Below are 57,671 nucleotides of genomic sequence, written 5' to 3'. Positions count from 1 at the left end.
GGATTCGTATAGAGAACCACATATCCAGCAGCTGCATATTGCTGGATTTCATAAGAAAAAGTAGTGCCATACATAGCAAATGGGCCTCCATGGATTTCCAGAATCATCGGATACTTTTTGCTTGGGTCAAAATTGGGTGGAGTTACAATCCAACCTTGGATATCCCATTGATCGAAGGAGGATTTCCACCACATCTCTTCTACCTTTCCCAGATTTCGGTAAGAAAACACATCATCATTCACCGCTGTGATTCTCTTGACCTCACCATCTGTCCAAACTGCGAGATCCGAAGGATGATCCGTTCCACCGAGCGTAAATGCAAATCGAGTATTATCAGAAACAGTGTAATCGCCAGAGTTATAAGGTCTACCCAAATCTAACCCACCTAAGCCTTCTACCAACGTCCGGATTTTTCCAGTAAGAGCTACATGACCGATTTTGGTGTCTCCTTTTTCATCATATTGAAAATAGATTCCCTTGCCATTCGCTTCCCATTGTGGATTGGAAGCGTCTCGATCCAGATCTGCAGTCAGGTTCTTGACCTCAGTGCCATCAAGGTTCATCAGGTATAAGTTATTTACTTGGTAACCTTGGTAGGTGTCATCATTACCTGTAAAGGCTATCTGTGAACCATCAGGAGAAAGTACAGGATTTGAGTCTGGCCCAAAACGGGACGTCAAAGCTTTTACTTTTCCATCAGAAAGGCTGAGCTGATAAACTTCAGAATTACCAGGTTCCAATTCATTGTTTTCATGAAGATTAGCAGAGAAAATCAGCTCTTTACCATCTTTTGTCCAGTTTGGATTCCCATAGTTATTATCGCCAAAGGTTCGTTGACGCGCAGTACCACCATTTAGTCCGAGTGTAAAGATCTGACGGTTTCCGGGTTTGGTGTATCCACTTCCATCACTTCTATAATTCATTTCATCAATGAAAATAGGTGCATCATTCCAAGTAGCTCCAGCTGGCTTGGCTGGGATAGTCAACAATGATTTTGGTGTACTTGGCACAAACTGAGTAAATGCCAGTTGCTTGTCATCCGCAGACCAAGAAACTGAACCTGGAGGAGTAGAAGAATTAGTCAACGCCACCGATTCACGTGTATCCAAGAAAAGGACAAAAAGCTTCGTTTTATCATCCTGTTGGTTAGAATGGTAGGCTATTTTAGTGCCGTCATTTGACCAAGTAGGATTTGAATCTCGCTGATTTCCTTGGGTTAGAGGTCGATTTTGGGTACCGTCTATATTTGTCATCCAAATGTTCGAATAATCACGATCAGTCATTACATCTTTGAAATTCCGCACATAGATCACCTTACTGCCATCTGGGGAAATCTCAGGATTGGAGATGTACTCCATATCAAAAAGATCCATCAATTCCATGTTGGTTTTTTGCTGGGAAAATGTACTTCCGCTCATTAGAAAGGAAATAACAACTAGGAGTAAAAGTTTAGTCTTCATAGGATATAAAATAATAGTCATGAATATTATGTAAGCATCTCGACCTTTATCAGGAAAAGCACTTTTTATTGCTGAATTTGAAATACTTAAGAATTTAATAAATCAACACGATTATCCGCTATCATGCCAGTAAAAGACAAAAGCAATATAGGAATTGATAGACTTTAGTAAGAAGGCTACATCGGTCTATGGTCACCCGTCTTCCTGACAGTTTGTTCGGAGAAATCATGCTACTGGGTATCATTGCGAATACTTATATAAATTTATCTTTTGCTTTTTGGAAGTAGATTCACCAGAAAGTAAATCAAGGTAAGCGCCAAGATAAAAATTAGAATTCCCGTCTTTTCATAACCTGTTAAATTGGACAGGAAGAAAAGAATAATTCCTGCAGATAAAATAGGCACTGTATAACCAAATGGGATCTTGAAACTTCCAGAATCAGTTTTTTCCATCTTTCTGAGCTTGATTACCGATAGGGATACTCCAAAATATACCAGAAGCATACTTGCTGAAGCTATGACTGCGAGCTGACGAAATCCGCCCACCGAAGCTAATGTAAATCCAATTCCTGCATAGAGTAGAATCGATAAATAAGGAGTTTTAAACTTAGGATGGATAGCAGCCAATTTATCCAAAGGAATAACGCGGTCGCTCGCCAAACCGAAGATCACGCGCGGCAAATTCAAAATCTCTCCGCTCAACATGCCGAACATAGAGACGCCTGCTGTGATCAGTAAGAGTGTGTATCCTGTCGGGCCAAAAACAACGTTGGCAACAGACGCCAGGGGAGCTTCCTTAAATTCTGGCAATTGATCTCCCAATACTCCTTGGGAAACAGTCTGAATAAGTATGTAAAGGATGAGTACGAATGAGATACCTATGAAAATGGCTTTTGGAACAGTCTTCTGAGGGTTTTTGATTTCACCACCAACTGTTAATCCAGCATCACCACCTTGAAATGCAAAGAATAAAATCAGAGAAGCCGCACCAAAATTCTTGAAAAAAGGAGCATTTTCTATCATCAAATTAGAAAGCGACACATCCTTCCAACTGAAGAATATCAGTAAAATCAGTGGAGTCAATTTAGCAACGGTATTGATCTTAACCAGCCCAATACCTTGCTTGACACCTATTACATTTAGAAAACACAAGCCTCCAAAAATCAGAAACAATAGTAAAATACGGATGTATTGATTAGTGAAAACCGGAAAGGCCAGCCCAATTAATTCTATCAATGCATTGGCAACGGCTGCATCTGAAAAAGCACTTCCCATCACCATGAATACAGCTGCCAAAAAGCCAGTGTATGGTCCGAAGGCAGTTTCCACATAGGCATAAGCTCCTCCTGATCGGGTCACTTTGCTTCCGGCTTCTGCAAAACATAACATCACTAACGCAATCAGAAACCCACAGAATAGGTAAACAAAGATTCCCGACGACCCCATGATTTCGGCAACTATGGCAGGCAAAACAAAGATTCCTGCTCCGACGATGATATTTACAATATTAGCAGAGAGACCCCATACTCCGATCTCCCTCTTTAACCCTGTCTCTTTTTCCATGAAGTTATTTATCAGCTTTAATAGGCTCTAACTCCGCCATCTTCGCTGGAAGAATCTGAAGCACCGGTATAAAGTTTCTTAGAAGCGTCGTAGGTGATGCCCATTAGCACACCGATATTTGTGGTTGGGATGAGCGTATGTCCCATTTTTTCCAACGTATCTCTAGTATCCGGGGAAAGCAAGTTTTGCTCGTACAATAGTCGGTCTGGCAACCATTGATGATGGATTTTCATTGCTTCTATGGCTCTGTCAATACGCATATCATAAGCCAAGACATTCAAAACAGTCTGAAAAACAGTGTTGATAATCGTCCTTCCTCCTGGGCTACCAATTACCAAATAAGGCTTGCCATCTTTAGTAACAATAGTCGGTGTCATACTTGACAGCATTCTTTTTTCTGGAGCAACTAGATTGGGATTTGAGCCGATTTGTCCAGTCGTTGTGGTTTCGCCAGGAACAGGATTAAAATCTCCCATTTCATTGTTGAAAATAAAGCCAAGTTTTGAAGATCCCATTTTCACTCCATAAGAGTTTTCCAAGGTATAGGTCATTGAAATGGCATTTCCATCTTTGTCCACCACTGAGAAATGCGTGGTATTAGTTCCGTCATAAGGATGTCCGTATTGAGCAGGATCAGAGATGGAAGCTTTTTTCATATTTATGTTTTCAAATCGCTTTTTGGCAAAATCCTTTGAAAGCAGCTTATCCAAAGGCATATCTAAATTGAAATCAGGATCTCCCAAGAATTCTGCCCTGTCTGCAAATCCTCTTCTCATCGCTTCAGCGACCAGGTGAACATAGGCGGTAGAATTGAATTCTATCTCTGAGATATTCGCTTCTTCCATCAGATTCATCATCTCGATCAGTGCCACACCGCCTGAACTTGGTGGAGGCATGGAATAAATATCATAGCCATTGAACGAACCTTTTAAAGGTTCGCGCTCGACAGCTTCATATTTCTCCAAATCTTCTTTAGTGATAATCCCGCCGTTGGCTTTCATGTAATCTTCTATTTCCTGCGCCACTTCACCTTTGTAAAAACCATCACGACCATGCTTCTGAATCAATTTCAGTGTTTTGGCAAGTGCTGGCTGCTTCCAAGTCTCCCCAGGCTTCACGATCTCGCCATTTTCTCCATGGAAATAATCCTTCATAATATCCTCCGAAGGATCTCTATCACTCACACTTACAGCCGCATTGTATAATCCCCAAGACATGGTAAATCCTTTTTTGGCTAATTCTACTGACGGTTTCACCAAATCTGCCCAAGGTAACTTACCATACTTTTGGTGTGCTAGATAAAGACCGGCTACTGTGCCAGGAACTCCTACAGCCAACAAGCCCTTATGGTTGGAATTGTCTTTGATCTTACCATTTTCATCCAAAAACATGGTTGGACTAGCGGCTAGGGGAGCTTTCTCACGAAAATCAAACGTGGTAACGTCACCTGCAGAATTCAGGAAAACCATAAAACCACCCCCTCCGATATTCCCAGCTTCTGGATGAGTGACTTCCAAAGCGAAGGCCGTCGCAATGGCAGCATCGACTGCATTACCTCCCTTTTTCAAAATATCAACTCCTACTTGCGAGGCAATCACGTTGTCGGAGACTACCATCCCATTTTCCGCATAGGTCTGGGCCTTTGCTGAATTGAAAAAAATGAGAAAGACCAGAGAAATGCCCAGGGCTCTATTAAAGGAATAAAATTTTTTCATGTGGTTTTAAGCTTAAAGGTTGTGGAGTGGTTTGAGTAAAAATAAGAGAAAATGTCAGATCATTTCTAAATGTTCTGATAAGCGGAGCCTTGTGCTTATAATCTAAATAACTTTTCATCTAAAAAAATCATCAATCATTATTTCGAACTACCTGAATTCAATCGGTGATTTAGAGTTAATCTCAAAATATCACGATTGTAGTAGCCACCTGTTTCACGTTGATTTATCCATTTTTGGTAAGTAGCTTCCACATTCAAACCTGGCGAAACCACTAATCCTAATCCGAGAATTATTCGATTTTGGTCGAAGGTGTACCTCACTTTTTTGCCAGCCTGAACCATCAATTCGTCTCCTGCGATTACTTTCACCACTAGTTTTTCATTGATTTTCCAAATCGGGTAGGACGCCAAGATTCGATAACGAAATCTAAAGCTCCCGAAAAAGTACCCATCCTCCAACTTCGTCTCTTCGACATTCAGCTGATGAAAATAACGTGCCTCCGCTCGAAAGCGATGATCAAGGGTTAACTTCTGAAGGGTATGCTTATTGGCAAACTCTACATGCGGCCTAAGCTCCGGTACCACCAGATTCAAATCAGAGGTGGGGTAGTTTGGGCTTTGAAAAAAAGTCGCAAATCCTGCTGATGCTTCCCACCCACGTGCACCTAACTTACGGTGGAGGTGGGTTCTCAACGATAATTGGTGCTGCGCAAAAGGGTGAACAAAATGCCTCTCCTGAATTTCTGCTACTACTGACCAATTCTTGTCTATGGGAACAGTTAGAAAATAGGCGTACCAAATCAATTGTTGATGAGTGACATCCTTTTGAGCCATTGACAATTTTGGCATAAAGCTCAAAAAGAGAAAAATAAACGTGGATAGTATTGCTTTCAAGCCCAGGAATTAAGCTGCAATTTTACGGGAATTACCAGTGAGTAAATAGGGGGATAACAAATATATACCGCAATGAGGCCACTAGCCTTATTTTCTTCACTTATCGGCCTGGTAGACCGATGACGGAAGACCGAAGTTGCGCTGACAATGCCTGATTTTGTCTTTTACTGGCAGATAAGCGGATTTACATAATACATCTGTATTTACGCTTTTCTGCCAGTAATCGAATTCTCTTTGGTCAACGGGTTGGAAGACCGATGACCAAAGACCGAAGTAAACCAGAATTCAATGTGTCTTCGGACTTTCGATCCTATAAATTTTCTACTGGCAAGATTCCGAATAATCACAATACATAAAGTGTTCCTGTGTGAGGAAATGTGGATTCGAACTTACGTCCAAATTAAGACCTACCAGACTTCATATTGTTAATGATTTATTCACCTCTCCCGAAAGCTGATAGATTTTTCATGATAAATCGGAATTATCCCGATTTTATCAAGTCGTATTCTACATTTCTATTTGTCAAACATCCTAGGTTTAATCGGTTTTTTTCCGATTTTTATATAAAAATTTGGCAATATGGAGTTTCATAATCTTTTTCAAGAATACCAAGAGGAACCGCTTAACAGGCAGGTGATGCTTTCTCTTTTGAAAAAATACAAGAGGCCCAACGACAAGATATCGGAATTGGTGAAAGCAGGATGGCTGACCATATTAAAAAATGGACTCTACATCGCGGGGCCGGAGAGTAAATTGCTTCGACCAGAATCATTTCTTATCGCAAATCATTTGTTGGGACCAAGTTACGTTTCGATGGAGGCATCACTTTCCTATTGGGGTTTTATACCTGAACGAGTTTTTGAAACTATCTCTGTGACAGTCAAAGCTGCTAAGACTTACAAGACAGCCGTAGGACGGTTCAGTTACAGACAGGCTTCGTTGCCCTACTATTCCTATGGCATCCGCAGTGTAGCACTTACTCCAAGGCAGACTGCTATGATAGCCTCTCCGGAAAAGGCTATTTGTGACAAAATTGTAATGACATATGGAATAAATTTGCGAAGCAGCAAACAGGTTATGGATTTCTTAACTGGGGATATGAGAATGAGTGAAGAATTATTTCGAGGGTTTAATCTGGACGTAATGGATACTTGGATTCCTGAAGCACCAAAAAAAAGCAGTTTACAGGTGCTTGTTAAAACAATTCGAAGCTTATGATTCAGGAATGGATTGAGGAATATAAGCCTAAAACTCAAGAAGAAGCATTTGCAGCTTTGCGCGAAATTATGCAGGAAGTGGCATTGGCAGGTTTGCAGCGTGCGGGATTTTTTGAAAAGGCTGCCTTCTACGGTGGAACTGCGCTTCGAATATTCTATGGGTTGGATAGATATTCAGAGGACCTTGATTTTTCATTATTGAACGTTAATCCGGATTTTTCTCTGGAAGTTTATTTTGAAGCCATTATTACTGAATTTGAGGCTATTGGAATGAAAGTGAGTATTGTAGAAAAGAAAAAGCAAGTGGAATCAAGCATAGAATCCGCTTTTCTGAAATCTGCGACCGTATGGAAAGAGCTCGAGTTACGTGGTATCATACCACAAGCGGGGGTTAAACTTATGCCAAGTATTAAGATTAAAATAGAGGTGGATCGATTACCTCCATTGGGCTTTGAAACTGAAGAAAAGTTACTACTTCGCCCATTTTCTTTCTATGTCAAGTGTTTTACGGTTCATAGTCTTTTTGCAGGGAAAATCCACGCGTTGCTTTTTCGGAAGTGGCAAAAAAGGGTAAAGGGACGGGATTGGTATGATATGGAATGGTACATCAAAAAAGGAATTCCATTGGATCTTCACCATTTTCTTCTCAGAGCTAAGGATACTGGTGATTGGAGTAAAGAAACTATAACCAATGCAGAGGTCATGAAACTTTTAGAAGCTAAAATAGAAAACGTAGATTTTAAAAGTATAAAGGAAGATGTTGTGCGCTTCATTCCAAATGATGCTGTAATTGCTATATGGAGCCAGCAATACTTTATGGATTTGATACAGAAATTGAAATTTGATTAACACCAGCAATCAGATTTCATCGGTCACCTGTCACCCGACATCCCTGCCTATTCAATCAAAACTTCATCTTCTGAATTCGTATTGCATTCAAAATAGCCAACAACGCCACCCCAACATCTGCGAAAACAGCTGCCCACATCGTTGCCATTCCCACGGCTCCAAGAACCAAAACAATCACTTTTACCCCAAAAGCAAAACCTATATTCTGCCACACGATTTGTTTGGTCTTTTTCCCGATAGAAATTGCCATTGGGATCTTGCTTGGTCTATCGTCTTGGATCACCACATCGGCAGTCTCGATAGTAGCATCGCTTCCCAGTCCACCCATAGCGATTCCTACGTCAGATATCGCCACTACAGGCGCATCATTTACCCCATCGCCCACAAAGGCAACCGTTCCTTTTTGAGCTTTGATCTCCTTGACCTTTTCTACTTTATCTTCCGGAAGCAGACCACCAAATGAATTAGGAATTCCCAACTTGTCTGCGACAAACTTGACGACATTACTTTTATCCCCGCTGAGCATAGTGATCCCAACTCCCATTGCTTTTAGCTGATCAATGGTATGCTGAGCATCAGCTTTAATACTGTCCGCGATGGTCAAGTAGCCAGCAAATTTCCCATCGTATCCTATCGCAACCAAGGTGTAAACTATGCTGCTAGGATCGATAGAATAAGGAATCGAAAACTTATCCATCAGCTTGAAATTCCCAACGAGCAATTGCTTGCCCTCAACTTGGGCTTTCAGACCATGTCCAGCTATTTCTTCCACATTTTCCAAAACAACACTGGGATCAACTTCGCCCACGTGATCCTTGATGGCGGTGGAAATTGGGTGAGTACTTTTGCTTTCCAGCGCATTTATAAAATCCAGAATTTTAGAATTCTCAAAGTCTGGCTGAAGATGCACTTCCTGCACATTAAAAACTCCCTCAGTCATTGTCCCCGTTTTGTCCATCACGACTTGACTGATTTGAGCAATGCTGTCCAAGAAATTACTTCCTTTAAACAAAATCCCGTTTTTACTCGCGGCTCCTATTCCCCCAAAATATCCCAAAGGAATACTGATCACCAGCCCGCAGGGACAGGAAATCACCAAGAAGATCAGTGCACGATAAAGCCAGTCGCTGAATACGTAATCTTCTACAAAAAGGAAGGGAAGAAAGCAGATTCCTGTTGCCAAAAAGACTACGATGGGTGTATAAATCTTGGCAAATTTCCTGATGAACAATTCCGTCGGAGCTTTTTGCGCAGTCGCATTTTGTACCAATTCCAAGATCCTGGAAAGTTTACTATCTGTATAAGCAGCAGTCACTTTTACCAGAGAAACAGTATTCAGATTGACCATTCCTGCTAAGACCTCAGCTCCTTTTTCTTTGGAATCCGGCTTGCTTTCTCCTGTCAAAGCGGAGGTATTAAACGACGCTTTCTCAGAAAGTAACTCTCCATCAAGACCAAGTTTTTCTCCAGCTTTCAATTGAATAATGTCTCCGATTTTTGCGCTAGCTGCTTTAATCGTCTTGGTAGTATTTCCTTCCAAAATCGTCACCTCATCAGGTCGCTGATCGAGCAAGGTTTTGATATTGGTTTTTGCCCGTGTCACGGCCATTGCCTGAAAAACTTCCCCTACGGAATAAAAAAGCATTACAGCCACACCTTCGGGATATTCTCCGATAGCAAATGCGCCAACTGTAGCAATTCCCATCAGCAGGAATTCTGAGAAAATATCCCCCTTCAAAATACTACCCCAAGCCTCTTTCAAAACAGGAAGTCCAACAGGTAAATAGGCTACCAAATACCAACCGAGCCTCACCCAGCCTTGGAACCAATCCTGCGGAAAAATATAGTCGAAGCCAAGCCCAAAAATCATCACCACAAAGGAAAAAATAGCTGGAGCAAAAAATCTCAACATGCTCTCATCTTTGGCGATGGAGTGATCGTGCCCATCGTCGGTCGAATGACCTTCATGATTGACCTGCTCATCTACAGCACAACAGTCTCTATCTTCTATTTCCAAATGGCTTTTCTGATTCTTACTCCCCATAATTCCGGTTTATTTTTTTGTTTGTATGCCATTGGCTAACAAAGAGGCCAAAGCATCCTAGTGTCTGGTAAGCTCAAGCATTTAGGCCACTTCAGCCTGCCTCGCCCGTGGAGGGTCTTCAAGCCAGTAAATCAAAGAGACCATGGCTAATGGCATAAGTGCGGATAATCATATTTATTTTTGCTTCATCAAGTTCATTACCTGATCTATAGGCAATTTCTCGACGCGATGTCCATCTTTTCCCTCCATAGATTCGGCAGCAAACAAGGAATTGATAATAGCTTCTTCGGTCGCTTCAATAACGGCCATAAAGAGCGAAGACATGTCATCATTCCTTATGAATTCAGCGGTTACCAAAATTCCATCTTCAGCAGAGTAGGGAATTCGAAGTGCTTCTGCCGTACTGAAAGCAATCACGTAATCACCAGAACCATTAGAAGCGATCCCGCCGGTTTTTGCTAGACCCATCATCCCTCGCTTAGCCATTCTTTCTAGGTTTCGCTCCAGCACTGGAGCATCAGTTGCCACAATTATCATGCAGCTACCGTCAGACTTTTCCATGGCATCGCGAAATGGATATCTACCCATTTTTTCTCCCACAGCCAATCCATCGATTTGTAGATTTCCTCCGAAATTTGTCTGAACCAGCACTCCGACCGTATATCCTCCCAAGCTTTCGGGAAGCTTGCGGGATGCAGTTCCGATTCCACCTTTCCACCCAAAGCAAACCGTGCCAGTGCCGGCTCCTACATTTCCTTCGGCCACTATTCCAGACTCGGCCGAATTTATCGCCTGGATTACCTCTTCCGGAGAAATATGCATTCCGCGGATATTATTGAGAAAGCCATCATTCGTTTCACCGACTACAGCATTCACAGATTGGGCATTTTCATTTTCTTTTTGCTCCAAAGAATACCGAACTACTCCTTCGATTCCAGCAGCCACACTCAGTGTGTTGGTGAGAATAATCGGGGCCTCGATATTACCAAGCTCTTGCACTTGAGTTGTCCCAGCCAACTTGCCAAAACCATTCCCCACATAAATCGCCGCAGGGACTTTTTGCTGAAAAAGATTTCCTCCATGTGGCAAAATAGCTGTCACTCCGGTGCGGATATCGTTGCCTTCTATTTTGGTGAAATGCCCCACTTTCACACCAGGTACATCAGTGATCGCATTCAGCGAACCTGGCGGAAGTACGCCAAAGATGATCTCTTTATCTCGTGGTCTTTCTTGCGAAAATGAGTTGGAGACAAATAAAATAAAGAGTACAAATAGAAGGTCGAGGTTTTTCATAGCAGGTGGTTTTCCGAATTTAAACTTTATGTCCTCACCAAAAAACCACTGAGCCGAGCATTCCACTTAATTGTCATTATTTCACCTTCTTTCTATGCAAGTTTTGAATTTCAACTAGATTTGAGGTTAATTTCTAGGTGGAAAGCCAATCAGATACGATTATTTTCTAACCTATTTCTTTTCAAAAATGGGATTGATGTGAGCATCTTTTAAATTAGCATTTCGCTCAGAGATCATTTATAATTTAGAATTTCGCAATAGTGGGATGCAAATAGTATTTTACTCCTTCAGAGCTTTTATCGATTGACATGTTCTGTACCCAGTCCTTTAGTCTTTTCTATAGTAACATGGGCTTTCAACCCTTTGATTCTTATGAGACTTAAAAAACGATTAGTATTCTCCACGTTGACCTCCATGTTTCCCGTGGTAAAATAAACCTTTTATAAATGCTGAAAAAAGAAAGATACGAAGCCATCATCGATCACTTTCGTGAGAACATGCCCATTGCCGAGACGGAACTTCAGTACGAGAATTCATTCCAGCTTTTGATGGCAGTTGTACTTTCAGCGCAGTGCACAGACAAGCGAATTAATATAGTCACTCCCGCTTTATTTGAGAAATTCCCTGAGCCTGCGTTTTTGGCCGCTTCAAATTTTGACGAGCTTTTTCCCTACATCAAGACCGTTTCTTACCCGAATAATAAAACCAAACATCTTTTAGGATTAGGAAAAATGCTTGTGGCAGACTTTGGCGGTGAGGTTCCTTCTTCTGTCGCTGAATTGATCAAACTCCCTGGCGTGGGGCGAAAAACCGCAAATGTGATCACATCGGTCGTTTGGAATCAGCCTAATATGGCCGTGGATACACATGTTTTTCGGGTTTCGAAACGACTCGGTCTTGTTTCTCAAACTGCCAAAACTCCTTTGGAAGTCGAAAAGCAGCTCATCCGACACATTCCAAAAGAATATGTACACATCGCGCATCACTGGCTGATTTTACATGGAAGATATGTATGTCTCGCTCGAAGACCGAAATGTGAAGAGTGCACCCTAACTCATTTATGCAAGTATTTTGAGAGAAACCAGGGCAAAATCATCAAAGTAAAAAAGCAGGAATAATGTGCGGAATCCATCTGATATGGGGCAAGGGAGCGAATGAAGAGGCTATTAACAGCATGCTTCAGCTGAGTCAGAATCGTGGTCCCGATCAGCAAGCGGGCTATAGTCCATGGCCCGGATTGTGGATTGGGGTAAATCGGCTGAAAATCATGCATACCGGTTTTGAAGCAGATCAACCATTTTGGGCGCCTGATGGCAGGTCTTTACTTATTTGGAATGGAGAGATTTATAACTTTCAGGAAATCAGAAATCTCTTGATAAAGATGGGCATTTGCTTTATCACACAGTCAGACACTGAGGTAGTTTTACATGTTCTTCGTGTTTTTGGTGTAAAAGGTTTGGAGAAACTCCATGGTATGTTTGCCTTGATTTTTGTGGATTTAACCGAGAGATCTGTTCTTGTAGCTCGTGATAGAAATGGAGAAAAACCACTCTATTATTCTCAAAATCCTGATTCCCTAATCATTTCCTCAGCATGTAACAGCATCCAAAGTCTAAGAAACTCAGAAATAGATGTTCGGCAATTTGAGCCGTATTTCTATCTCAGAGCGCCACTCTTGGGTAATACGTTCTTTAAAGGAATTCATGAATGGAAGCCTGAGCGATATAGTAAGATCTTGAATCATTCGGCTTTTCGATGGGATCATATTCCGAGTCAAACCAAGCTGAGTTCTGAACCGACTTTAGTTTCCTTCAAAGAGGTGCTTAATGAAGCTGTTTTAAAGCAATTTCATGCAGATGTCCCTGTGGGAATTCAGCTCAGTGGAGGAGCTGATAGTTCATTGCTTTATGCGCTTTGGTATAAGAAGACTGGTATTCCAATGAGCTCTTTTACCATCCAAGTTGAGCAGAAATATAAAAAGAAATATGCCGACGGAGATGCTGCAAGTCGCTTCGCAAAGCACTTTCCTTCACGTCATCATCTAGTAGAAATCACTCAGAATACTTTCTGGGAAAACTGGGATGGCTATGTGAAAAGCTTGGATCAGCCTATAGGAGATTCTGCCGGATTCTTGTATTGGATGATAGGAAAGGAAGCTAAAAAGTCTGTAAAGGTTTTGATTTCGGGAGCTGGCGCGGATGAACTTTGGGGAGGATATCAGCGACATAAAGCTTTTGAAGCATATCAAAAGCGAAAACAGCTCCTGCTAAAATTTCAGCCTATTTTGGAGAAATTACCACTTGGAAGGAGTTATCAGAAATTCATTTCTGCCATTGATCCAGATCCCCGGAGGACTTTTCTCAATTTTTCTGGATTGGATAATGTCCCAGATGATTTGGCAGAGGATTACGATAGAATTTTCAACAGAAATTTGGCCGACTACTCACAAATGCTGGATTTTGATCGGCAAGTTTATCTGGTGCAGGATGTGCTAAAGATTCAAGACAATGCCCTGATGGCGCATAGCATAGAGGGGCGATCGCCGTATTTGGATGCAGCTATGCTGGAATTGTGGAGAAATGTGAAAGACGAGGGATTACTTAAAGGTAAACCTTGGATCAAGCGATGCCTTAATGAGCTGGATTTGCACTGGATATCTGAGCGCAACAAAATGGGTTTTGGGCTTCCGCTAATGGAATGGTTTGCTGAAAATGGAGAATTTGCCAAGCGTGTTTTCGATTCTATCAAAGTCTTCGAGAAGACTCATGGCGAGCATTTCCCTGAAAAGATGAGATTACTCGCCGCCAAACCAGAACTTGGGACAAAACATCATTTTTTAACACTATACAATCTGTTTCTTCTGGCAGAATGGGTGAAATTGCACAAGCTATGAGGATTATTTACATCCATCAGTATTTCAAAACTCCAGCCGAAGGTGGTGCCGTGCGCTCCTATTACCTAGCAAAAGGGTTGGTGGATGCTGGTCATGAAGTGGAGATGATCACTGGCGGAGCGCAAACTGACTACGACCAACGATGGATTGACGGAATCAAGGTTCATTATTTGCCTGTTATTTATGATCAGAACTATGGGTTTTTCAAGCGTGTTTTATCGTTTCTGAGCTACGTTCGCCAAGCGAAGAAATTGATCAAAAAACTTCGAAGGCCAGATTTATTGTATGTCACTTCCACTCCGTTGACTACAGGATTGCTTGGGATTTGGGCAAAAAAGAGGTTAGCTATTCCTTATATTTTTGAAGTAAGGGATCTCTGGCCTCAGGCGCCGATTGAAGTGGGCGCAATCAAGAATCCATTGCTGAAAAGAAGTTTAATTTCACTGGAGAAAAAGATCTACCAGCAAGCATTGAGCCTTGTTGCGTTGTCTCCGGGCATAGCGGATCATTTACGTAAAGTCACTCCGCAACAACAAATTTATCTGATTCCAAATTTCTCAGATTTGGACAGTTTTTTTCCAATGGAGAAAAGTGAGAATCTTCTTCGCAAATATGCTTTGGACCATACATTGACCATTGCATACACGGGAGCTTTGGGTCAGGTGAATGCTGTAAATGAGCTACTGAATCTTGCTGAACTAGCAAAAGCGAGAGGTAAAAACTGGCAGTTTCTGATTATGGGAGAGGGAAGTCATGAGGCTGAACTCCGGCGAGTTGTTTCGGGTAAATCACTTTCTCAGGTTCATTTCATTCCTTTTGGGTCTAAAGGAAAAGTCAATGAAATACTCAGTCTGGCCGACTTTGCATGGATATCTTTTGCGCATTTACCGGTGTTAAAAACTAACAGTCCAAATAAGTTTTTTGATGCCTTGGCTGCTGGCAAAGCCATTTTGGTTAATCACAAAGGATGGGTTTATGATTTGGTGAAGACACATCAACTTGGAATTTCTTGTTTTCCTTCGAAAATCGAATTTACTTTTGAGAGGCTGGAAAAGCTAGAACAAAACACGAGAGAACTGGCAAAAATGGGTGCGAACTCGCGGAAATTAGCTGAGCAACATTTCACCAAAGAGCAGGCGGTTTCTCGCTTAAAGAAAGTAATTGATCATGGTAAGAATCCGCTTAGTATGCAAGATCAATTCATCATTTTGACAGGTTGAGAACGATTTTTCTGTCAACTATTTTTAGATGATCCCTCATTTTTTTTAGCGCAATTTGAATCTTGATCTCTGTGTATTTCAAAAGAGTTTTATTCATTTTACCCATAAAATCAGTCTATTAACATCAAGGTTTATTTGTTAATTAGTTGACTATTAAGTTTATCTGTTTCTTTAAAATATAAAAAAGTTGGTGTTTTCAAAAACCATATGGCCTTGAGTTAGTTTACCATTCTCAACCAAATAACCAACTATATGAAAAAATTAAATTTTAACACCAGACGGCTACTTGCGCTAGCCTTTCCTATTGCCATGTTTGTAGGATTTTCATCCTGTAAAGACGTTGTCGACGAAAGGATGCCAGAACCAGATGTTGTAGACGTATTAGTGGGCGACCCTAATTTCTCTACTCTTACTGCAGCAGTCACAACGGCAGGGTTAGCTGACGACCTGAGTGGTGCTGGGCCATTTACCATTTTTGCACCAACAAATGCTGCGTTTGGGGATTTCTTGACGGACAACAGCCTTACTGCCGCTGCATTACTTAGTAGTCCTGATTTGGCAAATATATTGACGTATCATGTGGTCCCTGCAAACGTTGCTTCTGGAGACGTGGTAGCAGGACCGGTTACTTCCCTAGGAGGCAGCAAATTTTATGTGAGTTTTGATCCTACCGGCGGAATATGGATCAATGGTAATTCTAAGATTACTGCGGTAGATAAAATGGCCAGCAACGGAGTTATTCATACACTTGATTATGTAATTACTGCTCCAACGAAAAACATTGCTGAAATAGCAATTGAAAATACAACAGCCGCTACTCCTGAATTCACACAATTGGTAGCTGCACTTTCGAGAGCTGGTTTGGTAGATGCAGTTAGTGGTGGTACAGGTGATAATTTAACTGTTTTTGCACCGACCGATGCTGCTTTTGAAAATTTGTATACTGCTCTTGAAGTAAGTGGAGTAGATGAAATCGATTTGAATTTATTGACAGACGTCCTTTTATACCATGTAGTGCCAGCAAGAGCATTCTCTCAAGACTTACGTAATGGAGCTAGCCTTCCTACATTATTGGAGGGAAGGAATTTAACTGTAGATCTTCCTGGATTGATGATTAATGAAAGTGGTTTAGTGCCATCCATGCTGAATATCCATGCAACGAATGGAGTCATCCATGTGATTGATCAAGTAATAGTACCTGAGTAATTTTTGGTGGGTTTAGTGTTAAAGCGGGCTTCTATGGAAGTCCGTTTTTTTTATGTTTCATCTACTCCACAGTGATAGTAGAGTTTATCACAAAGAGCCCGACTAGTAATTTTTTATTGTTTTTAATAACAGAAAATGATCAGAACAAAAGTTGTTTCTTTTTCATCAAAACTTATGGTCCTGTCCTCGGTCTGTAGCCAGATTCTCTGAATATCTTCTCAGCATCAGGCTCCGCCATTAGCAAATCCAATGGGACATCTTGGTTGAACTGATAATCATCCACAATATTCCAGCCGAGCCATCTTCCTAATCGACCTGGAGCTTTGGTGCTTATAGCATCTGTAAACGGTGCTTCACCGATGTATTTCCTGATTTCAAAAGGGTTAGTCTCATACAGCAATTCATTTTCCACAAAATGTGACCAAATCAATTCTTCATTTTCAAAGCTCTCAGTGATGGCCTCAGGTGTATAACCAATAATATATTGATCAGAAGTGCAAGGCAAAATGGCCTTGGTGAAATGGTATGTTTTACCGTAATAAACCATCTCTGCCAGCAGTGTATTATCTGATGGATTGGTCTGATTAAATCTGGCAGAAATAGCCATAACAATCATGGGCACGATGTATGGCTTATCATATCGCTCGGCCATATACCGCGGAAGTTCCGGCTGAAAAGTATGTGCTGGCGGCAGAAAATAATCCAGTCCGATAACGATTAAATCATCAGTGACGATCAAATCAGAATTAAAGCCTGATACGAAGGTATAAACTTTGGGCACTTGGAATTCGGGAAAGTAATACTTAATAGCTTTGAAGGCGGTTTCCAGTTCTTTTTCTACCTGTGAAAAGTCACTGAATGCTACTTCTACCGAATCAAAAAGCACTCGCATGGATGAGTCTTGGTGAATAGCCAAAAGCTCTGCGGCCAAGCTATCAAGACTTGGATAAAGATCCATTTGTAAGTATTCCTTTGCAAACTCAGGATTTTCCTCCAGCAAATAACTGAAATCACTCACACTTTTAGCTGCGAAAAAATCCTTTTCCAATCGATTGACTTTCAAGGTCACATCCTGATTTAGAATCTCTGAGGAAATCTCACATTTCTCATCTTTTTTGCCGCAGGCGAAGCCTAAAATCAGAATAAGTAAGAAGTAGAAATATTGGTTTGATGACTTGCTCATGAATCATTTTTTTTTAAAAGTACGGAATTGAAGGATAATGAGCGTAGAACGAATCCAATAATGAATTTATGATTGATCGATTTGAAAAATGATATTGTTGCATTAGATTTAGTTAGTTAATGCATCTTGAATTTGAATACGATCTTCTTTATATAATAAACATTGTTGGATACTTTTTGCAAAGAATCAGCTATTGAAACTCATTTTTAACCAAGAAAGAACATGAAATCAGAAGAAATTAAAGCTCTCTTTGCACGATTTGAAGCTGCTGCTTCCGTACTAGAAGGTGTGGAATGCTGGAGCGCTAGAGAATAGCAAGACTTACTAGGCTACAGCAAGTGGGAGAATTTTGAGAAGGTGATCCAAAAAGCCAAAGATGCCTGCAAAAATGCAGGAGAAGATGTGGCTTATCATTTTCCTGACGTTAGGAAAACGATCCCTATGCCAAAAGGTGCAGAAAAAGAGATCGATGAGATCTTACTTACGCGTTATGCATGCTACTTAATAGCTCAAAATGGAGATAGCCGGAAAGAAGAGATTTCATTTGCACAAAATTACTTTGCTGTACAAACCCGCCGTGCTGAGTTAGTGGAGCAACGACTTCTGGATTACGAACGTGTAAAAGTTAGAAAAAACCTGAGTCAAACTGAAAAAATGCTATCGGGTATTTTGTACGAAAGAGGAGTGGACACCAAGGGTTTTGCAATTATCAGAAGCAAAGGTGATCAAGCCTTATTTCGATTAAATACGCAGACTCTCAAGAGAAAAATGGGAGTCCCCGAGACCAGACCAGTGGCTGACTTTTTACCTACCATAAGTATAAAAGCCAAAGATTTAGCAGCAGAAATGACAGGCTTGAATGTTCAGAGTAAAGACTTGAAAGGGCAATCAAAAATTGAAAGAGAACACGTTGACAATAACACTGCGGTAAGGGATATGCTCACCCAAAGAGGTATTATTCCTGAAAACCTGCCTCCTGGTGAGGATGTGAAAAAACTACAGCGAAAACTGGATGGAGATGAAAAGAAAGTATTAAAGGGTACTAGGAAGAAAAAGTAGCCTAATAGTCATAAACTCACTGAAAACCAGTCCCTTTGAAACATCAAATTAAAACTAAAGCACTTCATTCATATTTAACGCAATATCAAATTACAGATCAAAAATCTCAAATCCCTTCACCCCTCACAGCATTCAAAATCACTTCAAAAACATCTGTAGGTTTTAAAGACTTTTGGTTCACTAATTTTTCGTCAGCTACTAGTAAAGGCTTATCCAAATCGTCTTCACTCAATCTCCCGTGCGCCCCTTTCACCAATGTGGCGTCCAAAGGTATCACATCCATTAAGTATCGGAAACCTAGTTTTTTCTTAAGTACTTTTGACCCAACGGTCAACATTGGGATTTTGATTTCTGGGTTCAAGACCAACTCTACAGGATCGTAACCTGGTTTTTTGTGGATATCCACACAGCGAGCATAGTCAGGTGCTTTGGCATCGTCCATCCAGAAATAGTAGGTGAACCAAGAATCCTTATCAGCCATCACGACCAAATCACCTGCGCGTTCATGGTCTATGTGATGCTGCTTTTTTCCTTCTGAGTCTAGAACCAATTCCACCCCAGGGGTCTCTTTAAGAAGCTTTTTGACCTGAGGCAAAATACTCAAATCATTAACATGCACATGGGCAACCTGATGATCCGCAATCGCAAAAGCTTTGGAAGTTCCTGGGTCCAAAGTCTCCAATCCTTGCTCATCTTTTACCTGAATCCAGCCTTGCTCTCTAAAAAGTCGATTCAAGTGCACGGGCTTACTCACAGAAGTGATCCCATATTCTGAAAGCAAAATCACCTGAGTGCCCTGATTTTCGAAGTAAGTAATAAGATCCTTTGCCAGATCATCAACTTCTTTCAGATACTTACCGATCTCCTTGAAATCAATCCCATACTTCTGAAGGGAATAATCCAAATGAGGAATGTAAATCAGATTGAGCGTAGGATTGTGCCATTCATCGACTTTCTTCGAAGCCTCAGCGATCCACTTGCTTGATGCAATATTTGCATTTGGACCCCAAAAGGAAAATAAAGGAAACTGTCCCAGTTCTTTTTGCAGTCGATCTCGCAAATCCATAGGCTGGCTGTGACAATCGGGTTCTTTTCTTCCATCTGCTAGATAAAGTGGGCGAGGAGTAACTGCATAGTCCACGCTCGAATACATATTATACCACCAAAACATATTCGCAACGGTGAAGCTGGGGTTCTCTTTTTTCAGTATTTCCCAGATCTTCGGCGACTGGACAAGCTTATTGGACTGTCTCCAAAATTTGATTTCGCATTCATCCTGAAAATACCAGCCGTTACCGACGATACCATTTTCGTTAGGCATCTTTCCTGTCAAATAAACAGACTGTGCAGCGCACGTCACTGCTGGCAAAACTGGTTCCACTACAGCCTGCTTATGCTTTTCAATCCACTTTTTTAAAAAAGGAGTATGCTCTCCTATTACTCTTGGCGAAAGTGCTACTATATCTAAAACGACTGTTTTTTTCATTCTAATTCATTTTTCCGATTACCCAAGCCAATTCTCTGGAGATAGATTCTCCTAAGCTTAATCGTGTGTTTTCTGGTAAAACCTCCCAAGTATAAGTCTCCACTTCCAGGTGATTTGTCAAAGATGGATTTTTTAAAACCTCATTAAGTACAATTGAAATTTGATCTTGGGTGGATGCTAAAGTACCATAATTTTCTAAAAAGACGGGGACGTGGAAATGGATTCTCCATTCCTCTTCATCTGTGGTATCCAAAATTTTAAGTGCATCTGGCAAATCAGGATAGGATTGCAAACTTCCATCTTTCTTCTTGGCAACTACCTGATGTAAATAAGTAGATTCTTCGAAAGGCAACAAGTTAACCTTAAGGAGATTGCGGGCTTCTAACTGTTGGGGGATCATCATCTTCAGAGCGGCTGAAATCTGAATTTTTCCGATTTTTAAACCAGCTTCATCAAATTTCAAAAATGTATCTTCTGGCTTTTCATAGACGATTGCAAAATGACAGACATCGTAACAGACCTGAATGTGTTCTTTCAGATACTCTTCTGCCAGTTCTTCAGAAACATTCAGCTTTTCCGCCAGCCAGGGTTTTCCTTTTGGAAGCAGCCAATCTGAAAATAGCCAGATCATCTCATCTGAATTTTCGAGAATCCCATCAGGCTCTGGTTCTATATCGAGATGCAGCGATTTTCCAGTTTGCTTTTTGATCTCTGCCAATTCAGCTACGACTTCCAGCAAATGCTTTGTGGCAATCTCCATTCCTGCATTCAATTCGGACTCAGATTTAAACCAAGGTCTGTATGAAATCGGAGATGTGGAAATACCACCACCCATTCCTTCAGGAAGAAGGTGTGCTAAAAGGCGAAATGATCTAATGGTATAATCCCGACGCTCAGTAGTTGTCCAGTCGGGGAAATGAACCTGGTCTTTGACAACCGTGCGATGAAAATCTCCATACGGAAAGCAATTCATTGTAAACACGTAGGCATTTTCAGAATCTAGCCAAGACTTGAATTGAGCCAATTGATCAGGCTTTTCAAGTACTAAGCTTGCGTCATGAGAAAGCCGCAAGCCAATTCCGAATGGTTTATCTGCATTCAAACGCTTTTTAACTTCAGGAATGTAAATTTTTAGATTTTTGAAGGTTGCCTCCCAGCTTTCTCCGGGGTGAATATTGCTGCAATAACTGAGGTGAAAACCCTTGATTTCCATGAGTAAAGATGATGTTTTACTGAATTAACTATTAACTAAATTTTCCTTTTGGTTGAAACTTTTGAGCAAATCAACCGATTGATGGATTAATTCATGATCCATTTCGTGAACTTCCTCACCTTTGCCTAAGGCCGTCAAAAGCATAATAGTAAGTTGGCCGCCTAAGTGCTCTTGGAATTCCTGCAAGCCTTTGATTAGATTCTCACCACCTAATTCTGGGACGAAAAGCTCAAAGCCTAAGGTCTTGAAGACAGCTATAATTCTGGTAAGATCAGCTTCTGATATCCATCCTTTCAGATACGAATAGGTAGAGTCCAATGCAATTCCAATTGCAACAGCTTCGCCATGACGAATTCTAAAGTCACTCAAATGCTCTAATTTGTGAGCAGCCCAATGCCCAAAATCCAATGGACGGGAAGAGCCAAATTCGAAGGGATCTTTTCCAGAGATATGATCCAAGTGCATCTGGGCACATCTAATGATCAACTCTTGCATTGGGTTCATATCTCGTGTTGCGAGAGCTGAAGAATGATCTTCTATCCAGGTAAAAAAGCTTAAATCCTTGATTAAAGCCACTTTGATCGCTTCAGATATTCCAGATCTCCAATCTCGATCATCCAGAGTTTTTAGGAACTTAAAATCATTTAAAACTGCATAAGGTGGAGTAAATGTGCCTAAGTAATTCTTTTTTCCGAAAAGATTTACAGAGTTTTTTACACCAACTGCAGAGTCATTTTGTGATAAAACTGTGGTAGGAATACGGATCAAGCGAATTCCACGATGGGATATTGCTGCAGCAAAACCAACCATATCAATCACAGCACCACCGCCAATCACTGCAATATAAGAATGCCTGTCAATACCATATAAATGGGTCGCTTCTACAATCTTTTTGTAAACTGCCTCGTCATTTTTGCAAGCTTCTCCACCCACAACGATTATCGGATCACAGGCTGTGGAAAAGAATTTAGAATGGGCATTTCCATAGGATTTCAGTTGGGCAACTAAATTAGGATGAGCTTCCGTGACCCCATCATCTATCACAAAAAGAACCTTAGGGCGCCTCTCTTTCTCCAGAAGATCTACAAATACTGTATTCTTCAATGAGAAAATATCCTCAGAGAAGCAGACAGAATATTTAAAGGGTACTGAAAATGATTGTTCAATAATCGTATTCATAATCAACAGGGTAATAGCTTAGGCTGATTGCTGGAATAAATACAATTCCGAGCGACTTTTAGTTCTTGGTCTTAGGTGACAGCAAATTTCTTGGCTAGCCAAAGGGATATTGGAAGTAACAATAACACAATTATTCCAATCTTCCATCCTGCGAAAGCTGCGGCTATGGAAGCATTGACAATAATGAGGGAAATAACGGCAGCTTTGACGGATTTGCCTATTAGTTTTGGGTCTTGGCTGCGAATAGCCTTGATCAATGGCGGAAAAATCATGTAGCTGAGTAAGGCTAAAAATGGAAGTACTTCCCAAAATGGAGTGCTATGCATAATTGGTATCGCGCCGATCATGAAGATCACTATCAAGTACATAGTCAAACCGCCATAAAGCGCATTTCTGTTTTTTCCATGCACTTCGCCACGACTGATCATCGTGATAGCCGCTACGAAAATGAGTGGGATCAGACCGAGTGGCCAAAATGTGGACAACAGTTCAGGTATTACACTGATTCCGAGAAGTAAGTTGCCGGAGCGGCAAAGTCCCATATTGATAGGACCTAAGTAGTTTTGATGCTTTCCCCAGTAATCATATGCAACAGCCAAGATTGCCACCCCTAAAGCTATTCCCGCAGAAATCAAATTCACTTGAGCCGCCGCTACGACTCCTACTATAAGTAATATAAAAGACATCCATGCAGCACCAGCTTTGGAAGCTCTACCACTTGGAATCGGTCTTTCTGGTCTTTCAACTGCATCTAGGTCTGCATCGAAGACATCATTGAACGCCACTCCACCAGCATATAATCCAATTGTGCCCAGTGAAAGCCATCCCAGGTTTAGAAAGAGCTCATTGCTACCAGAACCCCAGGTAATGATATAAGTCCAAGCACCGGCAACAGCAAGCCCAGCCCAAATGTCAGCTATAGCTGTGACTACATTGGCTGGTCGTGTCAGCTGTAAATAGGCAAAAAGCCGGGAAGTACTCATCAATTAATTCTCTACAATATCTGTTTTGCCTTCTACACGTGGTGTTTGGCCACCACGAAGCACAGAGTTTCCGCTCATCTTTTTGGTTTGATCCAATGGTGCAGCATCCAGCCAATCCCGTTCGTCCATTTGTCCACTTTGACCAAAGGCAGTCAAAGCATTTTGGTAGGTAACCAGTTTGATATGCTCTTCGGGAATTCCGGATTTACGCATGAGGTCAGCTGTTTTTGGCACAGCCAGAGGATCAGATATCCCCCAATCAGCAGCAGAATTGACGATTATTCGCTCTGGGCCATAGTGTCTCACGATTTCCACCATGCGCTCAGACCCCATTTTTGTATGTGGATAAATAGTAAATCCAGCATAATATCCACGATCCAAGACCTCCTTTACCGTCTCCTCATTGTTATGATCTACGATCACCATTTTCGGATCCAAGCCGTGCTCTTCGGATACATTCATACTACGAATAGTGCCTTTTCGCTTGTCACGGTGTGGAGTGTGGATAAGTACAGGTAGATCCACTTCTTTTGCCAATTCTAGCTGTAGTCTATAAAATTTATCCTCAGCCTCAGTCTGATCATCATAGCCGATTTCACCGATAGCGACCACACCTTCTTTGCCTACATAAAGAGGCAACAACTCCATCACTTGCTCCGCCAAGGCTTCGTTATTTGCTTCTTTGGAATTCAAACCCATCGTGCAATAATGCACAATACCAAACTGGCTGGCTCGAAAACGCTCCCAACCAACTAGTGTGCTAAAGTAATCTTTGAAACTACCAACTTCGGTCCTTGGCTGTCCTAGCCAAAAAGCGGGTTCTATGACAGCTACAATGCCTGCTTTTTGCATAGCTTCATAGTCATCTGTGGTTCGGGATACTACGTGGATATGTGGATCTATATACATGGTATTTGAATTTAAAATAAGGGAATGTAAAATTAGAGGATTAAACGCGAGTTCGCTGGAATTCCAAACCAATGCTTTCCCAGGCTATTGCGTCCATATCGAGGGTGGCGACTTGATCAGGGTAAGCTTTCAAGAGTTCTTTTGCCGGTAAATAGGCAGATTCTCTCAGTGTTAAAAGTGCAGCTTTTATCTGAAGTTCATCTTTTGTAGCCAATGTCTTCTTCAGGTCTTCAAAGAATTGTTCATTCACAAAAGGTGATACCAAGCGCCAAATCTCTGGCATAACAGCTCTGCCTGCAGCCCATCGCTCATGTGCGAAATCGCGAGCAATTGCTGCCAAAGTTGGATTTCGTCTTTCCTCCAATCCCTGAATTCTATACAAAGGTCTTTGCATAAAGATGGCTTTAAGCACCATCTGGTTCCAGTTAGCTTCTGGGAAATACTTCTCGGGAAATGGATTGTTTAAAGCAATCGCATCAAAAACCAGAGAAATATTCGTTCGCAAGCCATCTATCGCTCTTGGAATTAATTCTTCCTGAAAAGGCATCAGCGGCAAGGCGGCAAAAAGCGCTTGATGCTCCTTCATATCCGCTGTTTCAAAGAGCTGGTTCATCGCGGTGAACCAAGGTTTTTTCTCCTGTGGATAACTCAGCATCAATACCGTACGCGCTGTCTGCAATTGATCCCAAAACTCAGGCTGAAAGCCAGAAACTAGCTGATCAGCTTGAATGATAAGATCATTGGAAACCTCAAGTTTCTCCTTTTTGAAATAGCGTGAAGCCTGGCTGAAAGCCAGAAAAAACTTTGAAGGAATGGCTTCAGTCCTAATCTTTTCGATTTGGGTACTGAGCCAATCAAGTCCTTTCTGATTAGCTGATCTTTCAAGCAATTGGGTGAGATAGCTTGTTAATTGATTTTCCATGATCTGAGTTGCCGTTTAGGGCTTGGCGTCAACTTTAATGTAATTTTATAAAATACGCTGAAATCTAACAGAATATCCACTGAGATAGTGCTCAGCGGTAGGAAAAAGTGCCATACCTGACAAAAATCATTTTCTTACAAAATCAAAGGACAGTTATTCTGTTTTTCCTTATCTTTTTAGGACTTTTGAAAAGAGACTTACCTGGTTAAAAACATAGCATGAAGAATAATTTCGGGATCTCATGAGCTCAATTTAATTCTGGTGGGGATCTCATTTTCTTGATAATAAATCCATTATGACTGTTAGTTCACTCTTCATTGCCATCTGTGGAATAGGTTGGATCATAGCATATGTTGAAGCATTACGGATAGGATTTAAAGACAAGTCCTATGGAATCCCTTTTTTGACGCTTGCTTTAAATTTTTCTTGGGAAGTCTATTATACTTTCCAAGGCTATTTAGTGTTTGGCTCTCATGTGTCTACCTATGTCAACTGCATTTGGGTGCTTATTGATATCGGGATATTATATACCTACTTCAAATACGGTCATCGGGAGGTGAAAGCCAGTAGGTCCACATTTTACGTCCAAGCTAGCGTATTTCTATTAGCGTGCTTTATCATACAGCATCTAGCTTTCGAGCAGCTAGGAATAATTATTGGAGCGCTTTATGTCGGGTACTTAATTAACTTTTTGATGTCATTCCTATTTGTTCGAATGTACTTTCGCAGACCTGATCTCAAAGGACAATCCTTGCTCATTGCGATTCCAAAGTGCATCGGTACGTTTTCAACCACCATATTATTTGGATTAATAGGCTCCAAAACCGCAGGAGGAGTACACGAGCCAATTCTCTACATTGGGCTTATAATTTTCGTGACAGATTTGATTTATATTTATCTGGTGGCGAGGGAAAGCATAGCGCTAAGAACGGTGAGGTGAATGCATTTAGTTTAGCGTAAAACATTTTTGCTTCAGGTTTTGGTGTAGGCGAGATTCAATTTTTATGTGAGTATTGTGGAATATCAAAAGGGAAATTCGGCAAACCAATCTTGAGATTTATCGGAATTTATATTGTATTTTTTATTGGCAATCTCAAATTTTAGGGATGTCGAACAGTAGTTAAAACCACTCATATGAAAGGCTTAAGTTATCTTTTTGCAGTCGTTGTTGGATTGACTCCATTATTTGCATTGGGTCAAATTAGTACAAAAATTGGATCATGTGTACCATGCGAGCAACTGAAGGATCTTCAACTTCCTGATGTGACTATTATGGAAATCGAAACCATGTCAAATGAAGCTATTGAAGCCGATGATTATTGGGCTGCAATTGCTGATCGTAAAACGTCATTTTGTCTTGTTCGAGGGAAAATAAGCAAGGAAATAAAGTTTGAATTGCTTTTACCCGCTCAGTGGAATGGACGATTTCTAATGTCTGGAAATGGAGGTTTCGCAGGAAGTATTCAAAATGAGCTAATCCCCTATATAAATGTTGGATATGCAATTGTGGGTACTGATACCGGGCATGACGAAAATCTTGACGGGGCATCATGGGCACTGGATAATATGGAGAGACAACTAAACTTTGGAAGTTTGGCAGTCCACAGAACAGCCGTAGTATCCAAGTCAATTATCAACTCCTATTACGGTGACTATCCTTCATTTTCCTATTTCATTGGCTGCTCCAGAGGTGGAGGGCAAGCGATGATGGAGGCTCAAGTTTATCCAGATGATTTTGATGGTTATGTAGCTGGCGCACCAGCTTTCCGTTGGCCTGCCTTGGGGGCCAAATTTGTCCAAATCAGTCAGAACAATTATCCAAACCCAAATGAATTAAGCAAAACCGTCATCACCAATGATAATCTGAGGCTATTGCAAGAACATATCTTCAAGCAATGTGATGCTTTAGATGGGTTGAGTGACTCTATTTTAAATGATCCAAGAGACTGTCACATTGATTTTGATATGCTTCCGCTGTGTCCTAATGATACAGCAGGTGCTGAATGTCTTACCAAAGAGCAACTAGCCGCAATCAAATCTGTTTATAGTCCACTAATCGTCGAAAATCAGCAAGTATATCCAGCTTTTCCTTTTGGCTTGGAAAGCGGAGACGCCGGTTGGGATCTCTGGATCAGTGGAACCAGCCAGTACCTCGAAGGTTATCCTAGTTTGCATTATATGTTTGGCACTAACTTGTTCAAGTATTTGGTCTATAACGACTCTTCTTGGGACTATAGTCAATATGATTTTAAGAATTTCTTTGAAGAGACTAAGTATGCATCCGCTTATCTCGATGCCACTCAGACTGATTATAGCGAGTTGAAAAAGCAAAACGGGAAAATGATTATGTATCACGGATGGAACGATCCTGCAATTTCTGCCTACTCTACGATTGAGCATTATGAGGAAGCTTTGAAGGTGGATCAAGATTTACACTCCTACATCCGCCTATTTTTATTGCCTGGAGTGCTACATTGCGGAGGAGGAACTGGTCCTGATCAAGTTGATTGGGTGACATTGATACAGGACTGGGTGGAAAATGATCATGCACCGGAGCGAGTAATCCTATCAAAAGTAGAGGAAGGAAATACTATGATGACACGCCCAGTATATCCATATCCTAAAGTGACTATTTACGATGGGGCAGGTAAATCAAATGATGAGAAAAGTTTCGGGGTGAAAGGGAAATGAAAGAGAAATGCAGACACAATTTAACCAATCATGGATTTAAAACGCATAAAATCTGAACAGGATTATCAATCCGCACTAAAAAAACTTGATCAACTATTTGAAGCTAAAATCGGTACTCAAGAAAGTGATGAGGCAGAAGTGTTGGCCTTGCTTGTCGATGAATACGGGAAAAAAGAATTTTCCAATAGGAGAGAAAAAGAACTGAGTAATGAGAGACGATTAAATCAATTTTAGTCAAATTCTATAAATGAAAATATCAGAAAAAGACATAGAAGAAATCGCCGATTGGCTTGACTGTGGAATGCTCTGCTTTATCACAAACCAACGGGAGTAATAGAATCTCATCCTGACCCAGAGGATCCATTTTTCGAAGAAGAAGAATGGGAAGAGCTTATCGAGAAAATTGAATCTGACGAGCACAACTACATACCCTTTGAAAAAATGGATTCGGGAGAGAGTTTTCAGTTGATGGAGGATTTCACCAATTCGCTGACCGATACTCATTTTAAAGACAAGCTTTTACATCAACTGTCAAATCGAAAACCCTTTCAGAACTTCATGCACACGGTTGACGAATCTGAGTATAGACAAGACTGGTTTGACTTGGTCAATGTTTTAACGACGCATGATCATACTCTAAAATGGATTAATAATAAGTAAGCTGTAAAAAAATGTCTCGCAGAATAAAGGATTTTTGTAGAATTTGTGGAAAATATAGTGAAATGACATTTGAACATGTCCCTCCTAAAGTCACGTTTAATAAGAACACTAAATATAAGGAAGTTGCTTTTTTGACTTTTTTTGAAAGTAAGAACCCATTTGAGCATAATCAAAAGGGTAAAGTTGAGCAAGGAGGAGTTGGATATTATTCATTATGCAGTCCTTGCAACAGTAATTTAGGTTCGAAGTATGTTTCATCTTTTAATAGATATAGCAACAGCTTTATCAATTCTGCTGAAAAAAAAGACCTTAACTATTTTGAAATTGAAATGCATGATTTTGAAGTGCTAAAAGTTTTAAAGCAAACAATTTCTATGTTTTTAGCCATGAATTCTGTTCTATTTTCGAAGAGAAATAAGGAATTGGCTGATTTCGTTTCCAATTTATATAGTCAAAATCTTCCAGAAAAATATAGAATTTTCATATACTTAAATTCAGAGGGTCAACTAAGAAATCTCCCTTTAATGACTTCAGTAAATTTTAGCTTCGGACTCTCTGTATATGCATCTGAACTATCATTCCCCCCTCTAGGACATGTTTTAACAATTGGCTTTGACGGTGATTTACCCTATCATCACGAGATAACACATTTTAAGAATTATAGTATAGATGAGAAGACATCCGTAGTTTTTAAAATGTTTAGACTACCTACGCATTTACCGATCTTATTAGATTATCGTGAAAAATCCACAATACAAAATAGAATAAATAACTCAGGACATTAAAAATCAACATATGAATCGATTAAAGAATTAATCCTTAGGTCATTTAGAAACCACAGCCCTCACCCCCCAATCGCAATCATGCTTCGATTATCTGAATGAAGTGCAGGATCGGATAATTTTTCTAAGCTGTCCATGCCGGCACGAACGGCTTTTTTCTTGAGGATGGATTCCAAAATCAGTGTTTCCACATCTTCGCCCGCCCGCATAGCCGATAGCAAATCAGTTTCCTGATTGGAAAAAAGACAATTCTTAATGCGTCCGTTTGCTGTAAGACGAATGCGGTTGCAAGTGCCACAGAAGGGATTGGTCACCGAACTGATGATTCCAAAGTCACCTTGGTAGCCTTCTATTTTGAATTTACGGGCAGTGAAATTATTCTCATTTGGGAGAGATGAAATCCGTTCCGTTCCGAAGTGAGATCCCAATTGTCCCAGTACTTCCTTCTCAGAAACCATCTTGGATCTGTCCCAGCGATTTCCGTCGAATGGCATAAATTCTATAAACCGCACAGATACGTTAAAGTCTTTAGTCAGATTTACCAGATCAACCAACTCATCCTCATTGCTTCCTTTTACCAAAACAGTGTTGATCTTGAGATTGAATCCCTGATCATGTAGCAGGCGGAAATTATCCAAGGTTTTCTGGAAACCCGTTCTTCGTGTAATCTCAAAAAATCGATCTTCTCTCAGTGTGTCCAAACTGAAGTTGATGTTTTTGACACCCAATTTCTTAAAGTTATCCACATGCCTGTCAATCAGCAACCCATTAGTAGTCAGTGAAAGATCCACAGGAAGCTCAGAAAGGCCTTCGAGAATTTCATAAATATCCTTACGAAGTAAAGGTTCGCCACCAGTGAGTCGAATCTTATCCACACCTAATCTTACAAATATTCTGGCAAACTCAAGTATTTCCTCCGCACTCATCAGGGAAGCTTTTGGGCTTAGTGGAATTCCATCAGCAGGCATGCAATATTTGCAGCGCAAATTGCACTTCTCTATCAGGGAGATTCGCAGGTAATTGTGAGTCCTCCCAAATGTATCTTTTAGCTCATGAATATTACTCGCTTGGCTCATGATTGGCTCCTTTCAATATTTTAAATACATGCAATAAATGCGGGAAAATCGCATCCATTGATTCCTTTGCTCCATTTGTTGATCCTGGCAAAGCCAAGATTATGCTGTCACCTATTGTCCCGGCTACAGACCTAGACAGCATTGCGAAAGGCATAATTCTTTGTCCATAGCTTCGGATAGCTTCCTCGACACCTGGGATTCTTCGCTCAAGTATTGGCTCCAACGCTTCCGGAGTAACGTCTCGCTGAGATAGTCCAGTTCCTCCAGTAAAAATCACCAATTGATTCTTGTCCGCCAGTTCAAAAGTCCTAGCTCTGATCAATTCTAGCTCATCAGGAATCACCTCATAGGAGTTTACTTTCACTCCATATGATTTCAACTTATCCACAATCACTTTTCCTGAGCGATCTTCTTTGATTCCTTTGGAAATGGAGTCAGAGCAAACCACCACCGCGGCTTGAATTTCTTTTGGATTATTCTCTTTGAAACTGGATTTTCCTCCAGTTTTCTGCACCAAACCAATTTCTCGAATGGTAATTCCCTTGTCGATGGGCTTCAGCATATCATACATAGTCAAGGCAATGACCGAGGCGCCGTGCATCGCTTCCACTTCCACTCCAGTTTTATACACCGTCTTGACCGTGATAAATATTCGGATTTCCAGATCATCTATCTCATACTCCACTGCGGTATATTCTACTGGAAGTGGGTGACAGTCAGGAATGGCGATATGCGTGTTTTTCACTGCGAAAAGTCCTGCGACTTTCGCCATTTCAAAGACATTTCCTTTAGGCACACGATTTTCCACCACAGCCGCAATGGTCTCAGCCGAGCTGACATGGACAATCGCTTGGGCTTTTGCCGTACGAAGTGTGGTGACTTTATGTGTGATATCTACCATTAATTTCTATACTTTTCAGCTATTTACTTTCCACTGATGATCGGCATTGTCAAAGATTTCCTTGCCAAAAATCGGCACTTCCTCCTTCACTCTATTCACCAAATACTCCGTAGCCTCATAGACTTGCTTCCTTCGTTTTGAAGAGACAAAGACGAAAATGCAGATCTCCCCAACCTCCACTTTCCCCAAGCTATGATAAATATGCAGGCAAGTCAAATCGAACTTCTCAAAAGCTGATTCCCGGATTTCATGTAATTTTTCATTCGCCATTTCCTCATAGGCAGTGTATTCTATCGCCACCACTTTTTGATCACCAACTTCATCCGCCCGTACTTGGCCTAAGAAAATATTATGAGCGCCGATACTATGCTTGCTTTGATGCTTCGCAATAGATTCAGCTATAAATTCGGAAGAAATCGCTCCTTCAAGAAATACTTTTTTCATTTCAAGTGTATTTGTATTTAAAAGACAATGTGGATAACAGCATGTTTTAATTCTAGAATAATTGATGGATGTTTAAATATGCCAATTCCCCCTTTCTGAAAGAGCGCAAGGGGGATTTATTCAAACTGACTCCAATTTCCTAATCTTGCTTTTCAATGCTGTTAACTTCAATCTGAATCAATTTCAAAATATCTGAAGCTCCACCACGAACGGCTTTCACTTGCAGAAAATCGGCTTCTTTTAGGATTTTAGCTGCCGACATCGCACGAGTTCCTGCTTGGCAGAAAACGTAGATTTTTACTTTTTTCGAGAGTTCATCCAATCGATGTTCCAAAACTGAAAGAGGAATCTGAATGCTATTCTCCCATGCAATGACTGGTTTTTCTCCCAATTCACGAACATCTAGCAAAAGACCCCCTGCTTCAAAAGCTACTTCCGGTGAGATCAAATCTATCGTTGGAGAAGTAGCTTTTTTTGAAGTTTGCTCTTCTTGAATTGCCAATTCAAAGATCTGCTGATCATTTTTCAGCATGTTGTAAATCAGAATTTTTCCTGATAGCACCTCACCGATTCCAAGTATTATTTTCAGTGCTTCATTAGCCTGTAGCATTCCTGTGATTCCCACTGTTGTTCCTAACACACCAGCTTCTTCACAATTCAAAACTGCCTTATCTTCCTTTGGAAATAGACTGCTGTAAGAAGGTCCTCCCTTGTAATTGAAAACCGAAACCTGTCCTTGAAACCTGAAGATTGAGCCATAGATCATTGGCTTTTTCCAGCTACAACAGGCTTCATCTAAGGTATAACGAACTTCTAGATTATCAGTAGCATCGATGATCAAATCATAGTGTTCAATCAAGTTATCCACATTTTCTGCTGACAAATACTCAGGAACTATCTCAAGCTGAGTAGTCGAATTCATTCGCTGAAGTACTTGCTGAGCAGAATCTACTTTTAGAGATCCAATGGAATTTTCATTATATAAAACTTGCCTATGTAGGTTGCTTTCTTCCACGCGATCTCCATCCACAAGTCCAATTCTACCCACTCCAGCTGCCACCAAATAAGGTAAAACTGCGCAGCCCAAACCACCTGCACCTACCACCAGCACACTACTCGATTTTAGCTTTTGCTGTCCCGAAGTTCCGATTCCCGGAAGGATGATTTGTCGCTGGAATCTTTCCATATCAACCTCCTGCAAATGGTGGAAGCAGGGCTACTTCATCAGAATCCGAAATATTCAAAGCCTGTTGTTTGGAGACTATTTTTCTATTAACTGCAACTTGGAAAGGGAATTTCCCAATGGCATATTTAGAATCAAGCAAGTCGAGCAACTCCGCCAAACTCATAGAGGTTTGCTCCAGGGTTTCAGAGTCACTTTGTGCTGCTTCTGCAATATTTCCAAAATAGTTTATCGTAATCATAGCTTCAATTTAATACAGATCAGTCGGATTAATTACTAAACGGCAAGGTATTCAGGTTTTGAAAAATAAACTCATCCTCCAAAACCCAGTCTTCTTTGAGTTGCTTTTTCACTCTTGCCAGATGTACCACCTCACCGATCACAATCACGGCAGGTGCTCCGATTCCTTGACTTTTGCTTATTTCTACTATATTTTGAATAGTTCCCACTACCTCTTTTTGCTCCGTTTTGGTGCCATTCTGAATAATCGCAATCGGCAAATCCTGCTTCCCAAAGGAAGTATAAATTTCAGCGATTTCCTTCAACTTACTCATTCCCATCAATACCACCACTGTTGCCGATGATTGGGCAGCTAAAGTCAGATCCTTAGAAAGTTCTCTTTTGCTGGTCGTCCCAGTAATCACCCAAAAGCTGTCTGCCACTCCTCGTGCTGTCACAGGAATGCCAACTGAAGCAGGAACAGCCACGCTGGAAGAAATCCCTGGAATCACTTCTACTTCTATTCCTTGCTCCAAAGCGTATAGTTCTTCTTCTTTTCCTCTGCCGAAAACAAAAGGATCTCCGCCTTTCACCCGTACCACCTGCCCAAATTCAAAAGCATTCTCCACGATCAGCTCATTGATTTCATCCTGCGTGTGACTGTGATTTCCCTTTCTTTTCCCTACAAAAACCAACAGCGCGCGATTGGCATGCTTTAATATTTCCTCATTGACCAGAGAATCATAAAGTACCACATCTGCATTATTCAACGCTTTCACAGCTTTGAGGGTAAGCAGCTCCGGATCGCCAGGCCCGGCACCAAGTAGAGTCACTTTCGGGCATTTACCTGTGATAGTTTTCATCTGTTTATAATTGATTTTTTATGGTCAGATGGAATCTCGCATGGTTGTCCCGATAGCCATTGGGTCATCCCAGTGTGTGAACGTTTCGTCATGTTCGATTTCATTGGTCGATTAGGTTGAGTGCAAGTAATTCCGCTTTACTATTGATGTTCTGAACAAGTGATTTCTGGGCAGAATTGATGATGATTTTTTGATGTGAGATCATATTCACCAGAGAGCATAGCTTTAATTTATCCGCTGATATTGCTTCAGCGAAGATTTCTAAGGCTTCTTTATTATAAACTCCGATAAGTGGATAATCATTTTTTCCATCACTGAGAAAAGTAACAGGAGCATCCTTATTCTCCGATTCATCTGTCAGATCGCGCAACAATTTGGTTGTAATTTTTGGCACATCGCAGCTAAGGATCAGATTTTGCGCGGACATGCTATGCTTCAGTGCTGTATAAATTCCGCCAACAGGTCCTTTGTCGGCAAAAGTATCTTCTATCATCGGCACACCTACCATGGTATAATCTCCGTTGCTAGTCACCAAGATGATATTAGAAGTGATCGGCATAATGGCCTCAATAATCCAGCGGATAAAGGGTTTTCCTTTGTAAAGAACCAAACCTTTTTCAGACTGCATGCGCACACTTTTCCCTCCGCAGAGAATGTAGGCCGATATATTTATATGATTTTCCATAGTCTAAACAGTCATTAATTTTATAAAAGCGATAAAAAGCACGATGGAAAGAATGTATTTTAACGTCACATTTGAGAACCTTTTACTTCCGTAAATCGCGCCAAAAGTGCCTCCAATCACCGCTGCAGGAATTAGAAAACTGGCTTCCATGGGAATCTCCCCCCCACCGAGAACGAAGCCCAATGCTCCGGAAACAGAATTGACCCAAATGAACAATGCCGAAACTGCCGCTGCTTCTTTCATATTTCCCCAGCGTAGCAATAAAATCACCGGGCTGAGTATAATACCGCCACCTATGCCGATCATTCCTGAGAAAAAACCAATTCCCAAACCAATCAATAAGGCCAAGGTAGTTTTCACTGGCTCGTTCTGATCTTGATTTGTTTTGCCAAAAACACCCAAAATTCTCAAAATGGCTATCAGAAGAAATACGCCAAGAATCTGCTTGTACAGCGTGGGATTGATTGTAATCATGCCACCGGCAAAAGCTGCCGGAATGGACGTGATAGCAAAAGGATAGAATAATTTCCAGCGGAAATGCTGGGCTTGACGAAAGAACACAAAGGAAATCCCCGCTACGAAAATATTTAGAATCAAAGCTGTGGGCTTCATCACCAGCAGCGGAACTCCCACCAAAGCCATCATCGCGAGATAGCCACTCGCACCTCCATGGCCTACGCTTGCATACATAAAGGCAACCACCGCCAAAACCGCGGAAAAGACAACTATGAAAACGGGATCGTGGAAATCGATCATCTTAATTTCTGTTTATTGGAAGGAACTGCACAGATTCACCCGCTTCGAGTATTTCCAATTGCTCAGGAATCATCACCAACGCATTCCCTAAGGCGTACGAAATAAGCATACTGGAAGCTTGCTTTTCGAAGATTTCAATTTCCCCATTTTTCTCTGTTCCCAAAAGAAAAACAGTCTTTCCAAACTTATTAAATGTGCGATGCTTGAGTATACCCGATTGAAAATCCAGGTTAAAATTTGTGTTTCCTGACATGATTTTCAGCGCAGAAAGTGCATAAATCAGGAAGCATGTAAGTGAGGAAGATGGATTCCCAGGCAAGGCAAAAACTAGCGTACTTTCTTTTTTACCAAACCAAAGGGGTTTGCCTGGCTTTTGATTCACTTTGTAGAAAATCTCCCGAACGCCATTTGCCTGCAAGGACTCATTGACAAAGTCGTAATCACCAACAGAGATACCACCTGAGATCAGCAATAGATCACTCTCAAGACCAGTGGCAATTACTTTTTTGGTTGACTCCAAATCATCCTCAACCTTTAAAAGCCGAACTGAGTCAAATCCTCTTGACTTCAGTGCAGACTCAAGCATAATCGCATTGCTTTCATAAATGCATCCGGGCTTCAGGTGACTTCCAGGCTCCTGAAGCTCATTTCCGGTTACGATAAGCGTAATTTTGGGTTTGTTAAAGACTAAAACCTCGGTGATTCCAAAGCTGGCCAAAAAGCCAATTATGGACTCATTGATTTTTGTTCCGGCCGGTAACACGTGATCACCTGCCTGTACTTGCTCGCCGACTTTCCGCACATTGGCATATTTTTCCGGTAGTTGAAGAATAGATATTTTGCTTCCACCTGCTTCCACATGCTCTTGGATGATGACTGTATCCGCTCGATCCGGAACGCGTGCACCTGTAAAGATTCGCACCGCTTGATTTTCTAGAAGCTCAAACTCTAGTGCATCACCTGCCTTGCATTCGCCGACAACTTCCAATTCGCTGATCTCCCCACTTCGAAAAGCATACCCATCCATAGCAGATTGCCGGAAGGAAGGTAAGCTGATCGGAGCCAAAACTTCTTCTGCCAAAAAACATCCATAAGAATCTCTTAGTGGCATTTTCACGGTTGGCAACTGGCTACTGTGAGATTTAATTAGGTCTAAAGCTTTAGAAACTGAGATCATCTTGTTGTGGAATCTTGGCTGAACTTATAAAAAATTACGTATAAATACTTACTTTTCTACGTATTTATTTTAGGTTCGCAATAAAATATTGTTATTCTTCAATGCAATGATGGTCTGGAGACTGCATTGATCTGGGTCTAAGTGTGATCCAGCCATCGGGGTTGAACCACCATTCGTAAATTAGTATTTCAATATTGATTATGAAAGTACTATTTCGCTCTTTCAGCGCTTTTCTATTCTGATCATTCCTTTTATTTCCCAACCCTATCGAGTTGGGTTAAGGTATTTAGGGCCTTTAGCCCTATTACTTTCCCCAAAATTTATATGATGTTTCGGCTTATCTGACCGGTTTTTTCACGAGAACTTCGTATGCTGAGCTTGCATTCTATTTAAGAAGACTTAATACTTCAAAGACTTCTACTTCCCGCCCCGGCGGGCAAGCTGCTCAGTCTAACCATCGCCCAGAACGTCTGACATACTAGTTATTCCACTTTTAAATGAAGTCGGATATCTTGACACCGAATAGCTGCCTCTGTGAAAAGCTCCCTGCTCTCAGCGGTAAAAAAAAAAGCACCTCCGAATGAAGGTGCTCTATGTATTTTACAAAAAAACTAAAATAGGTTTTGTTTAAAGCTAGCATGTAGCCTTGTCGCATTATTATTTTACTTAACACCCCTTACTTCTTACCTCTTACAGTCAGATCGCTTTACTGATACCTGATTCGAGATAAGGTTACTTCTTCATTGGTCATCGGTCATCAAACTTCCAACATTCTTACCAGCTACCGCCGGCTCCACCGCCTCCGAAGCCACCACCTCCGAAACCTCCGAAGCCGCCGCCTCCACCTCCACCGCCGCCAAATCCGCCGCCGCCGAATCCGCCTCCGGAAGATCCACGACCACCGCCGCCAAGCATACCTGCCAGCATAATCGTAGTCCAGAGACCAACTCCTCCGCCTCGTCCGCCCATGTGATTATTATTGTCATTCTTATTTCTCAGAAGAGGAACAACCACAAAGATGAAAATGAAGAACAGAATCATGAAGATTGCCCCGCCACTATTGCCTTTTGATTCTACGTCTTCAGCTGTATACTCTCCTGAAGCGAGTTTGAAAATCATATCTGTAGCCTCATTGAGACCTTCATAGTAGGTTTCCTTTCTAAAATTGGGAAGGATCAAGTTTTCCACAATACGTTTTGCCAAAGCATCAGGAACAGCCCCTTCCATACCATAGCCAGTCGCAATGAAAACTTTACGATCGTCCATAGCGGCAAGAATCAAGATACCATTGTCATTATCTCCTCCACCAATTCCCCAAGCTTGGCCTAGGCGAAAAGCATAATCAGAAATATCGTATTGACCGACTGATGTCATCATTACTATCGCAATCTGAGTCGATGTACTGTCATTGTAAGCAACCAATTTGCTTTCCAATTGCGCTGCCTCAGCCGCTGTAAGTGTGTTGGTGAAATCATTCACCAGCTTTGGCGGATTGGGCGCAGGAGGAAAGTCCTGAGCCTGAAGGCCTAGACTGAAAAGAAATAAAATCAATAAAAGGGGGTGGATCTTATGATCCAAAAGAAATCTCATCAGGAAGTTCGTTTATGTCTGAATCACCCTGATAAGGGAAATGCTTTCCTAGTTGCTCGCCGGCTTGGTGAATACCATCGATCAGACCTTGTGTAAATTGACCCTGCTTGAATAAGCCGGACATGTGTTCTTTTATTTTTTCCCAGAAATCATCTGGAACCACCTCGTTTATGCCTTTGTCGCCTAAAATAGCAAAGCGCTTATCGACTACGGCAAGATAGAATAGTACGCCGTTTCGATCTTTAGTCTGATGCATTTTGAGGGTGTCAAACACCTTCACGGCTCTATCGAGTACTTCGCCTTTGCAGCGACTTTCTATATGAACTTGAATTTCTCCAGAGGTAGAAACTTCAGCAGACCGAATCGCTTCGATTATAGTTTCCCGGTCTGCTGTTGAGAATAATTTCTCAGACATGATGGTATTTATTAAAACTGAACAGTAGGTGCATTTTCGGATCCTTCGGCTGCCTCGAAGTAGCCTTTCTGCTCAAACCCGTACCAACCCGCAAAGATGTTGTTAGGGAAAGTTCGAAGATTTGAATTGTAAGCCTGAACGGACTGATTAAAATTACGTCTGGCTACGGCGATTCTGTTTTCGGTGCCTTCCAGCTGAGCTTGTAGCTCGAGGAAGTTTTGATTTGCTTTTAGCTCAGGATAGCGCTCTACGCTTACCAACAATCTGCCTAAAGCTCCGGATAGTTGATCTTGTGCTCCTTGGAATTCAGCTAATTTCTCAGGTGTAAGATTGGATGCATCTACATTTACTGAAGTTGCTTTTGCTCGCGCTTCGATCACGCCAGTCAAGGTCTCTTGCTCAAATTCCGCATAGCCTTTCACTGTGCTTACCAAGTTTGGAATCAAGTCAGAGCGACGTTGATATTGTGTCTCTACTTCGGCCCATTGGCCATTGATCACTTCTTCTGTTTGCACAAAAGTATTATAGGTCCCTACGGCCTTGGTGTAGATAAAAACACCCACGACCAATAAAATCAGAATAGGAATAAGGAATTTTTTCATGTTTTATGATTGATTTTTACAACTTGATTACTCACGTATTTAAGAATAGGAGGTTGGATAATTTCCCCTTCCTTCACTCAAAATTACCGCTTTTATCTTAACACAACCTAAAAGAAGGCTAAATCTGCTTTTTAAGGCTGAAAGTGAATGTGTGGTCTTCATACTTGGTTAGATCATCTCCTTCGTATCGACGGATTTCAATTGTAATCTGCTTTCCAGCCTCAGATCTTAAGAGTTTATTGATTTCGCCAAGTTCCCAGATGAAAGTAGGAACCAGGTTTAAAGTAAGGATTTCATCGAAAGCCTGTACCCCTGCACGCTGTGCCGGAGATCCCGGACGAATTTCAGAGACATATATTCTGTTATCATCGTTGGGGATCTTTTTCAATGCCATTCCGCTCATATCATATTCGAAAGGATTGTAAAAATTTGCGGCTTTTCGCACTAACAAGCGACTTCGAGGATAATCAAAAATAAGCTTGGTCCTTCCTAATACCTCAGCTCCCAAGCTACCAAAACGACCAGAATCTTTTATAACATAGCTGAACGGTGTTTCCTCAGGGTAGGAAGTTAGCACTTCATCCAATTTGAAATCTGCAAATTTCATGTAATCGATTCGGCCAATGTAGCCATACAAAACACCTCCTAGACTTTGCCCCAAGGCTGATTCGATAAAAAGTGGAGGCATAGTAATGGCATCTGTAGTTTCTCGATTCAGTAATAATCCATGGTTCGCACCAGTGTCTATAAGTAACTTAGGATATAAGAATGAGCCATCTTTTTGTCTCACTGTAGTAGTGATATACGGTTTATTATCAAAAATGGTCATTTCTAGTTCTTTGTAAAAAAGTGGCTTCCACTTCAATTCTGAAGACTTATAAAAATCAATTTCCCCATTATCATAATTGATTTTTACTGGATTGTATTTGAAAAATTCGTAGCCAATAATCCCATATACGGGAACTCCGATGACAGACTCCAGCTCTAGGAATTCCTGCTCCAATACAAGTAAACTTTGGAATATGCCCTCTACCGGTCCCAGGTCAAAGTGATTTATCGGAGAGACTGAAGCCATTATGTCGTCCGTACCATCTGCTCCCACCAGCTTAATTCTCCGGGTATATTCCAGCTCCAAAGCATCACCAAGTTTTTTACTAAATAAAATATTAGAGCGTACTCCTGTATCAACCAGAAAATTTATTGGCGTATTTCCATTGATTGAAACCGGAATGATGATCAAACTATTTGAAGCAAGGAAAGGAATAGTGACTTTCCTCTTTTCTTCCTTCATGAAAAATCCAGGCACTTGGGCTAGGCACAGAACATGCGAAGCGAGGAGAAAAGCAAGGAAAAGCGATATGCCTTTATACATAGATAAACGAAAACCCGGATGTCACAAATAAGTTACTCTGTTTTATGAAAATTAGAAGGATTCTTACAAAAACAAGCAGTTTCATTAATTCTGTTTACGGATTTAATGGAATTAGTTTTAATTAGATTGAAACCAAATTACAGCGATTCCTTGGTCATGTTTGACAAAAAATGGATTATGACTCATCTTTATTTTAAATTATTTTAAACCCATGGCAGACAAGGCCCTGATAGAAAAGGCTAAAAAAATCTTTGAAAACTTTCTTTCAAAACAAGGAAGCAGGAAAACACCTGAAAGATTTTCGGTAATAGACGAACTTTACTCTCTTCCAGAAGATGAGCATATGGACGTGGAGGGACTATTTCTCAGCATGAGAAATAAGGGATATACCATCAGTCGAGCGACAATTTACAATACCCTTGACTTATTGGTGGAAAGCGGTTTGGCCGTAAAACACCAGTTCAAAGACAAGGTAGCACTTTACGAACAAGCGCTCACCTATAAGCACCATGATCACCATGTGTGTAATCAGTGCCGCAAAATCAGGGAATTTTCTGATCCCAAAATCAATGAGATTAAAGAAATTGTAGGTAAATCCTTTCAGTCAGCTATCACTAGCCACGCACTTGTACTTTATGGAGATTGTGAAATTGAAAACTGCGAAAACTTACAAGAGATTTAAGGAGGTTATTTTTAACCGCCGAGAACGCTAAGATTTCGCAGAGAGCAAAGTGGGTTCGCTTGTATCTTCATAATTTAACTTAATAAATGCAGTCTCCAGACTGCCTTCGCCGCCTTTCGTGCCTGTGCACCTTGAGGTATCGCAGCAACGAAAACGTTAGATTCTCTGATCATGCTTAAAACTCAGATGTTAGCTTCTTATGTCCGTGAAGACCTGCATCCCGGCAAGAGAGGAAAGAAAATCGGCGGTTTAGTAATTTCTACTCGCTACTCGACTGCATTCTCCGTGAAAAACTCCGTGCTCTCCGCGGTTAAATCTTTCATTTAAGAAAAAATCCTCCTGTAGATAGGTTTGCGGTACAAGAACTGCAAGTAAATCGCTGGGTACAGTAGTAAAGTAGCCAAGCCAAAAGGTCCTGAAAATTCCACTTCATCCTTGATTTCCGCCTGATCTCCAAGATTTATAATCCGATGTTTATGCCTCCATTTTTTTAGGAAAAAAGGGAGCTTTACCCCTTCATCCACAAAATAGTATTCAGCATCGGTAGTTTTACTTTCCGTGATTTCGCTGGTCCACTGCTGCTTGAAAAGCAAAAAATTCAATTCCAGCGAAACCAAATCGCCAATTTCAGATCCATCAAACCGCGCTAATTTCACGGGAGGAAATGGCGGGCTAAGCTTGGTGAAGAGTGTCTCGTCAAACCCATTTTTTACCGATAGGTAGTTTTGATTGACCTTAGTAGATAGATTGATTTTCATTTTTTCAGAAACTAATTACAAATAAAAGAAAGAGAATCAACCAGATACCATCCATAAAATGCCAATAAAAGGTAAATAAGCGTAGCCTCATCTTTTCAAAAGGGTTGGTGTGAAAAAGTAACTTGTGGACGACATCATTGCTGCCTTTGGCTAGCTGGAAATATAGAATCAGCGCGAAAATCATTGCGCCAAGAAGGTGGAAAATATGAATGCCACTCAGTACGTATAAAAAACTCCCACTCGGAATGCCAGTGAACTCAATGCCTTTTGCATCTAATTCATACCATCCTACGACTTGCAGTATTGTGAATATCAATCCCAATACAACTGTAATTTTAAGTGATCCTAATAGCTTTTCAGTATTTTCTTCCTGATAGGCAAGTCTGATAGAGGTAGCCGAAAATCCGCTGACTATCAGCAGGAACGTAGAAATAAGAAAGGCTGTCGGAACAGTCTGATTCATTCCTGAAAGGAGATTTCGGGCAGAAAAGAGAAATGCAAAGGTCAGGAACAAAAATATAAGTCCACTCCCCAGCATTCCTAAATAGAGCATAGTTTCGTACGGATGAAGATTTTCAATCCGCTGAAACAGAGTGAGCTGTTGTTTGTACTTAGTCATTATTCTGAAAACATTCAAATGGGGCGAAGGTTCAGAAAATTGTAAAACAACTTTTGTTTTATGGCTTGAAGTACTTATTTACTTCAGTTCGGAATGTTGCATCGGTTCGTGTCTCACGAACGGAAACTTGATGTTTGTGATGACACCAACAAGGGTGGAGTCATCGCTACCTCTGTTCATGCCTGTGCGCCGGGGCGTATCTCAGAAACGGACTATTGATATGTGTAAAGAGCTGATTGCCGTCAAGGCAGGCACGAACATCGGCAATGTAATGAAACGAACATCGGCAATGTAGTGACACAAATATCGGCGAAAAGCCTCTACTCATTTTCAAAGCTTGGCTTCAGCCGGATAAAAGCCAGTTCATTTGGTTGTTTCAAAAATGAATAGATCGAGCCATTATGTACAAATGTCTTTCCTTCGAAATATTTACCCATAATCGGAATACTGCTTTGAAGCTTTTGCTCATGGATCTGATCGAGTTTTTCGTCAAAAACAGTTAATACAAACACATACTTTGGTTTCTGCGGATCGCTACTATCCAACTCACGGCTATACCGATAGAATCGCTGAGCCTTATGATCCTTGACCAGCGGGCCGAAAACTACCTCATCATTTTTGCGCTTGACCCAGTACATATAGAGCCGCTGATCAGTGATGTCTTGTCGATATTTTCCTGATTTCTGATTGGCAGTAAGGTTACTATGAAAGGACTTATGAATTACAGAGTCACTTTCAGAATCGTAATACCACAATTCATTGCTCGCTGAGGTAGATAGGATAATGTCAGGACCATTTAGCAGCAAGAACTTCAATTCCGGAGAACTGTTTCTCCTGCCAATATCATAGTCCACTGTGATGGTATATTCCTTCAGTTGATCCCAAAAGTCAATGGGAATAAGCTTCACAGATTTGTCCAACAGATTTATCTTTGCTATACCCATTACAATGCCTCCTACTTTGAAATTGCCATAGAAACTGGCCAAATAGGCTCCATCAGACGAAATTTCTCCCAAACCGTCTATCTCTGTGTCAAAGGGCAAGCGATCTCCAGACAGTTCTCTGTTGATAAGTTCGTAGGAATCGATTTTCTTACCTGCCGAATTGAGCTTGTGGATCACCCGATATTCTTTGAAAAAGGTGTCTCCAAAGAGGGTTTTCTTGATTCCGAAAGGGAAATACTGTTTGACACTATTTGGCCCACGCAGTTTGTAGTTGATGACACTATCAAGGGTAAGGCTTTCCATATTGATTACTTCTACACGGCCGGATTCGGGGGTCAGATTGTACAAAAGCCCTTCATTTACAGCATAATCGGACATGTTAAGATCCATGTCCAAATAAATCTGCTCCTCGCCTGCATCTACATGAACCGTATCCAGGACGTAATTAAAATCGGGAGTTACATTGGCCGTCGGAAGTTGTACCTCTACAGTTTTTTCCTCGCAGGAGATAAGAAGGAGAAAAAGAATTGCGGAACCGTGAAGTTTCATGTTCTAAAAAGTAGGTTCAAAAATCCATAAAGCCAACTTATTGGCACTGTTCATATTGTGTTTAAGAGACTTGCATATTTTTTTCCCGCGTTTTTGCGGAGAATAACATTCCTAATCTCCGCACGACTGATGACCCATGTATTAAAAGTATGCTGATATTATATCCAGTAAAATATTTCTATTCATAGTCATATTTAGGTGTTAAGACCTCAAAAGCCATTTCGTCATCAAAATTTATAAATCGGTAGATTTTTCCATTTCTTAAAAACTTCTCCCCATGGTAATTGCCCAAACCATCCTCTTCATGAAGCAAATTGAAGTCCTCATCGAAAATGGAAAGAACACCATTCCACTCTAATTCTCCATCTGATTTAAGCTCACTTATATGACTGACCCTATAATATAGGTTGTGCTCAGCATCATACATAAAATCACCAAAGTGCGGTTCTTTGGATTTTAAGTCCCAAGCCACCTGAAACTCTTCCACACTTCCAACTTTTCTGGTATAGTCCCCAGGATTTCGTGCCGGTAATAACTCAGTTTCATAAGAATAAACTTTCAAAGAATCTCGATCCAAATCATAAACTGAGACACCATTTACAGGTCCCTGCGAAATCAAAATTTTGGAGCCATTCACTAGTAGAAAAGTTTGATCCCCCGCGAAGGAAGTACGTCCATTCATTTCAAGCTGAATCTGGTAATCCTGTAGTGCTTTTAGTGCTGGAATATCTATCAGCTGTAACTTTTTGGTGTTCAGATCCATTAGTACTATTCCGTCTTGCTGAGGCTTACCTGGAATATGAGAAGCTGTGTACATTCCAAAATAAGTGGCTCCGTCGGAAGAAATTATATCGTTGAAAAATACTAATTCTCCATTTTCCAGTTGATTTAGGATCTCTTCATCTTTGGTCCAATTGAACGCTCTTTTTACCTTTCCTTCCGTGTCAAACTCTTTGATGCCCCCATATACTGAAAAATAGTAGTCTCCCAAATCCGTAACATGGGTACGCAAAATTCCCCTCGGACCAATTCCATTCGGTCCTTCCTTTTCCAATGGTATTGAATCCAAAAATTCTAACTTTTCGAGATCCACAATATCCAGTCTGGTCATGGGCTCATTGTACGTGAAAAGTTTGTTAGAATCCGGAGATAGGCTGGCTCCCATCAGACCTTGATTAAGGAAAAAGAGTACGCCTTTGGAATCCACAAGGACTGTGTCCAGCTGATAAGAGAATCGGAAATCCTCGTTTTTGCCGTCGGAGGATTTATCCGAAGAGCAGCTGGCAAGAGCTAGTAAGAGGAGTAAAAGTATGTTCTTATTCATCAGTAAAGTTTGGTTTAATGCGTATAAAAGCCAGTTCATCATCGATATTCAGGAACACGTAAGGCATCCCGTCCCGAATTCGGAAGCTATAAGGGAACACAAATTCTGCCGGGAGCTGAGCCTCGCCAAGTAGTTCAAAGTCTTGATCAATTGCCGTTACTACAGTTTTGAAAATAAGACTATCTTCCCCGACGACCCGGTCCAGTTCCTTTGAAAACCTCCAACGATAACCTGTCTTTTGATCTAATTCCCATGGACCAAAATTGACTTTTTTGAGATTCTCCCCTCTCAATTTATTGAATTCATTCGGATCAGATACAGTTTTCAATTTCCCTGGCACTTGCTCATTACTGGTAAGTTTGCTCTCATATTTTTTGGTGATCAAGGAATCCTGAGCCAAATCGTAAATCATAAGCATGTTTTTGGAGCTAGGAGAAAAATAATTTTTCCTCACTCGACTCAAAAAATACGGCACCAGAATATCCACCTCTTACCTGTCCGTCTATTTCTAGGACTAAGTTGTTTTCAGTGATGAAATCAAGTGCATTAGTTGAAATTATTTTCCCCGATTCCTTCTCCAAGTCTATCCAGACAATCCCATCCGGTTTTTGCCCAATTCCAGAGTCGTCGTATAATCCTGCTAGAAACCTTCCATCTGTGGAAATCCCCTGAGATTGTATATTGATGGTTTTACTCGGAGGGAGTATTTCTGTGATAAATTCCTCTCTTGCCAGTGTGATTTGCTTTGTCTTTTGCAAGTTGGCATCCAAGTAGTTCAGCGTATAGTTATTGGAAAAAAGAAATCCTCCATCATCCAGAGCTATCACTTCGGAAGGGAAACCAATCCCATTTGGACCTTCTTTTTCTAGTTGAATAAGTGAATCAAGGCTCAAGGTCTTCTGATTTATTTTCTCCAGGATTTGTTCCATCACATTCATATTGTATAGAAATTTCTGTGAAGGATCTAGCGTAGAAACATTCAAGAAGTATTGCAAAAAAAGAATTTCATCCCCGGAATCAACGCGAACGGTATCCAAAGAAACGGAGAAACTGCGTTGCTCAGTATTCTCAAAAGGCTTGCTACACGAATTCAAACCTGCAGCAAGCAGTAGAAGTATTAGGTATTTATTCGTCATCAAATGTTGGTTTTAGTCTTACGAAAGCCATCTCGTCGTCGATATTGATAAAACTATAAAGCATTCCATCTTTAAAGAATCGGCTGTTTGAATTGGTAAAATTCTCTAAAGTCTGCTCCGTAAGCATATTATAGTCGGTATCAAAAAGTGTAACCACATCTTTGGTCACCACCGAATCCGCAATCATTCTATCCATATCACTGCTAAATCTCCAAATCAGACTTTCCTCCTTCTGGTGGTACATCGGCCCAAATCGGACTTGCTTCATTTTTTCTTTAGATGCTGCAAAAAGTGCCTCTCGAGTATCTACTTGTGACGGAAAGTTTTTGATCCGCTCATTTCCAGTGAGATTTGCTGCATACGTCTTATGAATCAAGCTATCTGTAGTGACGTCATAAAGGAAGATCTCATTCATGGCAGTATTACTCAGCACCAATTGCCCCTCTATAAACTTCATATAGGCCGACTCCCCCATGGACATGCTGGATGTTCCTCCTTCTGTTTTCATTTCCAACATAATCCGAAACTCGTCCAGCTTTGATATGGCGTCGGTAGGTACAAATTTCACTTCCATGTTTTCGATAGTGATCACTGCCAGTCCTTTGGCTGGGGATTTGAAATCCTCGTCTTCCATTTGACCAATATAGATTTTCCCGTCAGGCGAAAAAGTCCCCATATAACTCACCTTATCTGTTTCGCCGAACGCATACCCGGTCAAAGTAGTTGGATCAAACTCATATTTCTTCAACAACTCACCTTTAGGACTTATTTCCACAATTCTATTGAAATCAAAAAGCATCAGGTTTCCATTTCCGATTACCTGAAGCCTGGAGATAAAACCTCCACCCACACCATTTGGACCTTCTTTTTCCAGCTGTATGGTTTCTTTCAGAGTCAAAGCATCCAGATCTACCACCTCCAGGAGAAGTGTTTGGGGGTTGAGATTGTAGAGTAACTTTCCATCTTCGGTGATATCAGCGATCCCCAAGCCCCAGTTTAGGAAAAAGAAATGGTCTCCAGGGTCCACCATAACGGTATCAATGGAATAAGAGAAATCAATGTCAGCTGTGGAATTTTCATCTGATCCATTATTTGAAGAGCAGCTGATTAGTACAAGTACAAAAGGAACTAATACGTATTTATTCATAAGAAATAGTTGGTTTAAGCCTTACAAAGGCCAGTTCATCATCGATATTCAAAAACATATACAGGTTGCCTTTGCGGCAAAAGCTAAGGGAAGGAAGTCCATCAAAAGGGAGTGCATCACCATCGACGAGTTTGGTTTCTGCAAGTTGATTCAAGTTCTTGTCCAAGACGGTAATCACAAAGGCGAACTCAGGATTGGCTACCGATCCCCCATTTTTCTCCCGACTGATCCTCCAATAATATTCTCGCTCCCCATCGTAAATCCAAGGTCCGAAAGTCACTTCCTGCTTTTTCAGCTCGTAGAATTCCTCAAACTGCGCTACAGAATTGGCCTTCTTGGGATAAAGTCCGGGTTTTTCATCAGGTAGAAGATCACTTGTAAGTTTCACTTCTCGCTGTTCTCCAGAGGATAGATTAATAGTAAGAAGCCGATTTTGAGCGGAATTTGAATGTATAACTTCCTCATCAGTCAATGAAATAAAACTCCGTTCTCCAGCTCTAGCACCAGCCCGCTCACCATCTGGAGAAGACAATTCGTACTTGTCGAGTGAATGGAATACGTCCAACGGGATTAATCTCTTCGTGCGCATCTTAAGATCAAGCACAGCCAAACCTTGAAGTCCATCGCCATCGCGGAGATAATCTCCATAGTGACTGACGAAGTTTTGCCCTGAGCGGGTGATTTTTCCCATGCCGCCAATATTCATTTTGTCCGGAAGTGTATCTCCCGAAAAACTTTCATTGTTGACGCGAAACTCTCCGATTTTCTCATCCGCTGCATTGAGATGGATAATAGATCGATAGTCTGTAAACCACTTCTCGCCTGATTCTGTGATTTTGATTCCCGAGGTGAACATTTCTTTGACTGCATTTGGTCCATCCTGATCGTACTGGATCAGTTCCTGCAATTCACCCTTATGCATATTGATCACTTCCATCCGGCTGGTTTCCGGATTGAGGTTATACAAAAGATCGGTTTTGGGATCGTAATCTGACATGTAAAGCCCCATATTCAGAAATAGAAACTCATCCTTGGCAGCTATATGAACTGTGTCGATTTCATAGGTGAAATTGATTGCTTCTACCTGAGTATTCTCAGCGCTTTCTTTTGAAGCACAACTGGCTAAAGCCGCCAAAATTAATAGGAATACTAGGCTAGTTTTTTTCATAATTTTTTAAAAATCAAAAGTGAATACTGCAAATCCCAGCTCATCGTCCACATTGACATAGCTCCAGAGCTTTCCGTCTTTGAAGAAGGGATTGGTTGGCCTATTAAAAATAGGTAGTAAGGATTCGCCAATCAAAGTGAACTTTTGGTCATAGGCATGTAGAAATATTTCACTGGAAATAATTTGTTGTAGACTGTCCATCTCAGTTGGTTTTCTGGAAAAACGGAAATAGAGCTCCCTTTTTTCATCCCAAATCAATGGCCCGAAAAACATCCCTCCAAAGAAACGACCCATTTCCTCACTATATTCCTCGATTGATTCTACTTGCCACTTGAGTTGGATATCATTTGCTACCGGACTTAACTTGTGAACAAAAGAATGATAGGTCAAAGAATCAGTCTCCTGATCATAGCGATAAAAAGCAGCCGAAGCAGGGCTTGAAATCAGAATCTGATTATTCAGCTCATGGAGATGTAAAGTCTCCTGAAAAGAATAGCCCCCCATATAAACTACTTTAAGGTCAGTGATCCAATCTAGCTCAGGAATCGAAAACTCTTTGATTTCAAAACTTTCCAAATCGACCCGTGCAAAGGATCGGGAACCCATAAAACGAGTTCCGGGAATTGAAAAGAGACTTTTTTGATCCTTGGAAAGGATAATCCCATAATCCAACTCATCCAAATCCGATGATATAGGAAGCGATGAAATCGAGAGTTCTTTATCCTTGCTCCCTGAGGCATCAAAAATTCCCAGCCTGCGGTAGGAAGTGATCAGAAACTGATCCTCGCCTAGGTATCGTGTCGAAAAAACCATGGTGCTGATTCCATTTGGCCCTTCTACCTCAAAGTCATAATCTTTTTCCCAGACTAACTTATCCAAATTGATCTGCTGAATCTGGTATGAATGTGAATTGTATAGAAAGACATACTTTCTGTCTTCGGAAATCGAGGATTCGGAATAGCCTCTTCTCATGTCCAGGATTTTCCCTCTTGAATCTATCATCACGGTATCGATAGTAATAGATAGGTCTTCAAGGATATTCCTAGCTTCAGCGGATTCGAAATCGTTATTGCCACAAGCAGAGAGTAAGGCGACAATTGAAATCGTGAGTAGTTTTTTCATGGGTCTAAAAATCAAAAGTGAACACCGCAAATCCCAGCTCATCGGCCACATTGACAGAAGACCAGAGCTTACCGTCCTTCCAGAAGTAACCGGAAGGGACTGCCTCTATTCCTTCGATCTTGGTCTCACCCAGCACATTGAAATCCTCATCGTATGCAAATAGGTAAACCTCAAAAGTGGAGGGATCTTCACGGCTTTCACCAAAATAGGTCTTTAGGCCAAGTCTCAAGTACATTTCCCGCGTTTCGTCCCATTTGATGGCCATGTAATTCAGCTGCTTATATACTTTTCTACTGTCTTCCTGAAATGTGGCTTCATCGTTATATTCTTTCATTACTGTGATATTCCACTCATTGGGCACGGTCTGGTGCTGGATATCTATGAATTCAACACTATCCTTCGCAGGATCCAATCGGTAAAAACCGCTCATAGGAGCTGCGGAAATCAACACGAACCCGTTTTCTTTTTCTATAAAGTCACTTACACCAAAAAAGTTAATCATCGTGTTTTCGCCAGATTTTGTCAAGTAGGTTCTACTAAAATCGCTGACAGATTTCATCTCTGGGATTGGCAGTGAGGTTACTTTTTTGCTTTGGGGGACTATTATAAAAAGCTCCTTTTCCGCGTTACCTTCTCTGTAAGGCTGCGTGTAAATCTGATTTTTTTGAAAATCATAAACTGCTCGTTGATATAATTTTTGGTAGTCATTTGCCAGTTCCGAATCTATACCCTCTGGGACCACTTTTAGATTTTCGGTTATTTCTCCTGCGATGTTGAATTTGGCATAACTGACATAGCTCTGGATTGCTAGTTCGTCATTTGGACCAATTTGAAAATCTGAGATGTAGGGGCCAATGCCGTTAGGACCTTCTTTCTGAAATTCTGTTTTGCTGATCAATTTCAATTCATTCAAATCTACTTGGGTGAGTTTCAACGGGTCATTTTCAAAAAACACTAATCTCCCTTTGTCCTGAGTGAACCCAGTACGTCCAAGTCCGTAGGGGATAACAAAAAAGTCATCGCCCGCATCTACTATCACCGTATCCACTGAGTATGTCAGATTCTCAAGGATATTTTTAGTTTCAGTAGATTCGGAATCTTTACCGTCACAGGAAGCAATTAAGGCAAGAAGTGAAATCGCCAGTAGCTTTTTCATAGTTGGTTAAAAATCAAATGTGAATACCGCGAAGCCGAGCACGTCCTCGACATTGACATAGGAATAGAGCTTGCCGTCTTTCCAGAAAAAGGAATAATCAATCCTATCTTTTAATTCCAATTTTGATTCACCAAGTAGATTGAAATTCTGATCGTAAGCCAAGAGGTAATATTCATATTTGTTGGGTTCATCGGGATTATTTCCCGGTAATACTTTCATTGCTAATCGAGAAAACAGATTTCTACTTTTGTCCCATTTAGGATCTTGGTAGATAATCTGGGAGTTGATTCTTGCCATTTCTTTTAGGAAATCCCCACTTGAATGCAGCTGATTGGTGACCTCGCCAGATAGCCGGTTTGGAACTAATTGATGATTGATTTCAATAAACTTGAGATTGTCAGTTTGTGGATCATACTCATATAGGTCTCCCATAGCAGAACAGGCAATTAAAATTTTTTCATCATGTTTTGATAAATAAACTCTTTGGGCTGAGGCCTGAAATGATCCATTATCCTCGGATAGGATAGAGTATTTTTTGACGATTTCCATTTCTGGAGTATCAATAATCTTGGCAGTTTTAGTTTGTAGATCAATGCTAATCAGACCCAATGTTTCAGAGCCTTCGTCCAATGGCCAAGCATAAATTTTTTGATTTTCCCAATCATAAAAAGAATTGCCGTATAGGCTGAAAAAGTTTTTTGCCAATTCAGAATCTATTCCTTCAGGCTCAATTTTTAAATCTTTGACCTTAGTTCCACTTTGGTCAAAGATTCCTAATCCGGTATTTCCCATTAAAAAAAGTTTTCCATCGGGACCTACATCGATTTTTGCTACAAAACTTCCAATACCATTTGGTCCTTCTACCTCAAATGCTTTTTTTCCAAGCAATTTTTTTGATTCCAAATCAACTTGAAGAAGCTTTGGAGGCATATTCTCGAAGTAAAACAAGCGCTTCCCATCTTCACTGAGATCCAGAGAGCGTATGCCAAAAGATAAATTAAAGAGATCATCTCCTGCATCTACCATTACTGTATCTACTGAATAAGTAAGGTTTTCCAGAATATTTTTAGCTTCAGTGGATTCAGACTCTTGGCCTCCACAGGCAGATAATAAGGCGAGAAGTGAAATCGTCAGTAGTTTTTTCATGGGTTTAAAAGTTAAAAGTGAACACCGCAAAGCCCAGCTCATCCTCCACATTGACATAAGAGTATAGTTTGCCATCTTTGAAGAAAGGAAAGGAAGGTGTGACTATTAATTCTTCTAGCTGTGTCTCTCCCAGTAAATTCATATCCTTGTCAAAAGCCAGCAAAAACACATCATTTTTGGCTTTGATCTCTGGATCAGCATTAGACTTCCTTATACTGGCAATTCTGAAAAAATACTGCCTGCTATCATCCCAGAGCAAAGGGCCATATCTGATTTGGGTATTTATCTTTTCAATTTCTGCATTCCAAACATCCACATCCGTCAACTTCCTTTGACCGGGAGGATCAGTTTTTGACCTAGGGATGGACTGGATTGGAAAGGAATAGAGTTGCAAAGAATCTGCCTTCGGATCATATGCGTAGAGATCGCTTGTAGCACTTGAGCTAATGTAAAATTTGCCGTTTTGATCCAATAGGAAAATGTCCTCAGCCTGTACATTGATAATTTCCTTACTGGTTAGCGTTAGCGTAAAGTCTAAATTGATCTCCAGTGCAGGTAGTGTCATCAGCTTTCCATCCAGACTTTTGCGATCGATCACTGCCAGTTCCATTTTATTTTCCGTACTGAAAACTGATCCAGGCAAGGTGTAATATCGCTCCAGATCATGGCTCACTCTCAGATTGTTGTTTTGCAGTTCTTTGCTTTCGGCGATACCCTTTACATCCTCCTTATCCAATCTGATATCCTGCAACTTTTGGCCTTTGAAATCAAAAATAGCGGCATCTTGAAAAGTGCCTATTAGCAAACTGCCTTCTGAAATTGCGCTTATTTGCCAGAGGTAATTTCCCACACCGTTTGGCCCCTCTTTTTCAAAAGGGATTTTCCCCTTTAATTGGAGCAAGTCTAGATCGATTACGGATAGTTTGGCCTCTTCCTCACTAAAAATATACATTTGACTCCTGTCTTGAGAGACATCGGATAAGCGAAGGCCGTTGGAAAGATTTATGATTTCTTCGCCGGGATCGACGACCACAGTATCAATTGAATAAGTGAGGTTTTCGAGAATATTACCCGATTCAGATTTCTGAGAACTTCCACTTTCACCGCAGGAAGCAAGGACGATAAGTAATAGAAGAGGTAGTAGTTTTTTCATGATGTGGGTTTCAAAAATCAAAATTGATAATGATGAATCCGGGATCTTCCTCCATAACGGTGAAGCCATACAGTATCCACAGAAAAGGAGAGATTTAATAGAATATTACCCGATTCAGAGGTGTCAGATTCTTTGCCTGCGCAGGCAGATAATAAGGCGAGAATTGAAATCGTGAGTAGTTTTTTCATGGGTTTAATAGTTAAAAGTGAATACTGCAAAGCCCAGCTCGTCTTCGACATTGACATAAGACCAAAGTTTGCCGTCTTTGAAGAAGGGAGAGGAAGGAACTTGATCTAAATCTTCCAAAAGTTTTTCACCGATCAACTTCAAATCAGCATCGTATGTAAATAGATAGACTTCAGCTTTTGCAGGAGCTTCTTCATCTGCTTTTGGAAGCATTTTTCTACCGAATCTGAAGAAATGCTTGCTGCTGTCATCCCACATCATTTTCTCAAATCCAACCTGGCTTGATGCTTTTTCCATTTCGGCCCTCCATTCTTCTTCAGAAGAAACTTTGTTTTTGATCGTACCCGTTTTGGCTGGTGGCACTAACTGATGTGGGAAATGAAAAAGCTGCAACGAATCAAGCTGATAGTTATAGCGGTAAATGTCAGACGTTGCTGAAGTGCTGATGTAAAGCTGGCCATCGAATTCTTGTAGGTTGACATCTTCCACATAAATAGACATCATGTCAGTACTTTGAAGAAGAATTCTAAATTCTGCAGCCTTATCCATTGCTGGTATATCTTCTACCTTTCCTGATTTATTACTAGGATCCAAAATGGCCAAATCTCTTGATCCTTCCATAAAATCTCCAGGAAGTGAGAAAAGCCGCTTGCCATCCGCAGACTGGGTCAGTTTATAGTTCATCGGAGCTTCGCCTTCAACCTCCACTCCTGAGTAATCCTGTGGTTTAAGCTTGAGGTCTTGCGTTTTGATCCCATTTCTATCAAATATCCCAGAAGTCTGGAAACTCGATAGTAAAAATTTTTCACCATCCAGCAGCTGCATGGTTCCGACATATTGACCTATCCCATTGGGACCTTCCACTTCGAAGGTCAGAAACTCTTCGAGCTCTAATCTGTCTAGATTGATCACAGCAATTTGATGGGCCTTCTGGGTAAACATATATAGTTTCTTCTTGTCATCAGAAAGGCTAGAAAGTCTCAATCCTCCTGAAAGGTCGATAATTTCCTCACCCGGATCCACCACAAGCGTATCCAAAGTATAAGTGAGGTTTTCCAGAATATTACCCGATTCAGAGGTGTCAGATTCTTTGCCTCCGCAGGCGGATAGTAAGGCGAGAATTGAAATCGTCAGTAGTTTTTTCATGAGTTTAATAGTTAAATGTAAATACTGCAAAGCCGAGCTCATCCTCCTCATTGACATAGGAGTAGAGCTTACCGTCTTTGAAGAATGGTTTTTGAGGAAGTTGATTTAAATCATCTAGCTGAGTTTCAACGAGTAGATTTAAATAAGAGTCGTAGGTAAAAAGAAATATGTCGAACCTCTCCTCCAAGACTTTATTTTCATTTTGAATTTTCTTTCTTCCGATTCTGAAATATTGCTGTCGCTGATCATCCCATAAAAACTTCTCATAACCTGTTTGATATAAGATTTTGGCACCCTCGGCTTCAAATTCTTTCTCATCGTTGACTTCATTTTTAATATCCGCCGCTTGCCTCGGTAGAACCAATCTGTGCGGGAATTCAACCAATTGAAGAGAATTTTTTAGATAGTCATACACATAAATATCAGTGTATGCGGTGCTGGTGATAAATAATTTTTCATTTAGGATTTGAAGATGAACGCGTTCACCTATATACATGTAGAGATCAGGCGTACTATACCTTACCGAAAATTTCAAGGTCTCTACCATTCTAGGCAAAGAAATGGTTCTTCCAGTTTTGGATTGGTGGTCAATAACCATCACCTGGACCTCTGAAGAAGAAGGATTTGATTTAGCCAATGCAAATAGGTATTTCTCATCGTGGGATAGAATCGCTTGATTTGTAATCAACCCTTCCTCATCCACATTTAAACCTTCTATTTCGCGAAAGTTGAATTTTAAGTTTTTCTCCTTTTCACCATTCTTAAAATAAGTAGCGACATTTATTAAGGGAGATACAAATAAAAACCGCTCATTTTTTAGGGCATAGATTGAGGGGGGATTAAAGCCGATTGAATTCGGACCTTCCTTGGAAAAGGCGTGTTTTCCTACCAATTCAAGTTTATCCAGATCTATTTCATTGAGAAGGGCTTGGTCGCGTTCGAAATAATAATAGGAATTCAAATCAAGCGAAACTGAAGAATAAAATGCTCCGGAGGACAAGTTGATGATCTCGTTTTTAGCATCGACCACTAGCGTATCGACTGAGAAAGTCAGGTTTTCCAGAATATTCCCCGATTCAGAGGTTGCAGATTCTTTGCCCCCACAGGCAGAAAGTAAGGCGAGAAGTGAAATCGTCAGTAGTTTTTTCATGGGTTTAAAAGTTAAATGTGTACACGACAAATGCCGGATTTTCGTCCTGCACCCATCTCCTATAAAGTTTGCCATCTTTCATAAAACTGCCATAAGGCATAGTAGTCAACCTGTCCACCTCCGTTTCACCGGTCAGATTCAATTCTTTGTCATAAGAAAATAGGTAGATATCGGCTTTGATAAACTTGCCCTCGTCGTTGTATTGATAGTTCATGGACCCCATTCGGAAATAGGATTTCCGGGTCTCATCCCAATAAAACTGTCCATAGGAAATCTGCTTGGTCAGCTCTCTGGCCGCTGCCCGATAGCTTTCCCTAGAATCCATATTTTTGGTGACTTCACCAGTTTTGGTAAGCGGAACAACCTGATGTGGAAAACTGTGAAGTTGCAGAGAATCAGTCTTCCAATCGTAGGAATAAATTTCTGCCGTGGCACCACTGTAGATCAGGAATTTGTCATTTAGGAACTGGATTCTCTGGTAATCCCCCGAAGCCATGGCTCCATTTCCTTCCCTGAAGACGATTTGGAAATTGCTTGATAGCGCAAGTGCTGGAAGATCTAGGATTTTCGCACTCATTTCATTGGTATTGATTACCGCAAGACCTTCGATAGGTTCTCCAAAGGTATTTGGCAGGCTGAGGATAGTGGATTTATCTGGACAGATGTGAATGGAATTCGTCAGAGAATAGCCCGCGTCATTGGGTATGCCATCAATATTTTCTGGCTGCAGTTTGTAGCCGTTCACCTTTTCTCCTGTCATTTTATATATGCCTGTTTGGGAATAGTTGGCGAAGAAAACTTCCTCATTGGGAAGCATCTGCATGTAATTAAGGTAATCAGGGATGGCGTCAGGCCCGTCTTCTTCGAACACATGCCTTTCCACCAGCTTCAGGCTATTGAGATCGATCTCATGGATTTCATTTTCGGGATAAAAGAAATAGCCTTTGGACAGATCGGTATTGAAATCTTGGTGGTAATAGTTTCCGGGATTAAAAAGCTCCTCACCCACATCAACCTGGACGGTGTCCACGGAAAGGGAAAAGTTTTCGAGTGAGTTAGTAGCATTGGAGGAAGTTTCGGAGTTCTTTTTAGTTTCGCAAGAATACAGCGAAAATAATAGAGCTGAATAAAAAATCAATCTCTTCATAAACAGTTGCTTTAGCTATAAAACTAAAGAAACTGTACTATAATACCGATGCTAGAAAGTTAAAAAATCAAAAAATTCAGAGCGGGTAGCAATAAAATAAACATTCTCCTTTGTCTCCACTTGCTTTTTGCTGCTCGGGATTTGCAATCCTTAGTTCCTATCACAGGATTTTCAATCAGTAATTCTAGATCAAGGAGACTTGATTAGCACTTTCAAATCTCTTAGGATTGCAGGGAGGTTTCCTTCAATTTCATCAAAAATAAAATCTGCATTCTCTTAGAATAGGTGTGACAAGTAAGTATCACCCCATTCGGGGCTCAGGAAAATCAACAAATCTTTAACCCTGCACTTCGTACAGGGTCATGAATAGTTAGGCTCCTTCGGAGCTGGCTAATAATACCAAGGATGCTTTTACCATTTGTTGACTCTGCTGCTT

At 40.9% G+C, this 57,671-nt stretch carries 52 protein-coding genes and 2 pseudogenes (1 of these 54 running past the window's edge); 13 read left to right on the top strand and 41 right to left on the bottom strand.

The genetic code is table 11. From position 1 onward, the window contains the following. From BVH04_RS09025 to BVH04_RS09010, 4 genes are all read right to left on the bottom strand, one after another. Positions 1-1,460, bottom strand: partial view of a S9 family peptidase gene (locus tag BVH04_RS09025; protein WP_086541227.1) — the 5' portion only. 574 nt of this gene lie to the left of the window's left edge; only the first 1,460 of its 2,034 coding nucleotides appear in the window; the start codon lies at positions 1,458-1,460; its stop codon lies off the left edge, out of view. A 263-nt stretch (positions 1,461-1,723) separates the two neighbouring features. After that, positions 1,724-3,022 carry an APC family permease gene (locus BVH04_RS09020; RefSeq protein ID WP_086541143.1) on the bottom strand — a complete coding sequence of 433 codons (1,299 nt, stop codon included), beginning with the start codon at positions 3,020-3,022 and terminating at the stop codon, positions 1,724-1,726. A gap of 17 nt (positions 3,023-3,039) precedes the next feature. After that, positions 3,040-4,737: a gamma-glutamyltransferase gene (ggt, locus tag BVH04_RS09015; RefSeq protein ID WP_086541142.1), complete on the bottom strand. Its 1,698-nt coding sequence runs from the start codon at positions 4,735-4,737 to the stop codon at positions 3,040-3,042. Between the two features lie 137 nt (positions 4,738-4,874). Next, the gene (locus BVH04_RS09010) at positions 4,875-5,630 is read right to left on the bottom strand and encodes a DUF2490 domain-containing protein (protein ID WP_140160551.1); all 756 of its coding nucleotides are present in this window, start codon (positions 5,628-5,630) and stop codon (positions 4,875-4,877) included. 579 nt (positions 5,631-6,209) lie between these two features. On the opposite strand from BVH04_RS09010, the gene BVH04_RS09005 reads away from it, so the two are divergent. Further along, a complete protein-coding gene (locus BVH04_RS09005) occupies positions 6,210-6,848 on the top strand; it encodes a type IV toxin-antitoxin system AbiEi family antitoxin domain-containing protein (RefSeq protein WP_086541140.1) in 639 nt (212 codons plus the stop codon). Next, complete coding sequence (locus tag BVH04_RS09000; RefSeq protein ID WP_086541139.1) at positions 6,845-7,696, top strand: nucleotidyl transferase AbiEii/AbiGii toxin family protein; 852 nt, start codon at positions 6,845-6,847, stop codon at positions 7,694-7,696. Before BVH04_RS09005 ends, BVH04_RS09000 begins: the two co-directional genes overlap by 4 nt. Before the next feature lie 55 nt (positions 7,697-7,751). Here the strand turns inward: BVH04_RS09000 and BVH04_RS08995 are convergent, their stop codons facing one another. After that, entirely contained in the window at positions 7,752-9,740 is a 1,989-nt protein-coding gene (locus BVH04_RS08995; protein ID WP_086541138.1) for a heavy metal translocating P-type ATPase, read from the bottom strand. 174 nt (positions 9,741-9,914) lie between these two features. Beyond that, the gene (locus BVH04_RS08990; protein WP_086541226.1) at positions 9,915-11,033 is read right to left on the bottom strand and encodes a DmpA family aminopeptidase; all 1,119 of its coding nucleotides are present in this window, start codon (positions 11,031-11,033) and stop codon (positions 9,915-9,917) included. A gap of 446 nt (positions 11,034-11,479) precedes the next feature. Between BVH04_RS08990 and nth the strand changes: the two genes are divergently transcribed. From nth to BVH04_RS08970, 4 genes are all read left to right on the top strand, one after another. Next, the gene (gene nth / locus BVH04_RS08985) at positions 11,480-12,151 is read left to right on the top strand and encodes an endonuclease III (protein WP_086541137.1); all 672 of its coding nucleotides are present in this window, start codon (positions 11,480-11,482) and stop codon (positions 12,149-12,151) included. Then, positions 12,151-13,926, top strand: coding sequence for an asparagine synthase (glutamine-hydrolyzing) (gene asnB / locus BVH04_RS08980; protein ID WP_086541136.1), 1,776 nt, complete (start codon positions 12,151-12,153; stop codon positions 13,924-13,926). Before nth ends, asnB begins: the two co-directional genes overlap by 1 nt. Then, on the top strand, positions 13,923-15,146 hold the full coding sequence (locus BVH04_RS08975) for a glycosyltransferase family 4 protein (protein WP_086541225.1): 1,224 nt from the start codon (positions 13,923-13,925) through the stop codon (positions 15,144-15,146). The genes asnB and BVH04_RS08975 overlap by 4 nt, the downstream gene beginning before the upstream one ends. A 252-nt stretch (positions 15,147-15,398) precedes the next feature. After that, complete coding sequence (locus BVH04_RS08970; protein WP_086541135.1) at positions 15,399-16,352, top strand: fasciclin domain-containing protein; 954 nt, start codon at positions 15,399-15,401, stop codon at positions 16,350-16,352. 172 nt (positions 16,353-16,524) lie between these two features. Here BVH04_RS08970 and gldB read toward each other — a convergent pair whose 3' ends face one another. Beyond that, positions 16,525-17,535: a gliding motility lipoprotein GldB gene (gene gldB / locus BVH04_RS08965; RefSeq protein ID WP_086541134.1), complete on the bottom strand. Its 1,011-nt coding sequence runs from the start codon at positions 17,533-17,535 to the stop codon at positions 16,525-16,527. A 327-nt stretch (positions 17,536-17,862) separates the two neighbouring features. Here gldB and dinD point away from each other — a divergent pair. Continuing rightward, positions 17,863-18,594 (top strand): annotated as a pseudogene (gene dinD / locus BVH04_RS08960) (DNA damage-inducible protein D); the annotation flags it as partial. Positions 18,595-18,700: 106 nt separating this feature from the next. Here dinD and BVH04_RS08955 read toward each other — a convergent pair. From BVH04_RS08955 to BVH04_RS08930, 6 genes are all read right to left on the bottom strand, one after another. Beyond that, positions 18,701-20,080 carry an alkaline phosphatase family protein gene (locus BVH04_RS08955; RefSeq protein WP_086541133.1) on the bottom strand — a complete coding sequence of 460 codons (1,380 nt, stop codon included), beginning with the start codon at positions 20,078-20,080 and terminating at the stop codon, positions 18,701-18,703. 1 nt (position 20,081) lies between these two features. After that, positions 20,082-21,293 (bottom strand): metabolite traffic protein EboE, encoded by a 1,212-nt coding sequence (gene eboE / locus BVH04_RS08950; protein WP_086541132.1) that lies wholly within the window; start codon positions 21,291-21,293, stop codon positions 20,082-20,084. Positions 21,294-21,317: 24 nt separating this feature from the next. Further along, entirely contained in the window at positions 21,318-22,472 is a 1,155-nt protein-coding gene (locus BVH04_RS08945; protein ID WP_205635825.1) for a 3-dehydroquinate synthase, read from the bottom strand. 71 nt (positions 22,473-22,543) lie between these two features. After that, complete coding sequence (gene eboC / locus BVH04_RS08940; RefSeq protein ID WP_086541131.1) at positions 22,544-23,455, bottom strand: UbiA-like protein EboC; 912 nt, start codon at positions 23,453-23,455, stop codon at positions 22,544-22,546. Between the two features lie 3 nt (positions 23,456-23,458). Continuing rightward, positions 23,459-24,364 carry a TatD family hydrolase gene (locus tag BVH04_RS08935; RefSeq protein WP_086541130.1) on the bottom strand — a complete coding sequence of 302 codons (906 nt, stop codon included), beginning with the start codon at positions 24,362-24,364 and terminating at the stop codon, positions 23,459-23,461. A gap of 40 nt (positions 24,365-24,404) precedes the next feature. Continuing rightward, on the bottom strand, positions 24,405-25,286 hold the full coding sequence (locus BVH04_RS08930) for an EboA domain-containing protein (protein WP_086541129.1): 882 nt from the start codon (positions 25,284-25,286) through the stop codon (positions 24,405-24,407). A gap of 295 nt (positions 25,287-25,581) precedes the next feature. Between BVH04_RS08930 and BVH04_RS08925 the strand changes: the two genes are divergently transcribed. The 5 genes from BVH04_RS08925 to BVH04_RS08905 all read left to right on the top strand — a co-directional run bounded on the left by BVH04_RS08925 (position 25,582) and on the right by BVH04_RS08905 (position 29,422). After that, positions 25,582-26,226, top strand: a complete 645-nt coding sequence (locus BVH04_RS08925) for a transmembrane-type terpene cyclase (protein WP_086541128.1) — start codon at positions 25,582-25,584, stop codon at positions 26,224-26,226. Positions 26,227-26,420: 194 nt separating this feature from the next. Next, on the top strand, positions 26,421-27,977 hold the full coding sequence (locus BVH04_RS08920) for a tannase/feruloyl esterase family alpha/beta hydrolase (protein WP_086541127.1): 1,557 nt from the start codon (positions 26,421-26,423) through the stop codon (positions 27,975-27,977). A 30-nt stretch (positions 27,978-28,007) separates the two neighbouring features. Further along, a complete protein-coding gene (locus BVH04_RS08915) occupies positions 28,008-28,211 on the top strand; it encodes a hypothetical protein (RefSeq protein WP_086541126.1) in 204 nt (67 codons plus the stop codon). Between the two features lie 60 nt (positions 28,212-28,271). Beyond that, entirely contained in the window at positions 28,272-28,637 is a 366-nt protein-coding gene (locus BVH04_RS26615) for a UPF0158 family protein (protein WP_086541125.1), read from the top strand. 11 nt (positions 28,638-28,648) lie between these two features. Then, positions 28,649-29,422 (top strand): hypothetical protein, encoded by a 774-nt coding sequence (locus tag BVH04_RS08905; protein WP_140160550.1) that lies wholly within the window; start codon positions 28,649-28,651, stop codon positions 29,420-29,422. A 59-nt stretch (positions 29,423-29,481) separates the two neighbouring features. Here BVH04_RS08905 and moaA read toward each other — a convergent pair whose 3' ends face one another. From moaA to BVH04_RS08840, 13 genes are all read right to left on the bottom strand, one after another. Next, entirely contained in the window at positions 29,482-30,495 is a 1,014-nt protein-coding gene (moaA, locus tag BVH04_RS08900; RefSeq protein WP_086541123.1) for a GTP 3',8-cyclase MoaA, read from the bottom strand. Then, positions 30,479-31,396 carry a bifunctional molybdenum cofactor biosynthesis protein MoaC/MoaB gene (gene moaCB / locus BVH04_RS08895; protein WP_086541122.1) on the bottom strand — a complete coding sequence of 306 codons (918 nt, stop codon included), beginning with the start codon at positions 31,394-31,396 and terminating at the stop codon, positions 30,479-30,481. The genes moaA and moaCB overlap by 17 nt, the downstream gene beginning before the upstream one ends. 15 nt (positions 31,397-31,411) lie before the next feature. Further along, positions 31,412-31,840 (bottom strand): molybdenum cofactor biosynthesis protein MoaE, encoded by a 429-nt coding sequence (locus BVH04_RS08890; RefSeq protein ID WP_086541121.1) that lies wholly within the window; start codon positions 31,838-31,840, stop codon positions 31,412-31,414. A 139-nt stretch (positions 31,841-31,979) separates the two neighbouring features. Then, a complete protein-coding gene (gene moeB / locus BVH04_RS08885) occupies positions 31,980-33,026 on the bottom strand; it encodes a HesA/MoeB/ThiF family protein (RefSeq protein WP_086541120.1) in 1,047 nt (348 codons plus the stop codon). 1 nt (position 33,027) lies between these two features. Next, entirely contained in the window at positions 33,028-33,264 is a 237-nt protein-coding gene (locus BVH04_RS08880) for a MoaD/ThiS family protein (RefSeq protein WP_086541119.1), read from the bottom strand. Between the two features lie 28 nt (positions 33,265-33,292). Next, on the bottom strand, positions 33,293-34,105 hold the full coding sequence (gene cobA / locus BVH04_RS08875; protein ID WP_086541118.1) for a uroporphyrinogen-III C-methyltransferase: 813 nt from the start codon (positions 34,103-34,105) through the stop codon (positions 33,293-33,295). A 100-nt stretch (positions 34,106-34,205) separates the two neighbouring features. Further along, positions 34,206-34,790, bottom strand: a complete 585-nt coding sequence (gene mobA, locus BVH04_RS08870) for a molybdenum cofactor guanylyltransferase (RefSeq protein WP_086541117.1) — start codon at positions 34,788-34,790, stop codon at positions 34,206-34,208. 3 nt (positions 34,791-34,793) lie between these two features. Beyond that, positions 34,794-35,546 (bottom strand): sulfite exporter TauE/SafE family protein, encoded by a 753-nt coding sequence (locus BVH04_RS08865; RefSeq protein WP_086541116.1) that lies wholly within the window; start codon positions 35,544-35,546, stop codon positions 34,794-34,796. Between the two features lies 1 nt (position 35,547). After that, positions 35,548-36,723: a molybdopterin molybdotransferase MoeA gene (locus BVH04_RS08860; protein WP_086541115.1), complete on the bottom strand. Its 1,176-nt coding sequence runs from the start codon at positions 36,721-36,723 to the stop codon at positions 35,548-35,550. A gap of 774 nt (positions 36,724-37,497) precedes the next feature. Then, on the bottom strand, positions 37,498-38,313 hold the full coding sequence (locus BVH04_RS08855; RefSeq protein WP_086541114.1) for a TPM domain-containing protein: 816 nt from the start codon (positions 38,311-38,313) through the stop codon (positions 37,498-37,500). Beyond that, on the bottom strand, positions 38,291-38,728 hold the full coding sequence (locus BVH04_RS08850; protein ID WP_086541113.1) for a TPM domain-containing protein: 438 nt from the start codon (positions 38,726-38,728) through the stop codon (positions 38,291-38,293). The genes BVH04_RS08855 and BVH04_RS08850 overlap by 23 nt, the downstream gene beginning before the upstream one ends. 11 nt (positions 38,729-38,739) lie before the next feature. Beyond that, positions 38,740-39,330 carry a LemA family protein gene (locus BVH04_RS08845; RefSeq protein WP_086541112.1) on the bottom strand — a complete coding sequence of 197 codons (591 nt, stop codon included), beginning with the start codon at positions 39,328-39,330 and terminating at the stop codon, positions 38,740-38,742. 118 nt (positions 39,331-39,448) lie between these two features. After that, positions 39,449-40,702 carry an aspartyl protease family protein gene (locus BVH04_RS08840; protein ID WP_086541111.1) on the bottom strand — a complete coding sequence of 418 codons (1,254 nt, stop codon included), beginning with the start codon at positions 40,700-40,702 and terminating at the stop codon, positions 39,449-39,451. A gap of 211 nt (positions 40,703-40,913) precedes the next feature. Between BVH04_RS08840 and BVH04_RS08835 the strand changes: the two genes are divergently transcribed. Then, complete coding sequence (locus BVH04_RS08835) at positions 40,914-41,384, top strand: Fur family transcriptional regulator (protein WP_086541110.1); 471 nt, start codon at positions 40,914-40,916, stop codon at positions 41,382-41,384. Between the two features lie 323 nt (positions 41,385-41,707). Here the strand turns inward: BVH04_RS08835 and BVH04_RS08830 are convergent, their stop codons facing one another. The 15 genes and pseudogenes from BVH04_RS08830 to BVH04_RS08755 all read right to left on the bottom strand — a co-directional run bounded on the left by BVH04_RS08830 (position 41,708) and on the right by BVH04_RS08755 (position 57,235). Then, positions 41,708-42,142, bottom strand: a complete 435-nt coding sequence (locus BVH04_RS08830; protein ID WP_086541109.1) for an SRPBCC family protein — start codon at positions 42,140-42,142, stop codon at positions 41,708-41,710. 4 nt (positions 42,143-42,146) lie between these two features. After that, positions 42,147-42,761 carry a cytochrome c oxidase subunit 3 gene (locus BVH04_RS08825; protein WP_086541108.1) on the bottom strand — a complete coding sequence of 205 codons (615 nt, stop codon included), beginning with the start codon at positions 42,759-42,761 and terminating at the stop codon, positions 42,147-42,149. A gap of 320 nt (positions 42,762-43,081) precedes the next feature. Next, positions 43,082-44,254: a DUF4221 family protein gene (locus BVH04_RS08815; RefSeq protein ID WP_086541106.1), complete on the bottom strand. Its 1,173-nt coding sequence runs from the start codon at positions 44,252-44,254 to the stop codon at positions 43,082-43,084. 178 nt (positions 44,255-44,432) lie between these two features. Next, a complete protein-coding gene (locus BVH04_RS08810; RefSeq protein ID WP_169714398.1) occupies positions 44,433-45,578 on the bottom strand; it encodes a DUF4221 family protein in 1,146 nt (381 codons plus the stop codon). Then, a pseudogene (locus BVH04_RS26480) lies at positions 45,571-46,714 on the bottom strand (DUF4221 family protein). Before BVH04_RS26480 ends, BVH04_RS08810 begins: the two are co-directional and overlap by 8 nt. Continuing rightward, positions 46,704-47,861: a DUF4221 domain-containing protein gene (locus BVH04_RS08795; RefSeq protein WP_086541102.1), complete on the bottom strand. Its 1,158-nt coding sequence runs from the start codon at positions 47,859-47,861 to the stop codon at positions 46,704-46,706. The pseudogene BVH04_RS26480 and the gene BVH04_RS08795 overlap by 11 nt, the downstream one beginning before the upstream one ends. Continuing rightward, positions 47,854-49,029 carry a DUF4221 family protein gene (locus BVH04_RS08790; protein ID WP_086541101.1) on the bottom strand — a complete coding sequence of 392 codons (1,176 nt, stop codon included), beginning with the start codon at positions 49,027-49,029 and terminating at the stop codon, positions 47,854-47,856. Before BVH04_RS08790 ends, BVH04_RS08795 begins: the two co-directional genes overlap by 8 nt. A gap of 6 nt (positions 49,030-49,035) precedes the next feature. After that, entirely contained in the window at positions 49,036-50,151 is a 1,116-nt protein-coding gene (locus BVH04_RS08785; protein WP_169714397.1) for a DUF4221 family protein, read from the bottom strand. Between the two features lie 4 nt (positions 50,152-50,155). Beyond that, positions 50,156-51,307, bottom strand: a complete 1,152-nt coding sequence (locus BVH04_RS08780; RefSeq protein WP_086541099.1) for a DUF4221 family protein — start codon at positions 51,305-51,307, stop codon at positions 50,156-50,158. A 6-nt stretch (positions 51,308-51,313) separates the two neighbouring features. Beyond that, the gene (locus BVH04_RS08775; protein ID WP_169714396.1) at positions 51,314-52,453 is read right to left on the bottom strand and encodes a DUF4221 family protein; all 1,140 of its coding nucleotides are present in this window, start codon (positions 52,451-52,453) and stop codon (positions 51,314-51,316) included. A gap of 4 nt (positions 52,454-52,457) precedes the next feature. Continuing rightward, entirely contained in the window at positions 52,458-53,606 is a 1,149-nt protein-coding gene (locus BVH04_RS08770) for a DUF4221 family protein (protein ID WP_169714395.1), read from the bottom strand. A gap of 17 nt (positions 53,607-53,623) precedes the next feature. Then, entirely contained in the window at positions 53,624-53,794 is a 171-nt protein-coding gene (locus tag BVH04_RS25425; RefSeq protein WP_169714394.1) for a hypothetical protein, read from the bottom strand. Between the two features lie 4 nt (positions 53,795-53,798). Then, entirely contained in the window at positions 53,799-54,938 is a 1,140-nt protein-coding gene (locus BVH04_RS08765) for a DUF4221 family protein (protein WP_169714393.1), read from the bottom strand. Between the two features lie 4 nt (positions 54,939-54,942). Then, on the bottom strand, positions 54,943-56,088 hold the full coding sequence (locus BVH04_RS08760; RefSeq protein ID WP_169714392.1) for a DUF4221 family protein: 1,146 nt from the start codon (positions 56,086-56,088) through the stop codon (positions 54,943-54,945). A 4-nt stretch (positions 56,089-56,092) separates the two neighbouring features. Continuing rightward, positions 56,093-57,235 (bottom strand): DUF4221 family protein, encoded by a 1,143-nt coding sequence (locus BVH04_RS08755; RefSeq protein ID WP_086541094.1) that lies wholly within the window; start codon positions 57,233-57,235, stop codon positions 56,093-56,095. Positions 57,236-57,671 lie beyond the last annotated feature (436 nt).

The organism is Algoriphagus antarcticus (assembly GCF_002150685.1).
Lineage (GTDB): Bacteria > Bacteroidota > Bacteroidia > Cytophagales > Cyclobacteriaceae > Algoriphagus > Algoriphagus antarcticus.
The sequence above is the reverse complement of the archived record's forward strand: the minus strand, read 5'-3'. Positions and strand labels throughout refer to the sequence as shown.

Excerpts from the sequence above, each read along its gene's own strand:
- BVH04_RS08780 (WP_086541099.1), bottom strand. The coding sequence starts at position 51,307 with ATGAAAAAGCTACTGGCGATTTCACTTCTTGCCTTAATTGCTTCCTGT.
- BVH04_RS08925 (WP_086541128.1), top strand. The coding sequence starts at position 25,582 with ATGACTGTTAGTTCACTCTTCATTGCCATCTGTGGAATAGGTTGGATC.
- BVH04_RS08990 (WP_086541226.1), bottom strand. The coding sequence starts at position 11,033 with ATGAAAAACCTCGACCTTCTATTTGTACTCTTTATTTTATTTGTCTCC.
- BVH04_RS08975 (WP_086541225.1), top strand. The coding sequence starts at position 13,923 with ATGAGGATTATTTACATCCATCAGTATTTCAAAACTCCAGCCGAAGGT.
- BVH04_RS08755 (WP_086541094.1), bottom strand. The coding sequence starts at position 57,235 with ATGAAGAGATTGATTTTTTATTCAGCTCTATTATTTTCGCTGTATTCT.
- BVH04_RS08810 (WP_169714398.1), bottom strand. The coding sequence starts at position 45,578 with ATGAATAAGAACATACTTTTACTCCTCTTACTAGCTCTTGCCAGCTGC.
- BVH04_RS08850 (WP_086541113.1), bottom strand. The coding sequence starts at position 38,728 with ATGTCTGAGAAATTATTCTCAACAGCAGACCGGGAAACTATAATCGAA.
- BVH04_RS08865 (WP_086541116.1), bottom strand. The coding sequence starts at position 35,546 with ATGATCGATTTCCACGATCCCGTTTTCATAGTTGTCTTTTCCGCGGTT.
- mobA (WP_086541117.1), bottom strand. The coding sequence starts at position 34,790 with ATGGAAAATCATATAAATATATCGGCCTACATTCTCTGCGGAGGGAAA.
- BVH04_RS08760 (WP_169714392.1), bottom strand. The coding sequence starts at position 56,088 with ATGAAAAAACTACTGACGATTTCACTTCTCGCCTTACTTTCTGCCTGT.
- BVH04_RS08785 (WP_169714397.1), bottom strand. The coding sequence starts at position 50,151 with ATGAAAAAACTACTCACGATTTCAATTGTCGCCTTACTCTCTGCTTGT.
- BVH04_RS08830 (WP_086541109.1), bottom strand. The coding sequence starts at position 42,142 with ATGAAAATCAATCTATCTACTAAGGTCAATCAAAACTACCTATCGGTA.
- BVH04_RS08945 (WP_205635825.1), bottom strand. The coding sequence starts at position 22,472 with ATGAATACGATTATTGAACAATCATTTTCAGTACCCTTTAAATATTCT.
- BVH04_RS08790 (WP_086541101.1), bottom strand. The coding sequence starts at position 49,029 with ATGAAAAAAACTAGCCTAGTATTCCTATTAATTTTGGCGGCTTTAGCC.
- BVH04_RS08815 (WP_086541106.1), bottom strand. The coding sequence starts at position 44,254 with ATGAAACTTCACGGTTCCGCAATTCTTTTTCTCCTTCTTATCTCCTGC.
- moaA (WP_086541123.1), bottom strand. The coding sequence starts at position 30,495 with ATGAGCCAAGCGAGTAATATTCATGAGCTAAAAGATACATTTGGGAGG.
- BVH04_RS08935 (WP_086541130.1), bottom strand. The coding sequence starts at position 24,364 with ATGTATATAGATCCACATATCCACGTAGTATCCCGAACCACAGATGAC.
- BVH04_RS08840 (WP_086541111.1), bottom strand. The coding sequence starts at position 40,702 with ATGTATAAAGGCATATCGCTTTTCCTTGCTTTTCTCCTCGCTTCGCAT.
- moaCB (WP_086541122.1), bottom strand. The coding sequence starts at position 31,396 with ATGGTAGATATCACACATAAAGTCACCACACTTCGTACGGCAAAAGCC.
- BVH04_RS08915 (WP_086541126.1), top strand. The coding sequence starts at position 28,008 with ATGGATTTAAAACGCATAAAATCTGAACAGGATTATCAATCCGCACTA.
- BVH04_RS08835 (WP_086541110.1), top strand. The coding sequence starts at position 40,914 with ATGGCAGACAAGGCCCTGATAGAAAAGGCTAAAAAAATCTTTGAAAAC.
- BVH04_RS08930 (WP_086541129.1), bottom strand. The coding sequence starts at position 25,286 with ATGGAAAATCAATTAACAAGCTATCTCACCCAATTGCTTGAAAGATCA.
- BVH04_RS08860 (WP_086541115.1), bottom strand. The coding sequence starts at position 36,723 with ATGATCTCAGTTTCTAAAGCTTTAGACCTAATTAAATCTCACAGTAGC.
- eboE (WP_086541132.1), bottom strand. The coding sequence starts at position 21,293 with ATGGAAATCAAGGGTTTTCACCTCAGTTATTGCAGCAATATTCACCCC.
- BVH04_RS09005 (WP_086541140.1), top strand. The coding sequence starts at position 6,210 with ATGGAGTTTCATAATCTTTTTCAAGAATACCAAGAGGAACCGCTTAAC.
- BVH04_RS08765 (WP_169714393.1), bottom strand. The coding sequence starts at position 54,938 with ATGAAAAAACTACTGACGATTTCAATTCTCGCCTTACTATCCGCCTGC.
- BVH04_RS08770 (WP_169714395.1), bottom strand. The coding sequence starts at position 53,606 with ATGAAAAAACTACTACCTCTTCTATTACTTATCGTCCTTGCTTCCTGC.
- BVH04_RS08825 (WP_086541108.1), bottom strand. The coding sequence starts at position 42,761 with ATGACTAAGTACAAACAACAGCTCACTCTGTTTCAGCGGATTGAAAAT.
- BVH04_RS08955 (WP_086541133.1), bottom strand. The coding sequence starts at position 20,080 with ATGAAAAAAACAGTCGTTTTAGATATAGTAGCACTTTCGCCAAGAGTA.
- eboC (WP_086541131.1), bottom strand. The coding sequence starts at position 23,455 with ATGAGTACTTCCCGGCTTTTTGCCTATTTACAGCTGACACGACCAGCC.
- BVH04_RS08905 (WP_140160550.1), top strand. The coding sequence starts at position 28,649 with ATGTCTCGCAGAATAAAGGATTTTTGTAGAATTTGTGGAAAATATAGT.
- BVH04_RS08920 (WP_086541127.1), top strand. The coding sequence starts at position 26,421 with ATGAAAGGCTTAAGTTATCTTTTTGCAGTCGTTGTTGGATTGACTCCA.
- BVH04_RS08880 (WP_086541119.1), bottom strand. The coding sequence starts at position 33,264 with ATGATTACGATAAACTATTTTGGAAATATTGCAGAAGCAGCACAAAGT.
- BVH04_RS08795 (WP_086541102.1), bottom strand. The coding sequence starts at position 47,861 with ATGAATAAATACGTATTAGTTCCTTTTGTACTTGTACTAATCAGCTGC.
- BVH04_RS08970 (WP_086541135.1), top strand. The coding sequence starts at position 15,399 with ATGAAAAAATTAAATTTTAACACCAGACGGCTACTTGCGCTAGCCTTT.
- asnB (WP_086541136.1), top strand. The coding sequence starts at position 12,151 with ATGTGCGGAATCCATCTGATATGGGGCAAGGGAGCGAATGAAGAGGCT.
- BVH04_RS08995 (WP_086541138.1), bottom strand. The coding sequence starts at position 9,740 with ATGGGGAGTAAGAATCAGAAAAGCCATTTGGAAATAGAAGATAGAGAC.
- BVH04_RS08845 (WP_086541112.1), bottom strand. The coding sequence starts at position 39,330 with ATGAAAAAATTCCTTATTCCTATTCTGATTTTATTGGTCGTGGGTGTT.
- gldB (WP_086541134.1), bottom strand. The coding sequence starts at position 17,535 with ATGAGCAAGTCATCAAACCAATATTTCTACTTCTTACTTATTCTGATT.
- BVH04_RS08775 (WP_169714396.1), bottom strand. The coding sequence starts at position 52,453 with ATGAAAAAACTACTGACGATTTCACTTCTCGCCTTATTATCTGCCTGT.
- BVH04_RS25425 (WP_169714394.1), bottom strand. The coding sequence starts at position 53,794 with ATGAAAAAACTACTCACGATTTCAATTCTCGCCTTATTATCTGCCTGC.
- ggt (WP_086541142.1), bottom strand. The coding sequence starts at position 4,737 with ATGAAAAAATTTTATTCCTTTAATAGAGCCCTGGGCATTTCTCTGGTC.
- BVH04_RS09020 (WP_086541143.1), bottom strand. The coding sequence starts at position 3,022 with ATGGAAAAAGAGACAGGGTTAAAGAGGGAGATCGGAGTATGGGGTCTC.
- BVH04_RS08855 (WP_086541114.1), bottom strand. The coding sequence starts at position 38,313 with ATGAGATTTCTTTTGGATCATAAGATCCACCCCCTTTTATTGATTTTA.
- moeB (WP_086541120.1), bottom strand. The coding sequence starts at position 33,026 with ATGGAAAGATTCCAGCGACAAATCATCCTTCCGGGAATCGGAACTTCG.
- BVH04_RS09000 (WP_086541139.1), top strand. The coding sequence starts at position 6,845 with ATGATTCAGGAATGGATTGAGGAATATAAGCCTAAAACTCAAGAAGAA.
- cobA (WP_086541118.1), bottom strand. The coding sequence starts at position 34,105 with ATGAAAACTATCACAGGTAAATGCCCGAAAGTGACTCTACTTGGTGCC.
- BVH04_RS08890 (WP_086541121.1), bottom strand. The coding sequence starts at position 31,840 with ATGAAAAAAGTATTTCTTGAAGGAGCGATTTCTTCCGAATTTATAGCT.
- nth (WP_086541137.1), top strand. The coding sequence starts at position 11,480 with ATGCTGAAAAAAGAAAGATACGAAGCCATCATCGATCACTTTCGTGAG.